Here is a 57,671-nt window from a genome sequence, read left to right on the forward strand (position 1 = left end):
TATTTCATCTTTCTTCTCTAAACTGGTTGCTCGTCTCGGTGTAGTAATCCTTGCTCCAAATTTTATTGCCTGAATTTCTCCTTTATATGCCAGGTCTCCTCCTGAAATACCCGTTGGAAACCCAAAATAATTTTCAATTTTTGAAGAAGTACCGGCTTGACCGCCAATAGCTGTGTCTTCTACAACCAATACTTTTAAACCTTCACTTGCTCCATAAATGGAAGCTGCAAGTCCGGCGGGACCTGCCCCTACAATTAAAACATCAAAAAGAGTATCGGTATCTGAAACTAAATCCAAGCCTAGTGCATTGGCCAATTCAAGCGGACTTGGATCACATATTACCGTAGTATGCCCAATTACCACGACCGTTTCTGCCCTTGGAACATGATGACATTTCTGTTTCAATTCATTTAAACGTTCAGAATCCTGCTCGTCTATAAAGCGAAAGGGAATTTTACCACGGCTAAGAAATTCAATAAGTTGAGATGTTTTTTTTCTTATCTCCTTTCCAATTACCACGACACCACCTTCACCCCATTTCATGAGCAGGCGTCTTCTAGCGGCAAAGGCATTAACAATTACGTCCCCAATTTCTGGATTAACTCTTACAAGGTTTATTATTTTTTCTTGAGGAATTTTTAAAAGCACCGAAGACTTATCTGCAATTGCGGCGAGAAAAGTTTTTTGTCCCATTAACATACCTATCTCACCAAGAAAATGTCCTTCTTTAATCTGAACTACGGTTTTATCGTTCGAGCGATCAACGATATTGATTGCACCCTTCTTAACATAGGCGAAATCGTAGCAATCCTGTCCGACATCAAAAAAAATGCTTCCTTTATCAATTTGTACTTCTTCACCATATTTTTCAATTAGTTGAAGAAACGAATCAGACAATTTTGGATAGGCTTCCCTGCTAAGTTCATCTTGGTCTTGGGAGGTACGGGAATGAGAATTTTTCACTAGATCTTTAGTTTAAGGGCAAATTTTAGGGTTGCCTTGAATACTTACTAAAGATACTTAATTTTCTTATATGTATTTCGTGAGTTTCTCGGTCATTGCATTAGCATCCACCTCTTCCTGATCACCGGTTTGCATATTTTTTAGGGTATAAATGCCTTCTTCCATTTCTTTGGTACCGGCCAGAACTACAAAGGGAATTTCGCGCTTGTTGGCGTAATTCATTTGCTTTTTCATTTTAGCGCTATCTGGATAAAGTTCGGCTTTTATTCCATTCTCACGAAGTTTCTTAACTGCTTGCATGCAGTACATGGCTTCCTTATCGCCAAAGTTCAAAAATAGAATTTTGGTAGTTTCAGAAACCGTCTTTGGAAATAGATCCAAATCTTCCAGCACCAAATAGATACGATCCAGACCGAAAGATATTCCAACACCACTCACGTTTTTTAGTCCGAATATGCCGGTGAGATCATCATAACGACCACCACCACCGATAGAACCCATGGGCACTTCTGCAGGCGCCGCTACTTCAAAAATGGCTCCGGTGTAGTAATTTAGTCCGCGAGCTAAAGTAACATCTATTTCTAAAGCCGCTTGCTGTAAACCAAGTGTATGGATTGCATCAATTATAAAACGAAGTTCCTCCACTCCTTTTTTTCCTTCTTCCGAAGTGCTTAAAAGTTCATCTAAGCTATTTAGTTTTTCAACATTTGTTCCTTCAAAAGAGAAAAGTGGTTGAACTTTTTCAATAGCCACTTCACTGATGCCTTTTTCAAGCATTTCTTTTTTCACACCATCTTCACCGATTTTATCCAACTTATCCAAAGCTACGGTAAAATCTATGAGTTTATCTTTTGCTCCAATAACTTCCGCTATTCCAGAAAGGATTTTTCGGTTATTCATTTTAATGGTTACGCCGTTTAGTCCTAAATCGTTGAAAACGGCATCGTACAATTGTACAAATTCCACCTCTTGCCACAGTGAATTGGAGCCAACCACATCGGCATCGCACTGAAAGAATTCACGAAACCTTCCTTTTTGAGGCCTATCGGCACGCCATACAGGCTGAATTTGATAGCGCTTAAATGGCAATTCAATTTCATTTTGGTGCATCACCACATAACGTGCGAAAGGAACGGTAAGATCGTACCGCAATGCTTTTTCTGAAATTTTAGGTGTTAATGATGTTGCTTCCTTTTTAGCATATAATTCATCGTTGACTTTAGACAGGAAATCTCCAGAATTCAAAATCTTAAAAATTAACCGATCCCCTTCTTCACCATATTTTCCCATCAAGGTGTCATAATTCTCAAAACTAGGCGTTTCAATAGGCATAAAACCAAAAGAAGCAAAATGTTTCTTTACCGTTTCTATGATATAATTACGTTTTGCTACTTCCTGTGGGGTAAAATCTCTCGTTCCTTTTGGTATGCCTGGTTTTTGTGCCATTTTTATTTTTTGGGTTTTGGGTTTTGGTTTATTATTTAGAACAAAATAAGGTTCCGTTACGGACTTCGACTCCCGAAGCTTCGGGACAGCCTGACAGCAAGGTTAAAAACAATAAGAGCTAATTAAATGAATTTTTAATAACACCTAACTCTTAACTTTGCACTTTTAACTTTAGACTTAATACTATTCTATCTCAATAATATCATCAAAGTAGCGGAATAATTCACCTTTGGTAATAACTGCTCCTTTTTCAATCAACTCAAATTTATCTTTATTAGGGTCTTCGGAATAGGCCTTCTTGGCGGTCATCATTTCCACTGCATCGGTTAGGAAATTCTTTTTAAACCAATCGAATCCAGCTTCCGTAGTTAAATTAACACCTGGCTGATGTACTCTAACAGCAATAAGTCCCATTTCTTTATTTCCAAGATGAAACAAATGCATTTCTGCATCAGAGATATTTTCCAAATACTCCACCTTGCCTAAAACTCCTTCCCAAACCAAATCGCTAAAAACATCAATTTCTTCTTCGGCGACTTCGGGTTTGTTGGTTTTTATATCCTTCCATTCATCTGCAGTTATAGATTGTGTTGCCAAGAAATTAATAAATTCCGGGTGCATTTCTTCTAACTGCTCTTTTGTAAGTCTTCTATATTTCACCTAACTAATTTTTCCTATTGAAATAATAATTTTGCAAAAATAACAAAGGCTATGCGGAGTGCATAGCCTTTTTATAATAAAATTTATGAATTCTCCTTTTTAAAGAGAAACCTTCTAATTAGTTAAAGATATAACGCAAACCAACTTGTGCTTGCCATCTTGAAGTAATATTGGAAGAAGGAATGAATGTTTCTGTTAAACTCGGGTCGAAACTATATGTAGGCACATTGTTTGCATCTACAGAAGCTACAGAAATAGGGAACTGATTTCTAGGCACTTCTATAACTCCCCAGTTGGAATTCAACAGGTTTCCAAAGTTTAAAATATCGATGCTAAACTGAATAGTATTAGTTTTATCTCCAGCCACTTTGAAGTTAAAATCTTGAAGCAACTTCAAATCTATACGGCTTCTCCAAGGAGATAAAGCTCCATAACGCTCCATATAATCCCCTCTGTTGTCATTTAGGTAATCATCCTGCTGAATAAATGCTTCCAAAGCTGCCGCTTGCGTTGTTTGCTCCGTAGCACTTCCCGTAAATTGCATTTGTTGAACTTCTTCAGAAGTAGGGATGTAGATAAGATCATTGTTTTGTCCTACACCATCGTTGTTAACATTCCCGTTAGGAAAACCGTTTGCGTAGGTGTAACTAAATCTTCCTCCTTGAGCAAATTCACCAAAGGCCGAAATGGTTGTTGCCCACTTATCTTTTCCATATTTAAACTGTTTTGAAAGAATCCCAACAAAACGGTGAGTGTCTCCGTATTTAGACGGGGAAAGCACCGCACGGTTCGCATTTCCTACTACCGGATTAAAATCAAAAGCGTCTCCGGTAATTTCTGCCTCAATTGAGTTCACATCTTTTGCATCTAGGTAGTTATATGCCAAACTCGCATACAAACCATTTTCAAACATTTTTTGCGCTTTAAACGTAGCATTAATAACCCTGCCTTGATCATCATTTGTAAATACATATGCATTATTACCTCTATCGCTGTCGGCATAACGCTCACGGTTGTCGCCTGGTGCATTTAAATTTTGGCTAGGATCTCTAAGTCCCCAATTTTGTACATGCATACCATTTACATCTTTGGTATAGGACAAATCGGTTGTCAATACCAAACCATTTTCAAACCTATAATCCGCTCCTAAGCTGGATCTCCATACTTGTGGCCATTTAAAATCTGGATCTACAATCTGGAAATAGCCATCATCAGCACCACTTACTTGGTTTCCTAACCATACAAAAGGGAATCTTCCTGTGAAAATTCCAGTTCCTCCTCTAAGCTTGAAGGTGTTGTCTCCTTTAACATCCCAATTAAACCCTAAACGTGGAGAAATTAAGAAATCGTTATTAGGCAAAGTAGTAGACTCCAAAAATACTTCTTCTCCTGTTTCAGGGTCATAATATGGAATAGATGTATCCCTGTTTGCTCCATTATCAGTATCAATATATTTCTGAATTAAATCGCTTGTATTGTAATATAGAGGCTTGTCAAAACGAACACCATAAGTAACCTTAAAATCGTCTACAATATTCCATTCATCTTGAGCATAAAAAGATAACTGACCTACATTTAACTCTGCCAACTTCCAACCACCATCGTTACCATCTCCTGCAGCATTACTTTGTTCAAAAACGCTTTGGGCGTATGCTAAGTTTTGAGCTAAACCTCCATTTGGGTCACCTGCATCAGCCAAGAATGCTCCAACACTAGGATAAGGCCTAAAATTACCATAATAGTTTCCCCCAGCTCCAAAATTATCGTAAGCTGTTAAGTTAAAGGAATTTTTAAATTCAAATTTCTCTAAAGCAAAACCAATGGTTAAGTTATGATCACCTAGAAAAATATTGGTATTGTTGGTAATTTGATATACTTTCTGGTCTAATTTGTTATTTACTGAAAAAGGTTCGTGACCTGCAATAATATAATTAGAACCACTTCCGTCTTGAATAGTAATAACAGGTGCAGGTGTAGATAATGGATTTCTGAAATCATCAAAATGTGTATAACCCGACTGTAATTTATTCACAATCTTATCGGAGATTGTAGAGTTTAATTCTATTTGAAAAGAATTGATTTTATTGTTAATTCTATATCCAGAATTTTCAAATTGAAGGGTAGTAAAATTAGGGCCCCTTGAAGTAATTGCTGTTGGGTGTGCTGGTTTTTCCTTGTAAGCGTCTAGAAAGTTGTAGATAAACGCTAAACGGTGGTCATCAGTAATATTCCAGTCAAGCTTAAAAATCCCCTTTGTAGATTCTGCTCCATAAGTAAATCCTTCATACCTTCCCGTGTCATAGCCATAAAGGGCTAAAGCATCTCGAACATCCATTAAATCATCTTCAAGAACTCTTGACTCATTTACAGCGCCCGATCCGGTATTTGGAATCCAACCTTGTGAACCTAAATCCGTTCTTTCATCCTTTTCAAAATTAGTAAAGAAGAAAAGTTTGTTTTTAACAATTGGACCACCGATACTAATACCGTACTGATTCTGCTCTAATTTAGGCTTAATTACATCTTCGCCATTAATTTTACCGCCGGTCATGTCTTCATTTCTGAAGAAACCATACACTGTACCGTAAAATTCGTTAGTTCCACTTTTAGTTACCGCATTTACAGAAGCACCTGTAAATCCAGATTGTGTAACATCGTAAGGCGCTACGGATACTTGAATTTGCTCAATAGCGTCTAAGGAAATAGGTTGGGAATCTGTTTGTCCACCAGGAGTAGCTGCATCCAGACCAAATGGATTGTTGAAGATAGCCCCATCCAAAGAGAAATTGTTAAACTGATCGTTTCTACCTCCAAAAGAACCATCGCTTGCAGCAGAAGGCTCTAATCTAGTAAAATCCTGCGCAGACCTAGAAATGGTTGGTAAGCGGGTAAGCTCTCTTCTTCCCACGTTCGTTTCAGCTCCAGTGCGATCACCATCAAAAGTACCGCTGCTGTCGCCAGTAACAATTACTTCATCCAGTTGTTGGCTATCATCGGCCATTACAACGTCTAGTTCTGTAGTTTCACCAAGATCTAAATAAACATCAGATATTTCTTGAGATTGAAAACCAATGTAAGAAACGGTGATGGTGTAAGGGCCTCCAATTCTAAGGTTTAAAAGATTAAACCTTCCATCGAAATTTGTAGCACCACCATACTTGGTCCCAGTCGGGGTATGAATGGCCACTACGCTGGCTCCAGGAAGTGGTTCGTTTTGGGTATCGGTAACCATACCCTTCATGTTTGCCGTTGTTACTTGCGCAAAGCCAGTGCTTGCAGCAAATAAAACCAACAATGCTAGTAGAAGTAATTTCTTCATTGTTAATAAGTTGAAAAATTGTAAGATTAATTTTGCGTTCGCGCCAAAAATACAAACAAAAAGGTCGCTTTTGCAAGCGACCCTTAACATTTTATTAACGAAGAATTGTTAATTACTTAGCTTCCGCTACAACCTCAAAAGGAAAATCAACAATAACTTCTCTGTGCAATCTTATTGTAGCCTCGTAAGGACCTGCAACTTTTACATTTCCTCCAAGGATACTAATGAATTTCTTCTCGATTGAAATATTTGCTTCTTTCTGGATAGCTTCAGAAAGATCTGCGTTACTTACAGAACCAAACAATTTGTTACCTGCTCCTGCTTTAGCGCTTATCTTAACTTCTACATCCTTCAACTGATCTGCAATTTTTTGTGCATCCTCGATAATTTTCTTCTCTTTGAATGCTCTTTGCTTTAAGTTTTCTGCCAATACTTTTTTAGCAGAAGCAGTAGCCATAATTGCAAAACCTTGTGGTATAAGATAGTTACGTCCGTAACCATTCTTTACAGTTACCACATCATCTTTAAAACCTAAGTTTTCTACGTCGTTCTTTAATATTACTTCCATGGTTACCTGCTTTTTATTTTAATAAATCTGCTACGTACGGCATTAAAGCTAAGTGACGTGCTCTTTTAATAGCTACAGACACTTTTCTTTGGTACTTTAATGAAGTTCCAGTTAACCTTCTAGGTAAAATCTTTCCTTGTTCGTTTACCAATTTCAATAAGAAGTCTGGATCTTTATAATCGATATACTTGATACCAGATTTCTTGAAACGACAATATTTCTTTGTCTTGTTGGTCTCTATGTTAAGTGGTGTAAGATATCTAATCTCACCATCCTTTTTTCCTTTTGCTTGTTGCTCTATAGATGACATAATAAATTAAGCTTTTTCGTTAAGTTTTTTTCTTCTTTTCTCCGCCCAAGCGATAGCGTGCTTATCCAACTTAACAGTTAAATAGCGCATAATTCGCTCGTCACGTCTAAATTCCAATTCGAATGGCTCAATCGCTTCTCCAGCAACTTTGAATTCAAAAAGGTGGTAAAAACCACTTTTCTTGTTTTGGATTGGGTAAGCCAATTTTTTAAGGCCCCAATCTTCTTTTGATACAAACTCCGCCCCTTTAGAGGTTAAGAAATCTTCAAACTTCTTAACTGTTTCCTTTATCTGAGTGTCAGATAAAACGGGATTAAGAATGAAAACAGTTTCGTAATGATTCATAATCTGAATATTAATATTTATTTTTAAGGCTGCAAAATTAGAATTATTTTTTGTAATTACAAAACGGGATTATAAAATTTCGATGAGTGCAGGTGAAAAACACCCTTTATTCAACATATTTTCCCTATTTCACAACATTTTCTTTGCTTCACCTTAGTTTTTTCCTTAAAATTGTACCACACAAATTTCCAACCAGTTAGCTTTTACAAGATGAAGATGAATTGTATTATTGTAGACGACTCCAGCATACAGCGCATGTCTGTTGCACGATTGATTAAAAATCACCCAATGTTGAATTTGGTTGCAGAATACAGTAATGCAATTGAAGCCCGTAACGGACTTAAAAAACAGAAGATAGATCTTATCTTTTTGGATATTGAGATGCCTGTTGTTAATGGGTTCGATTTATTGGAAGCACTGGAAGAACCACCACAGGTAATCCTAATTACCGGTAGTGCCCAGTATGCACTTAAAGCTTTTGACTACGACGTAACAGACTACTTACACAAACCTATCACTCAAGAACGTTTTGAAGCTTCTGTTAAAAGAGCTCAAGAAACTTTTAAACTTAAAGTGGCTTCAAAAGAAGATGATGAGCATATTTTCGTAAAAAGCAATTTGAAAAAGCGCAAAGTTTTTCTAAATGAAATTAATTGGGTTGAGGCTTTAGGGGATTATATAAAATTGGTAACGGAAGAGGCAAACATCGTTATTCTTTCTACTATGAAGTCTTTCGAAAAGGAATTGCCTGCAGATCGTTTTCTTCGCATCCATAAATCTTACATCGTGAATTTGGATAAGGTTGAAAAGTTCAACAGTAAAAATGTAGAAGTTAACGGAAAACCTATTCCACTTAGTAGAAATAAAAAACAGGAATTATCCGAAGCTTTGAGCAGCAGTAATTCCTAAATTCATACTTATTAATCTTTTTCTTTCCATTCTTGAAAAGTAGGGCTGTCTAATTTTTTAGGTTTAGCCAACAAACTCCAACGCGCTTACAGCTTTTGGAATTTGGGCTTGAAAATCCGTGTTACCTCAGAAGATCCTGACGCTGACGGTCAGGATTAGTTCAGCCAACAAATCCCAATGCGCTTACAGCTTTTGGAATTTGGGCTTCACTAATATACATCCACATTATAAATTATTCGTACGCTTCGGTAATTGGAAATAGCGTTAAAACTTTTATCTATTTTTTTGATGGAGAGCTTTGTTTGTTTAACTGATTGCTGATTGGGTATCTTAACTACTATATTTTTTAAATATTCGTTTCTAATTCGTGCTACCGGCGGAAATTCCGGGCCCAATATTTCTGTTTTGGTATGTTTGCCAAAAACAGTCTGTAACGCCTGGGCGTACCAAGTACTGGCTTCATTCACTTTATTATAATCCCTATGCTTAAATGTAATTTTAATCATTCGGATAAAGGGTGGATATCGAAATTGCTTTCGCTCGTTTATCTGGTCTACAAACATTTCTTCATATCTATTCAACGAAGCTTGCTGTAAAATTTGATGGTAAGGATTATATGTTTGCACAATCACTTTACCTCGTTTCTTGGTGCGTCCTGCCCTGCCCGCAACTTGTTGAATAAGTTGAAAACTACGCTCATGGGCTCTAAAATCAGGGAAATTCAGCAAAGAATCGGCATTCATGATTCCAACCAGGCTTACATTTCTAAAATCCAATCCTTTGGTCAGCATTTGAGTCCCCACTAAAATATCAATTTCCTGCTGCTCAAATGCCGTTATAATTTTTTCATAGCCATATTTCCCTCGAGTCGTGTCCGAGTCCATTCTTCCCAATTTTGCATTGGGAAATATTTCTTTTAGTTCTGCTTCCACTTGTTCGGTACCAAAGCCTTTGGTATCCAGTTCACTACTTCCACAAGCCAAACAAGCTTCTTGCAGTGCCATGGCATACCCACAATAATGACACCGAAGCTGATTTCTATATTGGTGATAAGTTAAACTTACATCGCAATTAGGGCAATGCGGTGAATGGCCACATACATTACATTCCAAAATTGGCGCAAAACCACGTCTATTCTGAAAAAGAATAATCTGCTCCCCTACTTCCAAAGCTTCCTGCATAGCTTCTATCAATCTATCGGAAAAATGGCCAGTCATTCTTTTTTTTCGGTGTTTCTCCTTGATATCCGTCAATTCAATGTCTGGCATCAATACATTTCCGTAACGCCTATCGATGGTAGCCAATTTATACTTGCCTATTTTTACATTATAAAAACTTTCTATACTGGGCGTAGCAGTTCCCAACAAGGTTTTGGCTTCATGTAGTTTTGACAATACAATAGCCGCATCACGAGCATGGTATCTTGGAGCAGGATCAAACTGCTTAAAAGAAGTTTCATGCTCTTCATCCACAATTATTAAACCTAAATTTCTAAACGGCAGGAGAACTGCAGATCTTGCACCAATAACAATTTGCGCTTTAGAATTTTCCTGTAAAATATTGTTCCAAACCTCTACCCTTTCATTTACAGAATATTTTGAATGGTATACACTTACTTTATTTCCGAAATAATCTTGCAAGCGTTTAATCAATTGTGTGGTCAACGCAATTTCGGGTAACAAATACAGTACTTGTTTTCCTTCAGCAATGACTTTTTCAATAAGTTTTACATACACTTCGGTTTTTCCAGACGAAGTGACCCCATGCAACAACACTACATCATTCGTTGCGAAATGAGTGTCAATTTCACCTAACGCCTGCTGCTGAAACTCGTTGAGTCCCTTGCTGGGTGAAACTCCCTCTCCTTCAAACTGAACCCTATCCTGCTGAAGGTGATATTCTTCTAAAATCCCTTTATCTATTAAAGCTTTTACTACGGAAGATGAAGCTTTACTTTTCTCTTCCAGTTCTTTAACTTTTATCGGCTTTTTGGTCGCTGCTTCCATTGAAAAAAGCGTTAAAACCACTTCACGTTGCTTATGGGCGCGGCTTAATTCTTCTATAAGACTGTTCAATTTTTCGTCAGAAATATATCGCTCACCAAGTTTTACATAGCGAACCAATTTTGGCTTGTACTGCTCGTAAACTTCTTCTTTAAGCTGAATAACATTTTTTTCCAGCAAACGCTTTAAAACTGGAAGAATATTCTTTCTATCTATAATACTACTGACTTCTTGCACTTTTAACATCGACTGATGCTGAAGTGCTTCAAAAACCAACCATTCATCGTCTTTCAACGATGTTTCATCGGTAGCTTCAAAAGCTTCATTTCTCAAGATTAGGGTTTCACTTTCCAATAAAAATGCCGATGGAACAGCTGCTTTAAAGACCTCACCTAAACTGCACATATAGTAGGATGCAATCCACTCCCAATGTTTCAGTTGCTTTTCAGAAACAATAGGATACTCGTCCAAAATCTGGTCGATTTCTTTGGCGTCATACGTTTGAGGCGCCTCATTATGAACCCTATAAACCAATGCAGTATAAATTTTTGATTTCCCAAAGGGTACCGCTACACGCATTCCCGTTTGCAAAAAAGACGCTTCTTTAGCCGAAACTTCATAAGTAAAGGCTTTTTCCAGTGGTATGGGCAAAATAACGTCTATAAAATGCATTCGTTTTTTTGGTTTAAGGTTTTCAGGTTTTATCCAACTCAATCGAGGATTTCCTTATTCTTGGCCCTCTTTTGATTTTACTGAATTACAATTGTATTGTCTCTTTTTTCTTGGTTCTTTTTTCAATCAATTCACAAATCGTGCTTTCCTTGAAACGTAAAATTAGAAAAGAGAGCAAAATGTCGCAACATCTTACTCTCTTTTCAAAATTAAATTTTCCGATTAGGAAATAAAAATCTGCATTATTTTACACGATGCCATTCTTGGGTTCTAAACAAAAAGGCAATATATCCTCTAACGTTAAGAATGTCAGAATTATCTTCATCTACCCAAATTTTACATTTGTACTCTTTTCCTTTTTCAGGGTCTAAAATAGTACCATCTTCATATTCATCACCATCCTTTTCCAATCCTTCAATAATTACCATTCCTAAGACTTTCTTGTTCTTTTTATCGCCTTCGCATTTATCACAAACAACATCTACCCTATCTGGATTTAAAATCTCGACAACTTTTCCATAGACTTTTCCGTCTTTCTCGTAAATATCTACGATAGACTTCTCTTTGCCGGTCTCATCATCAATAGTTTTCCACTTTCCAAAAACAGATTGTGCCTGTGCTGAAATTCCCATCAGCAACGCTGTAAAAGCAATAATTAAATTTTTCTTGTTCATACTCGTAATTTGATTTTAAAAGTTTCTTCGTAAGCTTCTCAAAGAAGCATTCAATTCAAACCCCAATAAAAGGATGTTTGAGTTAATCCAAATATATAGCATTAAAATTAGTAATGCTCCAATGGATCCGTAAATTTCATTGTACTGAGAAAAATTCTCAATATAAATACCAAACAAGTAGGTAGTTATAATAATCAAAATCGTGGTTAACAAAGCGCCAGGTGAAAAGAAACGCGTTTCCTTCCCTTCTGTGGTTCCAAAATAATATAATATAGCCGTTGTAACGAACGAAATGATTACAAAAAATAAAAATCTACCAATTTGTACTCCTATAATATCTCCTCTTTCAATATCCATGCCATTTGTCTTTGCAGCCCATTCACTTAAGTACTGAACAATGTATATTTCATAAAAAATAAACCCTACAACGCTCAGCAGAAATAAAGATGCCATCATAAGAGCCACGGCAACCGCTACAAAATACTGTTTTACGATATTCCTAGTAATTTCTACATGGTAAGACGTTTCAAAACCGCCAAATATTGCGTTAATACCATTCGCCATTAGGAAAATAGACAAGAAAAAAACGGAAGATAAAAGTCCGCCCCTTTGTTTGCTTACAATATCTTCAATAATCGAATCAAAGAAATTGGCAGTTTGCGGCGGTAATAGACTTTCAATAAAATGAATAAAGTCTTGCTGAAACCCTTCTAAAGGTATATACGGAATTAAATTTAGCACAAATAGTAGAAAAGGAAACAGCGCCATAAAAAAACTGAAGGAAATAGCACTTGCCCTGTATGTAAGCGCTCCTTTAACAATGCCAACAAAGTACATTTCTGCTAAATCATAGGCAGACAAACCTTCGAAACCAGGAAGCTTAATATTTTTTAATAGCTTAACAAGGTAATTGATAACAGGAATTTTGGCAAGTTTTTCCTCAATCTCTACAGACATCTTTTAAACTGCTTTTAAACTAAGGTCCATATTGTAGATCGAGTGGGTAAGTGCCCCTGACGAAATATAATCAACGTCACATTCGGCATAGGCACGTATGGTTTGTTCATTAATTCCTCCGGAAGATTCGGTTAAACATTTATCACCAATTAATTTTACGGCCTTTCGGGTATCTTCATAAGAGAAATTATCCAAAAGAATTCGGTAAATTCCGCCCGCTTCCAAAATTTTGGTTACTTCCTCAAGGTTTCTTGCTTCAACAATTATTTTGAGATCTAAACTGTTCTCTTTTAAGTAATACTTTGTTTTTTCAATTGCTTGCGGTATCCCACCAGCAAAATCAATATGATTATCTTTTAGCATAATCATATCGTAAAGAGCAAACCGATGGTTTTCACCGCCACCAATCTTTACGGCCCATTTTTCCAGTGCACGAATACCTGGCGTAGTTTTTCTGGTATCGAGGATTTTTGTACTGGTTCCTTCCAATAGTTTCACAAAGCTTTTAGTTTTTGTAGCAATCGCACTCATCCGCTGCATGGCGTTAAGCACCAATCGTTCAGCCTTTAAAATGGACTGTGAATAGCCTTCTACATAAAAAACTATATCCCCGGACTTCACTTGTTGTCCGTCGTTAATTAGTGTTTCTATTTTTAGATCGCTATCTACGTAATTGAAAACCATTTTAGCAAACTCCACTCCTGCTATTACACCTTTATCTTTCACCAACAACTTAGCTTTTCCCTCCGTGTTTAAAGGTATACACGCCAAAGAACTGTGGTCACCGTCGCCTACATCTTCTCGAATAGCATTCTCTATAATTAATTCCAGTTCTTTTTGAAATTGCTCTTTTGAAATCATTCCACCGTGTTTTATGCTAATTTATTAAAATCCTTTTGTAGGTACGAATTTAATCTTTCTATTTTTATTTATTGAATTGCAAAAAGAGAATAAGTGAATCAGGAAAGGAGTAAATGGATTAATAAGTTAAAGCGTTAAAAATAGCTTCTTTTAATAAACAGTGCTATATGGGAGTTATTTGTTGAATTGTTAAGTCGCAAAGGGGCTAAGATGCAAAGTTGTTCGTTGTTCGATGAAAAAGCAGCAATAAGCCATATGCGTTAAGTGGGTTCGGAAAATTTCCAAGCGCAGAGCTTAAAGCTTAGGGCAATTTTCGTAAATCGTTGCTAGTTGTTCGGCTAGAACTAGAAACTTTTCAAACTACTAGAGTCATATCGACCATCAGGAGATATCGCATCCAGTTATTCAAAAGTATAATATAATTTCTCTGTCTTCCGACCACCATCTATTTGAGTTATTTAATGAAGTTTTTAGCATAAACGACCTTCTTTTTAGGTTAAATGATGAAGTTTTTAGGTGTTACACTCAAACGTTTAGGTAGCATAGCTAAAGTTTTAGGTTATTTTTTAAAACTTTTAGGTGTCATACCTAAACTTTTAGGTGTTTTACCTAAATTTTTAGGCTTACAACCTAAAGTTTTAGCCTCGAGATCTAAAATTTTAGGTTTAGGACCTAAAACTTTGGCCTCTAGACCTAAAAATTGGTCGATTTAGTCTAAAAAGTTCGATTCATGGACTAAACGGAACACTTTTTAACCTAAACAGTCGGTTTCTCAACCTAAACGGGTGTTCGATGAGGCGAAAAGTGGCTAAGTTGTTAAATTGGTGAGTGGCAAAGATGGTCGATGAAAAACCAGCAATAAGCTTTACGCCATATGCATTAAGCGGGGTTCGCAAACATTTCAAGCGTAGAGCTTAAAGCTTAGGGCCATTTTCGTGAATCGTTATTCGTTGCTCGTTGCTAGCTTAATGGACACAAAACCTGAAACTTTAAACTCCTCCAAACTACTAGAGTCATATCGACCATCGGGAGATATCACATCCAGTTATTCAAAAGAATAATGTGATTTCTCAGCCCTCCCTTCGGTGGGCTTCGAAATGACCTGAAACTTCAAACTAGAAACCCTTGAACTTCTGGCATCCAGCTTCCGTCTTCCGACTCCAAAAACTACTTCACCTCGATATTTTCCAGAATTATTTTTGAAAGTAGTTCCAACTCTCCTTTTTCAAAGAGTTCATCTAAATTTTCAAGCTTTACATCTTTCGATTTAGGCTTGTAATTATTGTAGTCTACAAAGTCAATGCCGTTTACAACCCTTCTCTTGTATGCTTCACGAAAACGCATACCTCCTTCATTTACATGATATTCATAGGCAAGGTAATCAACTTTGTAAGTAACGTTATTAATCCAATAAATAAAGACATCTTCAAAATCTTCTCCCCCACCTTCTTCATCAAACCAAACTTTAATTTTAAAATAGGTGTCGCCTTTTATATCTACTTGGCCTAGCAGCTCTTTATTAACGGCGCCGCCATTTAATCCGAAAGGTAAATTAGCGAAATAATGAACCGAATTCACACTGTTTTTAAATTTGTCGGCAGTAGTATCCGCTAAATAAATGGGTCTACCATCAATCTTACGCTGAAAACCGTCATTGGTAAGCACATCTACAATTACTGAAGAATCTTTTGTAGTTCTTGTAAATTTAAACCTACCATTATTCCTTTCTGAAGTATATTTCTTTCCACGGAAATCAAAAGAAATCTCTTTTCCATCTAAATCGGCCATTCCAGAAACTTCAATGGATTTATTGATTATAGTATCGGCATCTTGGTCTGGACCACAGGAAATCAACAATATGCTTGCAACAAACAAAAAGGGAAACAGAAGTTTTTTCATTTAATAGTAGTTTTCGAGAAAATTTAAGTCGCAAATATATTGTTTTGATTACGCTTACCTTTTAAATTCCTCTTAAAATAGCAGATAAAATGCAGACATTCCATAATTGTTCTTATTTTTGAGGCGTATGCAGAATAACGTAAACATAAAGAATAAAAAAGCTCGTTTTGAGTACGAGATTTTAGATACCTACATTGCTGGAATTGTTCTATCGGGAACGGAAATAAAATCCATTCGCCAAAGTAGGGCTTCCATAGCTGAGAGCTTTTGCGAGTTTAACGAAGCTGGTGAACTTTTCGTCATCAACATGACGGTTGAAGAATACACGCATGCTACGCATTTTAACCATCAACCGAAGAGCGCCCGCAAATTGCTGCTGAACAAACGCGAACTTAAAAAATGGCATAAATCTGTTAAGGTATCTGGAAATACCATTGTACCGCTAAAACTTTTCATCAATGACCGTGGATTAGCAAAAATGCAAATTGCCCTTGGGAAAGGTAAAAAGCTTTACGATAAGCGGGAAACCATTAAAAATCGTGACAATAAGCGGAATCTAGACCGAGTGAAGAAGGCTTATAATGGTTAGCATTTGGAATTGAGAATTTATTAATCATCAATTCATAAGTATTCGCTAATTTCTGTCCTCCAATAAAGGAACAAACCTAAACTCACCGAATTCATATTTTTCAAATTCCTTTTGGGACTTTCTGGTAAAAAGTGTCATGGTTTGCACTTCGTCACCAACGGGAATTACCAACTTCCCTCCCACTTTTAACTGCGCCATTAAGGGTTTTGGTACGAACGGAGCGCCGGCAGTAACGATTATTCCATCAAAAGGAGCTTCTTCCGGTAGTCCTTTATAACCATCTCCAAAAATGATACGTTTTGGTTTGTAACCCAATTTTGGCAAAAACAAATTGGTTTTTTTAAACAATTCTTTCTGCCTTTCTATGGTATAAACTTGAGCTCCTAATTCCAATAACATCGCGGTTTGGTAGCCACTTCCCGTACCAATTTCCAAGATTTTATCACCCCGTTTTATAGTCAGTAATTCGGTTTGAAAAGCCACCGTGTAAGGTTGGGAGATAGTCTGACTTGCCCCAATGGGAAAAGCTTTATCCTGATACGCATGATCTTCAAAGCTGCTATCCATGAACAAATGTCTAGGTATTTTTTTTACAGCATTGATCACCTTTTGGTCTGAAATCCCTTTCTCAGCAACGATTTCAGCCAATTTATTTCGCATTCCTTGGTGTCTATAGGTATCTTTCAAGTGTAGCATTCTTTTAGAGAATGTAAAATTACAAAGCTATTCTTAAACCTGTAACATTTCCTTGGAAGAGTTATTCACATCCAAAAAAAGAAACCCCAAAGGTTTTGGAAACCTTGGGGGTCTAAGAATAATTTAAACTTTCTGTAATTAAACGTGCAACGCGCGATCTTCCGTTGCTGCAAGTGCGGCTTCTTTCACCGCCTCGGCATACGTTGGGTGCGCGTGACTCATTCTAGAGATATCTTCGGCACTGGCTCTAAACTCCATTGCCGTAACCGCTTCAGCAATTAAATCCGCTGTACGGGCACCAATCATATGAACACCCAATACTTCGTCGGTTTCAGCATCAGCAAGAATTTTTACAAATCCGTCTATATCCATACTCGCTCTGGCTCTACCAAGGGCACGCATAGGGAATTGTCCCGATTTATACTTTACACCCGCTTCTTTTAACTGCTCTTCCGTTTTACCAACGGCAGCTACTTCTGGCCAAGTGTAAACCACCCCAGGAATTAAATTGTAATCGATATGCGGTTTTTGTCCGGCTAAACTTTCCGCAACCAAAACACCTTCCTCTTCTGCTTTGTGCGCTAACATAGCACCTTTTACCACATCACCAATCGCGTAGATGTTAGAAACATTGGTTTGCAAATGGTCGTTTACCTCAATCTGACCTTTATCGTTTACTTTTACTCCAGCTTTATCAGCATTCAAACCATCAGTATAAGGGCGACGACCCACAGAGACTAAACAGTAGTCTCCTTCCAAAGAAACCTCTTTCCCCTTTTTATCGTCTGCCTTTATGGTAATTTTATCTCCTTTTCTGTTAACCCCTTTCACTTTATGGGAAGTATAGAACTTTATGCCTTTTTTCTTTAGCACTTTTTGTAGTTCCTTGGATAGACTTCCATCCATGGTAGGTATAATTCTATCCATAAACTCAACTACAGATACTTCTGCACCCAGTCTTCGGTAAACCTGACCCAATTCCAATCCGATTACCCCGCCACCAATAATCACAAGATGTTTGGGTATTTCTTTGAGTTTCAAAGCTTCCGTAGAAGTAATAATTCTTTCTTTATCTATATCAATAAAAGGAAGAGAAGAAGGTTTAGAACCCGTAGCGATAATGGTATGTTTCGCTTCAATTTCCTCTTTTTTATCGCCGTTTATTTCAATATGGGTAGCATCTTTAAAGCTCCCTACCCCATGATAAACATCAATTTTATTCTTATCCATTAAATAATCAATCCCTTTAGTGGTTTGGTCTACCACACCTTGTTTACGGGCGATCATTTTTTCAAGGTTCACCTTAACTTCCCCAGGAATTTCAATACCGTGCTCCTCAAAATGGCTAACAGCATCTTCGTAGTGGTGGGAAGAATCCAATAAAGCTTTAGATGGAATACATCCTACATTTAAACAGGTTCCCCCAAGGGTATTATATTTTTCAATTATAGCAGTTTTCATACCCAGTTGTGCGCAGCGAATTGCTGCTACATAGCCTCCAGGTCCTGAGCCGATAACGGCCACATCGTAAGAATTCATAGTATATCTTTAGTATGTCTTAATTATTCAGTTAACAAAAATACAAATGTTTTATGGGAAGGCAACTATCTATGTTTTTAAAAAATCCATTCTTTTTAAACCGAAAAGTTACCTCGGTAACAACCTACAAACTAAGTACAGTAGAACTCTTAACTTCTTCAATCATGAAAATACTATGGGTGCTTCCAATATGCTTTAAAGAGGTAAGTTTGGTCGTCATAAAATCCCGATAAGCATTCATATCGGCCACGCTCACTTTCAAAATATAATCAGATTCTCCACTTACGTGATAACATTCCAAAACCTCTGGAAGCGTTACCACTTCCTTTTCAAAACTGGTAATGTGTTCTTTGGTGTGCTGAGTGAGGCGCACATGACAGAAAACTACAAACGCCTTGTCAATCTTTTTTTTGTCCAATAAAGCCGTATACCCCTTAATTACGCCCTCTTTTTCCAACTTCCTTATACGTTCGTAAACGGCGGTTTTAGACAAATCTAATTTCAATGAAAGTGCTTTTGTGGTCTGTTTGGCATCTTTCTGCAATAGCTCCAGTAATTTTTTATCGGTGGTGTCAAGTTTCATAAGTGAATAATTTTCTTTTTTCTGAATAAAACTATTTCAAAAATAAAACATTCATCCAATTAAAGACTATTTATAAGAATAATAATCTAAATACTAATTGATTCATTGATTTTTAATCGGAACATCAATTCCTTTGATGCAAATATGGACATCCTCGAAAGGATAATCTTTCGGAGACTATTAATAGGCTATAATTTATAATTAGTTTGATAAATATTGAATTATTCGATTTTTAGAATATTCTTTCATTTCTTTTGTTCGCCCAAAAGAAACGAAACAAAGAAAAAGGCGCCTTATCCAAGGAATTTTTTCGACCATAAAGTCGAAAAACCATAATCAAAATTCCGCGTCGCTACGTGCCTACGCTCCTGCTTTCGGAGCTTTTGATTACTATTCTGGGGATAAGGAACTTTCTTCAATATTTCATTTCAACGCAATTTTAAATAAGAGCCACTAAAAACAAACTAGCTTTATGAAATTCAATCCAGCTGATAAGATTCAAGATTTACAATACTTTGGTGAATTTGGAGGTGTGAATCCTTCCATTTCAGATTCATCAACATACACTTTCCTTTCTGCTAAAACCATGTTCGATACGTTTGAAGGGAACACCGAAGGTTGCTACCTTTACAGCCGACATTCTTCACCTTCCAATTTATATCTTGGCGAAGCTTTGGCCGCTTTGGAAGGTACTGAAACAGCTAATGTTACCGCCAGTGGAATGGGCGCCATCACTGCAGTTGTAATGCAATTGTGCAACGCAGGCGATCATATTGTTTCCAGCAGAACCATTTACGGAGGTACGTATGCTTTTATGAAGAATTTCCTTCCGAAGTTTAACATTACTACCTCATTTGTAGACACTACCAATCTTGAAAAAGTAGAGGCTGCCATTACCGAAAACACAAAAATGATTTACTGCGAAACCATTAGCAATCCGCTTTTGGAAGTGGCAGACATCGAAGGTTTATCTAAAATCGCCAAAAAGCATAATTTACCACTAGTGGTAGATAATACGTTTTCGCCGCTTACAGTAGCTCCAGCAAAACTTGGCGCCGACGTGGTGATTAACAGCTTAACAAAATTTATTAACGGAAGTAGCGATGCCGTTGGTGGCGTGGTTTGCGGAACGACCGAATTCTGCTTGAGTTTAAAAGATGTAAATGATGGTGCTGGGATGCTGTTGGGAAGCACCATGGACAGCTTGCGTGCAGCTTCTATTTTAAAAAATCAACGCACTTTGCACATCCGAATTAAAAAACACAGTGAAAATGCGCTTTATCTTGCCAATGCTTTTGAAGTGGACGGACTAAAAGTCGTGTACCCGGGGCTTGCTTCACACCCTGCTCATGAGATTATGAAAACACAAATGAACGAGGAATACGGTTTTGGAGGAATGCTAACGGTTGATGTTGGCTCCTTGGAAAAAGCCAACGAACTTATGGAAATGATGCAGGCGAAAAATCTTGGATATTTAGCCGTGAGCCTTGGTTTCTACAAAACCTTGTTCAGCGCGCCTGGAAGCTCGACTTCTTCAGAAATACCTTTGGAAGAACAAGAGGCAATGGGATTGAGTAACGGACTTATACGTTTTTCAATCGGACTCGACAATGATATTGAACGCACCTACCAAATGATGAAAGCTTGTATGGAGGAGCTTGGTATTCTTTAAAAACAATAGAAAACTATCATTGCTTTAAAATTTCACCGCGACCTCTATAATTTTAGGAGTCGCGGTTTATTTTTTATTGAAATGAAGGTTATTGAGTTGTTGAAGCATTGAGTCGTTAAGTCAAAAAGTTGCTGTTCGTTGCCATTTTTAATATTTCACTATTTACTTTTTAACTTTTTAAATAAATCTTGGCTACTGATTATTTTCCACTGTTTACTTGTATTAAATCTCTTGTTTCAGGATTTCCACTCGGGTTTTTCGTTTAACGCCAGAAGTCTAATCTTGGAATTTATTGTACTATTTCCCTTTACTCTTTAATTTTCCTTGCTTTTCGCTTCGTTTCACCTTCCCTTTATAGCCTTCCAGTTTTTTTTTGAGTTTTATCTTACGCTTTAAATTACTAACGCTGTAATCCAAACGATAAAAAAGATATGCTAAACCTACACAGGTAGCTACTAATACAATAATCATCCACAAATTATTAGACGTGCTCCCAAGGACAATTAGCAATACCACAAAAACAAAATTAAAACTAGCTATGATAAAACTCGCCTGCTGATGGGATAAACTAAGGTAATCAACCAAGATATGGTGCGTATGGTTCCTATCCGGCGAAAAAGGACCTCGCTTATTTACTACTCTTAAAGTAAATACACGAGCAGTGTCGAATAATGGAACAATTAAAATCCCAATGGCTACCAAGGGAGCGTTTTCGAGCAAAAAAGGAAGTTCCTTGTAAGAAGTAGGCTTTAAGGCTAGGAACTTTAGCGTGAACATGGCTAACATAAAACCAACAATTAGCGAGCCTGTATCACCCATAAAAATTTTCTTGGTGGAGGATAAATTATATCCCAAGAATGCCATTAAACAAGCATTTAAAGCTATGCACAGAAGTGCATAAAAATACTCATTAGACATATAAAAGATGGTTGTATATAAAATCAATATAACAATCCCAACCATTGCCGCCAACCCATCTATACCATCAATTAGATTGTAAGCATTTATAATGGTTATCATCAGAAAGCCTCCAATTAACAAGTATAGAAAATAAGGAATCTCATTAACATTTAGAAAACCATGAAGTGAATGGATTACAAAGCTGTCACTGGCCAACACGAAAGAAACCGCAATAATTTGCGCTACTAACTTCGTTAAAGGAGACAATACCACTAAATCATCCTTTAGACCAACAATAAATAAAATGGTTAAACCTGGGATTAAGTAAATAGCTTCATTATGCAAATCTCTATCCTTTAAAAAGAAAATTGCAAATATCAAGCAATAAAAAAACGAAACCCCCCCCAAAGTAGGCGTTACTTTTTTATGTGAGCTTCGACTGTTCGGATTATCCATTAACTTTTTATGCTGAACAACACCCATGATTTTAGGAATCGTTAAGTAAGTTAAAAGAAAACATCCAAAAAATAGTAATATAGAAGTTTCTAAGAAAAACAATTGGTAAAATTTAAAATTAAGCGACTAACATTTAAAATTTTATTATTTAAAAGTTTGTGAATTTAGGGTTTTTTTATTTATTTTTCTCCTTTCACTATCAAAAAACCACCCCCATTTATTGAAATATTTGATTGCAGATTTAATATGGATTTTTAGTAATTTGAAATTTTTAAAAGACCCCTTTTCATGATGATGAAAAATTTGCACATCGGGATAGTACACAGTTCTAGATATCGAATTAATTCTTCTGGAAATATCAACATCTTCAAAATACATAAAAAACCTCTCATCGAAGCCATGAATTTCGTTCAAAATATTCTTCCTACAAAACATAAAACATCCAGATAAATATGGCACATTCATAATTCTATTATAACCAGATTTTTGAAGTTCAAAAACTTCATTGTTCTTGTTCAACATTCTTGTATTAACAAAAAAAAATCTCAGAAACAAATCAACAGGTCTGGGTAATAGTTTGCATAAATATTGTAAAGAACCATCCGGATATAAAACTTTTGGCATTACCAAACCTATATCTTTATTAGATTGCATGAAATTTATTAGATTATCAAGAACATTCGTGTCGAAAAACACATCTGGGTTTAATATAACATGATAATTAGAATTTAGCTGAGAAGCCTTTGAAATAGCGATGTTGTGACCTGCGCCAAAACCTATATTCTCCCCATTATGAATATAAATAATTCTATCATCTGATGATGAAAACAAATTTCTGAAATAATCAGTTGGAGAATTGTCAATTAAAAACAATTTATGATGCTCCCTGTCTCCTAAAAAACTTTCAATGGACTTTCGTAGTTTTAGTAAATTATTATTATAAACGACTATGGACCCTGTTAACATTCCCGTATTGAATTAAGAATTGAATAAATAAAGCATTAAAAAAAGAATAAAAAACAACACCATGATTTCTGCTCAAGAGATTTTCAAAACATAAACCTAAAAAAGTAATACCAAGAAAACATACAAAAATATAGCAATCGTTTCTAATTCCTAAATTAAAAGAATAAAAAAACATAATTACAAGACATAAAAAAGCCATTAATCCGGCTACTAACAAACTATTTAAAAAATAATTATGTGAGTTATAACTCGTAATAATATATGCGTTGGTATCAAATTGCTTGTAACATTCATCAAGTTCATTTTGAACATCTCCTATACCATATCCGAATAATATGTTTTTACTTACTAAGAAAACAGCACATTTATAAATCCCAATTCTGATATTAACAGAGTTATGCGACTTTCCAATCGGAGCTTCGAATTTCGTGCTTTCAAATTCATTAATAAATCTTGATGATAAAAAAGTAATATTCTTAATCATTAAAAAAGTTATAATTATCAACATTGTCGATAACAACCATTTATACTTGTAATTGAATATAAAAAAAAGAGAATAGCCTATTACAAAAACTAAAGCTAAAAAAGCAATCCTAGATGAAAGAATGATAATAGTCCAAATAAAAAGGAAAATGATAAATACTATGAAGAGCACTATAAAAACTCTGTAAAGAGAATAAATCTTTATTGTAATCAATCTATTTATAAGAATACAAATTGCAAAACAATACCAAATTGATACGTAAGTTGGGTGTAATGGTTGATATTCAAAATTCATAATTGCCTCTCTAAACGGCAGTCTATAAAATTGAACTTCAATCAAATTAGAATATAATCCCAAAATATAAAAATTAAAGTGCAAATTAACCACCTGAACAAAACAAGCTGCCACAAAAACGCTTAATATAATTTTCATATCTTTTTTAGAAACATCATCTAAAAGAAATAAAAATAAAAACGGAAAGATTATGATTGGGATTAAATGTTGAATGGATTTTAATCCATAAGAAATATTATCAGAGTATAGAAGACTAACGAAAAAAGGATAAAATATAAGAGTGCCATATAAAAAAACCTTCTTTCTTTTATAAAATTTAAACTTAAGTTCTCTAAAACCATATTTTTTTTTCAGAGAAGTATTAAGGAATCCGAAAAAGAGAATAAGGGCAATAGTATAGGAGTTATAATTCAACTTGTAAATCGGAAACAATGCTACTAACGCAAGAAAGAAAGTTTGTAATTTAACATCGTAATCCTTAACTCTTTTTAAAAGACTAACCATAATCAAATATACTGTCTAAAAGTTGAGGCCAACCTTTAACAAAAGGATAACTAACATTTTTTTGCTTATTTCCGGAAAATTTAATTTTATTATCTAAGAATGATATCATTAAATTTTTCAAGTCTTCAGCACATTCTGGATTGAAAAATGAGACATTTTCATAATCACCAACTGTCTCATGGGCATATGGTTTATCAGCAATTAACATAGGTTTATTAGTAATTTTAAACTCCGTTATCGGCAAACCCCAAGTTTCTAATTTAGAAGGAAAAATTAAACAATCAGCGCTATTATAATAATTATATACCATTTCACGTGAAACTAAACCTATAAAGTTTAATCCAGTAAGACCACCGTACTTTTTGAATAATTCCTTTGAATATAAATTAATATTGATATCTATAGTTAGATATATTTCACATCTTTTTTTATAATCATCCGGAAGCAGGGAAAAAGCTTGACAAATTATTTCGAAATTTTTGAAAGGCCTTGGAAAGCTTGGATAAAAAAAACGAATTTTTTCACTAATACTTTTATTACTGTCCGAACTAAGTGGTAAGAGTAAATTATTCTGATTATCTATTTCCGGATAAGCGACAAGAACATTATTTAAGCCCCAAAATTTAACAAATTCTTGTCTAATCCAATCTTGTTGAACAATTACAAATTTATTCTTAAAAATATTTATTCTATACAAAAATTTATAAAAATTGGAGAATAAAAATGTTTTCGTGTTTTTAACTAAATCTTTTTTTCTGACATCATAAAAAGGCGTGGGATTATGACAATATACAAACCTATTTTCACATTTAACATTTGGAGAAATATCATGCATAGAAAGCCAATAATCTGGTTTTAATTTTAGAGAATAAAAATAAAAGTAAAAATACTCATAAAAAATCCTGATAAACCAAGATCTTTTTGCTAACGGAAACTCTATAATATCTATAGATTTAAAGTCATATAAGTCTTTAGAGTGAACCAATGCGATAATTTTGTAATTAGAGGAGTAATCTTTCTCTAAACTAGCCAAGCAATCTCTCATTATGGACAAAGGACCTCCAGATGTGAAATTTATTGCAGAAACTACTATTTTTTTCAATTCAATTTTAGTTATTTCTTATTTTCTTTATTGTTCTAAATAAAAATGGAGGCAAAACATCTTCAACAAAATTTTTCATTCTATTAAATTTCAGCATTTCAACATCTTCTTTTCTATTTCTAAAAATAGTGCCGTGATTTTTCTTAAACTCTAAAATCTCAGAAGCTGGTCTTCCGTTGGTATAATAATAAAGGGCAATTGACTTTCTAGACATATTATCTGGACAATTAATGGGATCTGGAAGTCCATGATAAGACGTAGAAGTAGTAGAAAATAATGCCATTGTATTGAAATCTGGTCTAATTTTAACTTCACAATTTTTCATATCTCTATCCCACAACTCAAAATGACCACCATAACTATCATGCCAATTCTTGTTTAAGTAGATTAAAACATTCAATCTTCGATCTAGTTTTGTTAATCTATGCTTATTAAAATCTGCATGTATTTTCAAAAAACCACCTTTTTTTGATTCATGTAGTCCTCCTCCTAACAAAAAGGGGTCCGGAATTAAATTTTCTATTCCAGTTAGAACGGTTAAAAAATCTAGAAAAGGCTGAGAATTTAAAAAATGAATTAAATTACGAGTGTTATTCCCAAACAAGTCTTCTCCCTTAGAAGCTATTTTGTTCTCATTAGGATTATTGAACTTAGCAGTATTTGCTTCGCTCAAATCGGGAAACTCATCAAGAACTTGTTGAAGAAAATCAGCATCAAAAAAATCACTAAAGACAATGTTCGGGAAAGGCCTATTTTCTTGATATTTTTGCTTATTCGCATTAGCTACAATAGATAAGTTTTCGTATTTTTCAGATAACATATTTTAAAAATTTTTAGAAATCTTTTCCCAAGATTTGGTTTGTTCATTATATTTTTTTACTGCCCTAGCTGGCGAACCTATTATGATTAGATTGCTTCCAAAAACACTATTAATTACAGTGTTGGCACCAATGATACATCCATCACCTATTCTAGACCCCGCTAATATACTAACATTTTCACCAATCCATACATTATTCCCAATAAATATCTCTCTTGGCACTGCAACCCGATCTTTAGGTGGAGTTGAAGGCGAATCTTGGATAAAACCATTATAGCAACCATGATTATGGTCGATTATAAGCACATTACTTCCAATTAAAACATTGTTTCCTAAACTAATCTTTTTAATTACTCCGATATGAACGTTATTATTACATGAAATATTATTTCCAATAATCAATTTTGGAATTTCATTAAATCCAGAAATATGATGTCTGACAAATTCCTTCCCTAATACCTCAATTCTTAGGTTCGAACCTGAACTAAAATTTTTACCGAATAGTATATTGTTCTTCCCAATAATATGGGATGGTTGTTTTATTATCCTTACCTCTTTAGGGAAAAATATCTTAGTTAAAATTATATCTCTAAACAACCTAAGAAGATCCAAAAAGTAATAGTTTCGAATTAACCTTTTAATTTCCCTCATTTCTTTTTACTATTTTAAATGCAAAAAAATATATTAAAATAAACATTATAAAGCCTAAAGAAGTATAATGTCCTTGTCTGATGGCTCTGGACAGAAACAGTATGAAAATCCCATTACTAATACAGAAATAAAATAAATCACCTTTTTCAGCAGACTTCACACGATATCTAAAAATGTATATCAAAAATATAAACAATCCAAATAAGCCCAATTCAGAAATCAACCTTAGAATTAAACTATTTGCATCAGATCTATTTAATTTATAATAAGTTTTGAAATTAGAATCAGGAATAACCTTATCTAAATAAAAATCATAATTTTTAACATGAGAACCCAAACCACTACCCAAAATAGGATATTTTTTTGAAGCTTCCTTTACAATCATAAAATTGCTGTATAATGCATATGTGCTTAAGTTTTTTGAATCGATGTCTTCTTTGGTAACATCACTATCAAAAAATAAACCAATTGTGTCGTCAACTCTAGTCTTTACATCATTTATATTATATAAACAAACTAATAAAGCAATGGAGGTAACGGTCAAAATAAAAAGAGATATTGGTTTTTTAAAAAAATTATATTTTGTAAGCATTACGCTTAAAATTGTAAATAGTAATGCTAAATAACCAGTGGATGAAAAAGTTAATAATAAAATACTAATTATTAAAATCGAGTATCTTAATGAAATGAATGAAAAATTATTCCTATCCAAGATTTTATATACTGCAAAATACAAAGCAGGAATTAACATATAAACCAAAAAAGAAGGTTCTTCAAACCAACCTTGCAGTCTGAGGTTGGAAATTTCAAAGTTTCCCATTTCAAAACCAAGATATGAAAGGTCCGCACCCCACTTGAAAGAAATTATTATTGAGATAAGTTGAATAACAGAGAAATAGCATACTATTTTAATTATTTTGAAATAATCCTTGTAAAGAACCTTTAAATCAAATCTGTATGAAGATAAAAGGAAATAACTGAACATTAAGTTTATACCTATCAATAAAAATTGTTTAAGAAATAATGAATAATGCCCTCCATTTATCACAACCCCTAATATTGAAATTATAATTAAGAATATTAGAACGAAAATAACTTTAAACGATATGTAAATATTCTTAAAAGATAAAGCATAGAATATTATAAAAAGTATAAAAAAAAGATAATTTAATCTGAAATCAAAATTTGTGTTAATAGACAGATATAAATTGTCAAAAAAAAATGATAGTAGAGCTAAAAATCTAATAGTTTTAAGCATTATACTTAGATAGCGGTTTTCTTAATAATTTAAAGTACATATAAATTCTATCATATTGCGCTCTCCTAACTCTATTAACTATGTAACCAAATCCAAAAAAAATATAAAAAAATAAAAGACTTTGTTTAAAAAACTTTTTGTTAAATAGAATTTTACTTCTAATCCCATAAAAATCTGAAAACTTTGATGTCGAAACTATTGTACTTCCACCTTTGTGATATATTTTTGAATGTAGATCTAAACTAAATGAAAAGTCATTTTCTTTAGCTCTTAATATCCAATCATACTCCTCTAAAAACAAGAAATAATCTTCGCACATACCACCTACAGTATTTATAAATTTCTTACTTATTAAAATAGAAGCCCCAATCGGGTAATCGACGAAAGGAGATCGATCTAAGGACTTATTTATTCTTACCATACCTAAATAAGGGTTGTAAAAACCACCAATACTTTGGATTATGTCTGAAGAAGAATTATAGTCATATAATATTGAACCTACAATTTCATTTTGATCAGAAGTAGCAACATTTATTAAGTTATGGAGACATTCTTCACTTACAACAGTATCATTATTTAATAACCAGCAAAAATCAAACTTGTCTTGTCCTACTAATTTATTAATCAAAATATTATTAGCCGCAGCAAAACCGTTGTTCTCCTTTGCTTTGACTATGTTTAGATCTTTCAAATTGTCTAAAGAGAAGTCGTCCTCATTTATGACCAAATATTCAATTGGAATCTTTTCATTTCTCATTAAACCAGGAAACTGGGTATCTTTAACATCTATCTTATTTTCCGCCCATAAAACAATGTTATTTACTGATATCTCATCAGGGGAATTATCAATAATGAAAATTGTGAGTTCACTATACTCCATGTTATACAAACTCTCAATACATTCAATTGTATTTTTCCACGAACAAAAATTAACAATTAACACGCAAACATTTGGATATGGATTAACGTCATACATAATCTAATATTTTTTTAACATTTCTAGTTTACTACGCAAATACCAAAAAATTAATACGTTTAAAGAATATCATAAATCACCTTAATTATTAAATTATAACCGATTAAAGCCACAAATTATAATTTTGTGATTTTTTTAATATAAAATGAAATAATCTCAAAGCTATTAATATTTTACTCGGATTCTCTAATATCCTCAAAAGTAAAACAAGTTAGTTTTTAATTCTCAGGTTAAAATTTTAGGCAATCTTCAAATTCACTAAAAGTTTTATTTGCAATAGAAATTGCCTTTTTGTTTGCTACTTCTATCCTTGTGCGATTAGAGCTTCTTTGATTTAAACAAGAAGAAATATCACTTATTACTGAATCAATATTATTATCTTTTTCAAAAAGAGATAATAAATCGACGCTGAACTCTTTTAGATCCAGTATTGAAAGCATATTAGCCATTTTGTGCTCGTAAGATAAAGCATAAAAAGGCACTAGATTATTAATGGCAAAAACTATAGTATGATATCTTGCACCGATTACAAACTGAGAATTTGCGATTATTTCCTGTTGGACATCTGAATCATATCTTTCATCAATAACAGTTATGGAAGAATTATCAGAATCACTTATTAAACTAAGCATGTAATCTTTGTCATTTTCTTCTGAAAACATTTGAGGTAAAAGAACAACTTTCATTTCATGATGTGAAGAAATTGAATTAATGATTTGAATATATAAATCATCCATTTTGTTTTTATCAACATTTTTAAAATAAGTATGCCATCTGTACAATTCATTAGGAACAATAACAACATATTCTTCTTTGGCCAAGTGTTCGTACTCTTTAGGAATTCCTTTTCTTTCCGTTATTAAAAAAGTAGTATCAATTGCTTTATGAAAGTTAATTTTATATTGTTCTCCATATTTATGGCTCTTCTCATCTCGTAAAGATAAAAATTTTGCATACTTCAAAACTTCTAGAGTTCTTTTTCTAAAAAAAGAAGAGACTCTATCTAAAGGACCAAATGAAATTGAATAAATCACTAATGGTATATTCAATTTTTTCACTATCAAAAGTCTCCATAAATAGTACCAATCTTCATATGGTCCAAGATTTATACCTGTTGGTCCATTTATGATAAGATCGTAATTCTTAATCAATTTATATTGTTTTTTTAATGTACGACTGAATAGACTTAAAACCCAAGCAAACGCAGGTAGGTAAGACGTCAATCTGATCAAGATTTTATCAAACTTGTTAACAGGAAAATGATAATGTTTAATACTATTAAAATCTTCATTTCCTATAAAAGCATTTGGATTTAAATTACCATACCAGTTGTATAAAATATCGATTTGACAATCATTATACTTGTTAGTTATTTTTCTGATTAATGCAATACCAGCAGACTCGTCACCATGGTTACAAGTGTGCTGATTAATAATTAAAATTTTATTCATTTTAGTAATTTTTAATTGTTTTTTTAAATAAATAAATACGAGAAAATGCTATTGTTAAATCAACTATGATTAGTAAAAATGGAATTACAATGATTTGAGGCTCAGAAGTAAATATTAATACTATACATGTAAGAATATAAATTAACACTGGGTAAACTTGGGATAAAACCAGATACCTGTTCTTACCTAAAACTATTAATCCATTAATTCCATAACTACTAATTAAACTATGTAAAGGAATTAAAAACGGCAAAATTAAAAAGAAATCTTTTGAATAGGAATATTGTCCAAGCTCAGTAAAAAAATTAAAAACAACATTTTTTAAAATAAATATTAATGCCATAATCATTACTGACAAAACAAAACTATATTTAGAACTTTTTTTCCAAACATAATAATAGCTTCTGAAAGATTTATTAAATTCACTAATCAACTTGGGATAATAAGCTTGCGTTATAATCATCACAATTTGTTTACCTAATACAACCACTTTATCGATAGAGCTGTAAATCCCAACTGCATCAAACGAATAGACACTCTTAATTAATAATAGAGGTGTATTTCGAAAAAAATTCGTTGCCATTGTTGACATAAATATCGGAAATGCGTTTTTACTGAAATTAAGAAAATCTTTTTTAGAAAAAGTCAGCCTTAAGTTGTTTCGGAAAATAGCCATAAAGAAAGAAAAAAGGGCAGATAAAACTAAGCCTAAAGATTTAAAAAGAGATACATACTCAAAACTAAATTTGAAAAAATAAAAAAAAACTACCCCAAAAATGAAAATTAAATTTGCTATTAAATTAGTAAAAATTATATATCTCATTTTCTCAATACTCTGAAAGAACCAATCACAGTTGAATGCCTTTGAAGTAAAAATTCCCATACTAAAGACAAATACATTTTTATATTTCAAATAAGAGTCGTCTAATCCGATTACTAGTAAAAAAGCTAAAATGGAAAACAGGACAAGGCTGAGCTTTATAAAGAAAATAGCTCCAAAAACTTTATTCTTGTCAGAAGATTTATCTAAAAAAAATTTAATTCCCGAAACACTGAAACCATAATCACAAATTATACTTAAAAACAAGGACAAAGCAAATGCTGTAGAAATTACTCCATATTTTTCAACACCCAATTCTTTCAATAATATCGGAAAAGTTATTATGGGACTCAAATAGTTAACTACCTGCGATGAACTTAATGAAAAAAGACTTTCAATAAACTTTTTATCAAAGGAAAATCTTTTTATCATTTTACATTTTTAAAGTACGTTCTGTAATAATCTTTAAGCGTATTCGGAATTAAACCTTTTATACCATAAACCATCAACCTATATTTCATGATTGGTAAGAATAGGCTTAATTTAAAGTATGAAAAATTATTTTTCTCAAGCGCCTTTATAAAGAAATCATCAACTTTTTCTTGAAACCATATTCTTGCTTCTTGTATATTTTTGTATTTTTCATCAACTTTATACTCACCAGCCTTTACTCTTTTTGTTGGAGACCATTCCCCTAGATTATTAAGCCTCAGTAAACGAAAAGACAACCCTTTTCTCCTATGTCTAAAACTTCCTGATTGAGATTTAATAATAATATCTTTTTGTACTTCATCAAGTTTTAAATTTTTATTTTTTATCCCATTATTAATCAAATCATCTATCAAATGGTTTCTTGTAACTATTAAGTTACTTCCTTTCCAGTCTTCTCTATATTCCGCTGCCCAAGCATCTCCAAATACGACATCAGCAGTCTCAGCCATAACATCATCACAAAAATCGCACGACTTATATTTAAAAAAACCCAATCCCCAGTCAGTCCCATATAGTTCGCTTGCCGGTTTTGATATTTTTGATTTCAGAATATTATCTTCAGAATAATCTAATTTCACAGAATATAATGCTGCGGAACTAGAAGGTAGCTTATGTCTAAAATCAATATTTTTTAGTTTTTGAGGATGTATTCTGTGTTGCCATGCAAATAAAGATGCAAAGTGTTTACTTTTTAAATGCCCACAAACTATTCCAATAAAAAAAATAATGCGAGATTTAATTATTTCGTCTTTCTCAGCAAGATTCCGTACTGCTTTTATAAAACAAGGTATGCCAACTATTACGTATCTTTGAAATCCTGAATTTCTTACCTCTTGTAAAACCTTTGACAATTCTATAGGATAATATCTGGACTTTGCTCCATTTCTTACTTCGTTTAAATTATTTGAAATACTATATTCAAAAAGTTTATCATTCTCTTTGGATTCCTTTACATGAATTACCGCATCGATCATATCATTTTTCAATAATTCTTTCAAAAGCCAAGATACTCCCCCGCCAGAACTTCCATGTTCCCTGTATTCTCCTTCACTAACATGGCCAGCATAGGAAGATAAATAATAACCAATTTCATTATCATGCTTAATATTGTTGATATCTGAAAATCTAGACTTAGCTAACACATCCTCATTATTTGAAGACTTAGAAAAGGGACAAAGCCCATCAGCATGTCTAATTTTATTAATGTTGTTATCAATCAATTTAGCTTTATACCTCCCTTCTCTAGTTGTGACCATCTCATAAGCAGAATTTTCCTTACTTGCGCAAACACCACAGCCAACACAAAAATTCCCTTTTATAACTTCGCTTATCTCTTCTTTTTCCATTAATCTGAATCTATTATTATTAACTAGTTCTAATGTTTTGGATGAATTAAATGACTAAAATAGTTTAAAAGGATATAATTATCATTTGTTTAAATCTAATTAAGGTTTTTCCTTTTTTTCTTTAAAAAAATTATAATCGGATGCTTTTTCACGAACTTATAATATCAAAATAAATTAAAATCGAAATTAGTTGATATCCAATTCATAAAAATCTTCTTTCGAAGTTTAAAAAATACTATAATTTTTTACCCTCTAAAACTTTAACTATAGCCATCTTCCAAAAAATTCTTTCATAATTGAGAAAATTTAAAATTTTTTCTCCACTTAAACTAGAATAAGTTGGACGTAAAGCCGCCAATTTAAAATCTCTAGTTTTTATTTTATTAACCTTAACTGATCGTTTGGCCAAACTAAATATTTCTATTGCAAAGTCATACCAACTTATTTCGCCGTCATTGCTATAATGATATGTACCAAATTTTTGGCTTTTCGTGTTTATTAAGAAAATTAAAAACTTTGCCAAGTCGCCCGCATAAGTAGGACTTCCAATTTGATCTCCCACTACATTAATTTCATCTCTTTCCTCAGCTAATCGTAACATGGTTTTTACGAAATTATTTCCATACTCGGAATACACCCAAGAAGTCCTAACTATAAAATAATTATCTAGAATCTCTTGTACATATTGCTCACCTTTTAATTTCGAAGCGCCATAAACACTAATTGGATTAGGTTCATCTTCCTCAGTATATGGGTCTTTTTTAGTTCCATCGAACACAAAGTCGGTGGAAATATGTATAAAAACAACCTCATTTTTATTGCAAGCATACGCTAAGTATTTTACCGCTTCTCCATTCACCAAAAAGGCTTTATCACTTTCTTGTTCCGCTTTATCAACTGCAGTGTATGCTGCACAATTGATGCAATAATCATATGCCTGAGAGGGGAAAAAGTCTTCAATATTAGATTTATTGGTAATATCTAAGTCTTTGGAGTCTTTAAAATCAAAATATAACTCGGGAAACTCTTTAGCCACATCTCGCAAACACCTCCCTAACTGCCCATTGGCACCAGTAACTAATACTTTAGTCATAATCGTGCATTTTTCAATCGTGGCAATTCTATATCTTTAGGTGATAATAATAATTCTTCTTTATCTAAAACCCAATCAATATTAATGGTAGGATCATTATAGATTATACCTCCTTCTGCCTCTTTATTATAATAATTATCACATTTATAAAAGAATTCAGCCGTTTCGCTCAAAGCTACAAACCCATGAGCAAAACCTCGTGGAATAAACAACTGCTTTTTATTTTTTGCGGATAACTCTACAGCTACGTATTCACCAAAAGTTTCTGAACCTTTCCGAATATCTACTGCTACATCTAACACTGCTCCTTGTAAAACTCTCACTAGTTTTGCTTGAGCGTGGTCCCCAATCTGGTAATGCAATGCTCTCACCACTCCTTTTTTCGAAAAAGATTGATTATCCTGTACAAAATTTACTTTTTCGCCAATAGACTTTTCAAATTGTTGATGATTAAAACTTTCATAAAAATATCCTCTTTCATCCTCAAACACACTTGGTTCTATTATAACACAACCTTCCAGCTTAGTTCTAGTATGCCTCATAATTACTTTCTTTCTTTTAACAATCCTAACAAGTTCTTTCCATAACCGCTTTTCATTAATGGTCTTGTTAATTGTTTAAATTCTTTTTCATTAATATAACCCATCTCATAGGCTGCTCCCTCAATTGCACCAATTTTCAACCCTTGGCGTTCCTCTATAACTTCTACAAATTGGGAAGCTTGCATTAAGGACTGAAAGGTCCCCGTATCCAACCAAGCAGTACCTCTATCCATTATACTTACTTTTAATTTGCCTTTTTCTAAATATACTTTATTAACATCTGTAATTTCCAACTCACCTCTGTTGCTAGGCTTAATATTCTTAGCGATGTTTACTACTTCATTATCATAAAAATATATTCCTGGAACTGCATAATTTGATTTGGGATTTTCAGGTTTTTCTTCGATAGAAATCGCCTTACCTCTAGCATCAAACTCTACTACCCCATAGCGCTCGGGATCATGAACATGATAAGCGTATACTATTCCACCGTCGGGATCATTATTTGCTTGCAATAATTCACTGAAACCTGTTCCATAAAAGATATTATCACCTAAAATTAATGCGACTTTTTCCTTACCGATAAATTCTGCCCCAATAATAAAAGCTTCAGCCAGACCATTTGGTTCTGCCTGCACTGCGTATTCAAATTGACAACCATATTTTTTACCATCACCCAATAACTCTTTAAATAATGGCAAATCTTTTGACGTCGAAATAATCAAAATCTCATTGATACCGGCACGCATTAAAGTAGAAAGTGGATAATAAATCATTGGCTTATCATAAACAGGCATTAACTGTTTACTTACGCTGAGTGTTAATGGGTGCAATCTTGTTCCAGAACCACCTGCAAGAATAATTCCTTTCATTGCTCTAGTTTTGATATTGGTTAAAATAATATTTTTGGTATTGTCCCGATGTTACCTTCTGCAACCAATCTTGATTATCAATATACCAATCAATAGTCTTGGCCAACCCTTGCTCAAAGGTAACGGAAGGCTCCCAACCTAGTTCTTTGTTAATTTTAGAGGCATCTATGGCATAGCGTAAATCATGACCTGGTCTATCTTTCACATAAGCTATTAACTTTTCAGACTCTCCTTGTTTTCTATTTAGGCGCTTGTCCATCAATCCACACAACAATTTAACCAAATCTATATTTTTCCATTCATTAAAACCTCCAATATTATAAGTTTCCTGATTTCCGCCTTTATGAAAAACTAAATCTATAGCTCTTGCGTGATCGATTACGTAAAGCCAATCACGCGTGTAATTACCATCCCCATAAACAGGTAAAGGCTTTTTATTGACTATATTATTTATAAAAAGAGGGATCAATTTTTCAGGAAAGTGATTAGGACCATAGTTATTTGAACAATTGCTTATAACATATGGCAATCCATAGGTTTCTCCATACGCTCTCACAAAGTGATCGGAACTAGCTTTAGAAGCTGAATATGGAGAATTTGGTTCGTATGATGTATCTTCAGTAAAAAGCCCTTCTTCGCCTAGAGAACCATACACTTCATCCGTACTTACATGATAAAATCTTTTATTGGTAAAATCATCTTTCCATAGATCCTTTGCAGCATTTAGTAAGTTCATTGTACCAATCACATTGGTTTTAACAAAAGCTAAAGGATCGGTTATTGAGCGGTCCACGTGACTTTCAGCAGCTAAATGAACAACACCATCAAATTTATATTCTTTGAATAATTTATTAATGAAATCAGCGTCTACTATGTCACCTTTTACAAAATTATAATTAGAATTATTTTCAATATCCTTGAGGTTTTCGAGGTTACCTGCATAAGTTAATGCATCTAAATTGATTATTCTATACTCTGTATACTTCGTTGCAAATAAACGCACAACATGGGAGCCAATAAAGCCTGCGCCCCCCGTTATTAAAATTGTTTTCATGACTACTTTTCAATAATTCTTCAAAAATACAACATTCAATTTCCTAGCCAAGTTTTTTTTAGAATTATTACTATCACCTTGGAGTGTTTATTTGTTAAATTGTTGAGTTATGAAGCAACAAAGGCGCAAAGTTTCACTGGGGCAAAGTGTTATAGTAGGTAGTTATTTGTTTTATTGTTGAATTGTTAAGTCGTTCAGTTGCTAAGGCGCTAAGTGAAGAGATGCAAATCCACAGAGGTTTTAGTTAGTAGTCTTTTATTGGCTACTGAACACTGAAAACTGCCTACTTAATTCTTGCAACCGTATAACAATTTACATATACAATGGTTCGACACACTGAAGCCACTTTCGGCACAGGCTCTCAGGGTGACATCAGAAAGACCCTGAAACCCTGCCTGCCATTCGGGCGGGAAGTCCGAACAAAACTTGAAACTTCTTTTGGAAAGATGCTGAAATAAATTCAGCAAACTATCACACAATCATACCTGCAGCAACGGTTTGGTTGGTTGCGGGGTCGACTAGGATTAAGCTTCCGGTGTTTCGGTTTTCCCTGTATGAATCGAATAACAACGGCTTGGTGGTTCGTAATTTTACCTTGCAAATATCGTTCATCCCCATTTCTTTATCTTCACTGCTTCGGGCTAAGGTATTGATATCAATTTTATAAATAACCTCTTTTACCATCGCCATCTGCTCATTGGATGTGTGCCTTACTACATACTTTGTTCTTGGTTTGGCGGCTTCATTGTTCAACCAACATAGCATCACTTCCAGATCTTGAGACGACTCGGGTTTGTTTTTGGTTCGTACAATCATATCCCCACGGCTAATGTCTATATCATCTTCCAAAGTAATGGAAACCGACATTGGCGCGTAGGCTTCATCCAGTTCATTTTCAAGGGTATCTATTGACTTAATTTTCGAAGTAAAACCAGATGGCATCACGGTAATTTCATCACCTTTTCTAAAGATTCCGCTGGCAATTCTACCAGCGTAGCCACGATAATCCCTATGTTCGTCGCTTTGCGGTCTCAACACCGTTTGAACAGGAAAACGAGCATCAACTTTATTTATATCGCTGCTTATATGCATGGTTTCCAAGGTATGCAACAACGGAGCCCCTTGATACCAAGCCATATTTTCAGAGCGCTTCACCACATTGTCGCCCAACAAGGCACTAATCGGAATAAAACGCACGTCTTTAACTAATAATTTTGAAGAAAACTCCTCGAACTGAGCGATAATTTTATCGTATGCTTCTTCTTTAAACTCCACCAAATCCATTTTATTGATACAAACAATGATGTGTGGAATCTGCAGCAAGGAAGCTATAAATGCATGTCGCTTGGTTTGTTCGATGACCCCGTGACGCGCATCCACCAAAATAATGGCGGCGTTGGCCGTTGAGGCTCCCGTAATCATATTCCTGGTATATTGGATATGACCGGGCGTATCAGCAATAATAAACTTACGCTTAGGCGTGGTAAAGTATCGGTAAGCCACATCAATAGTAATTCCTTGTTCGCGCTCGTCCCTTAATCCGTCGGTGAACAAAGCTAAATCTACTCCATTATGACCTTTTTTCTTACTGGTACTTTCAATCGCTTCTAACTGATCCTCGAAAATCGATTTGGAATCAAATAAAAGTCTTCCTATTAAGGTACTTTTTCCATCGTCCACACTTCCCGCTGTGGTAAATCTTAGTAATTGGTTGTTGTCTATCTGCATTATTTTTGGCTTTAGGCAATAAGCTTTATGCACTAGGCTATTAACTTTTTGCTTAAATTATATAGTTTTCTTTTTATCTCATTAATCCTTAAATCCAATCTTTCAAATGTATTATTCGAAATATAATTTAAATCCTTTGAAAGAAGTATAAAATATTCCAATTCATGAGCTGATCCTAAACAAATTTGAATAAATCTATTAAAGTCTTTATCCGAATCTCTTCCACATCCTTCACTAAAATTTGATGGTATTGAATATGCAGCCCTTTGCATTTGAGATATCAATTGAAATTTCTCTTCTGAAGGAAAATCTTTAGTCACTTTGTAGACTTCCAAAGTAAACTCATGACTTACACTCCAAACATTATATTTCTTAAAATCCCTCATATTATCTACTCCCAGAGCATAAGGCATAAAGCATAAGGCCTATATATAGTATCAAACCTTATTCTTAAAAATACCCCTGTCTTTTCCGGTCTTCCATGGCGGTTTCAGAACGCTTGTCGTCGGAACGGTTACCGCGCTCGGTTTGTCGCATGGCAGATACTTCTTGAGCGATTTTTTCAACAGTATCGGCATCACTTTCTATTCCTCCGGTAATGGTAATATCACCTAAAGTTCGAAAACGGATTTTCTTACTTACCACTTCTTCATTTTCTTCTAACTGAAGAAATTCAGAATACGGAATCCACGAATTACTCCTCCAAACTACTTTGCGTTCGTGAGCAAAATATAAAGACGGAATTTGAATGTTTTCCCTGTTGATGTAGTTCCAAACATCCATTTCTGTCCAGTTACTGATAGGAAAAGCCCTAAAATGCTCTCCTTCAAAATGTTTCCCATTAAATATGTTCCATAATTCCGGACGCTGATTTTTAGGATCCCACTGACCGAAATCATCTCGATGGGAGAAGAAACGCTCCTTGGCGCGTGCTTTTTCCTCATCACGGCGACCACCACCAATAGCACAATCTACCTTGTTATCTTCAATAGCATCCAACAAAGTAGTAATCTGCAATGCGTTACGTGTTGCGTTTTTCCCTTTCTCCTCGGCCACACGACCTTGGTCAATAGATTCTTGTACCGAACCAACTATAAGTCGAACGCCGAGACTTTCAATTAAATCGTCGCGGAATTTAATGGTTTCTGGAAAATTATGCCCTGTATCCACGTGCATCAAAGCAAACGGAATCTTTGCAGGGTAGAATGCTTTTTTTGCTAAATGGGTCACTACAATAGAATCCTTTCCTCCGGAAAATAAAATAACCGGATTGTCAAACTGTGCCCATACTTCTCGGAGTACATAAATTGCTTCCGATTCTAATTCGTCTAAATAATTTAAATAATACTTACTCATTTAGAGGTATAATTTATCTTTTACTTCGTTATATATTTTTTCAACGGCTTCCGCCACACTTTCGTTTTCTTCCACCACCACATCGGCCGCTTCTGGAGTTTCGTAAGGAGCATTAAATCCTGTTAGATTTTTTAAACTCCCTTCTTCTGCCCTTTTGTACAAGCCTTTCGGGTCTCTTTTTTTACAGGTCTCCAAGCTTGTATTTACAAATACTTCGACAAATATATTAGGTTTTATTGTCTTTTCTACATATTCTCTATCTTTTTTGTAGGGTGATACGAAACTTGCCAAAACAACCGCTCCAGATTTCAATAATAAATCGGCTATTTCGGCTACTCTGCGTAGATTCTCAGAACGATCTTCTGCACTGAAATCCAACCCTTTGCACAAACTACCTCGCACATTATCACCATCCAAAACCATGGTGCGTACTTTTTCTGAAATTAATTTTTGCTCCAACGCATCGGCAATAGTAGATTTACCCGAACCCGATAATCCGGTAAACCAAATAAGCAACGAATGGTGTCCGCTTAACAAATTGCGGTCCTCTTGCGTTGTTTTAAATTGATATGGATATAAATCCTCTCCCACTTTTATGCGTTGCTTTTACGTTTATCCAATCCGAAATTAATTTTATACCATGTCCTTTCGTGCAAATAATATAATATCATTTTTGTAACCACTTCGGCAAAGCCAATTTTTAATCCTGTAAGCGGATTACCGGAAATTATCCATGCCCACAGCATGGTATCAATTGTTCCAAGGACCCGCCAAGTAAGCGTTTTATACAAGTGACGCTTTTTACTTTCGGGAACATTGGCTTTAAACCAAATACGCTCGTGAAAATAATACAAAATCATTTTTGTAATCACTTCTGCGAAGCCAATTTTTAATCCTGTAAAGGGATTACCCGAAATTATCCATGACAATAAAATTGTATCTATAGTGCCTACTATGCGCCATGTGACGGCTTTGGCTATGTGTCTTTTTCTACTTTTATCTTGCATTAATGTACAACAAAAGATGGGTTTACCAGCTCTTTTTTATTATAGGTTAATGGTTTTTCGGTTTTGCTATGCAATACTTCAAAACCTACCGCCTTGCAAATTGCATGTCCCGCTGCGGTATCCCATTCCATGGTGGGCGAAAATCTTGGGTATACATTTGCTTTTCCTTCCGCCAATAAACAAAATTTCAGCGAACTACCCACCGAAACGAAGGTAATGTTCTTTCCATCATCATTTAGTTTCTCAATATATTTCTTTGTTTCTGAAGAAAAATGAGAACGGCTTCCCACTATTTTTACTTCGGAAGTCAATTCCCTTTTTTGAGGCAATTCTTCTGATAACTTTTTATAGTCTTCTGAAAAATGTTCCAATTGTATACGGAAGGCTTTTTTCTTTTCCACATCTGAAAAATATAACATATTAGTCACTGGCACATAAATTACCCCTAAAACAGGAGCTCCATCTTCCACTAAAGCAATATTGACCGTAAATTCTCCGTTTCTTTTGATAAACTCCTTGGTGCCGTCCAACGGATCTACAATCCAACAACGCTTCCATTTTTTCCGCTCTTCGTAATCCAAAGTCTTACTTTCCTCACTGATAATTGGTATGCCCGTTTCTTGTAAATGACTTACAATAATCCGGTTTGCATCTTTGTCTGCCAACGTAATCGGAGAATTATCCTGTTTTGAGGAAACTTCAAAATCGTCCCTTTCGTAAATCTTCAAAATCTCAGCACCGGCTTCCAGAGAAGCTTTCACCGCCGTATCTAACAATTCTTTAAATGCAATCATGAATTTTTCAGCAAATAGATTTCAAAAATACTATAAATGCCATCGACTACAAGTTATATTTATAAAAGGTTAGCAGGTTTTTGTTTATTTGTTGAGTGGTGAAGCTTTACAGTAAGCAGTAGGCAATCGCAGTAGGTAGTTAGTTGGTTAATCGTTGATCTGTTAAATCGTTGAGCTGTTAAGGTGCTGAGGGTAGAGGTGCAGAGTGGAAAAGTTCTTAGTTATATAGGACAGAAACAGAAACTTCAAACTAGAAACCATTAAAAACTCCAGCTTCAATTGTCCGTCTTCGTGCTCCTGTCTTTTGGCTTCAAAAGCCCATATATTTACTTGTTTTATGTAGTTTTTGCCCTGAATAACCTTCTTTTTAGGTTAAATGATGAAGTTTTTGGGTAGCACACCCAAACGTTTAGGTAGAACAGCTAAATTTTTAGGTTATTTTTTAAAAGTTTTAGGTGTCTTACCTAAACTTTTAGGTGTTTAACCTAAAGTTTTAGGCTTACAACCTAAAGTTTTAGCCTCGAGACCTAAAACTTTGGCTTCAAGACCTAAAAATTGTATGATTCAACCTAAAAGCTCTGTATTAATACATAAGTGGAATATGATTGAACCTAATCAGTTGGTTTATGAACCTAAAGGAAGGGTTATTGAACCGAAAAGTTGGAGAGATTACAAATGGCAAAATTGCTCGTTGTTCGTTGTTCGTTGTTCAGATTTTAAACAAAAAGAGAGACTTCAAACTAAAAACTCCTTCAAACTAGTAATTTCTCGCGATACCATTCTACTTGCTTTTTCAATCCGCTTTCAAAAGACGTTTTTGGCTCATAGTTTAATAAATTCCGAGCTTTATCGATTAATGCTGTAGTCCGTAATTGATCGCCTGGTCTAGGCGGTGTAGTTTCAATATTAGCTTTTTGTCCAATAATTTTTTCCACCAGTTCAATCCCCTGCTGGGTCGTATACTCAATATCCGAACCGATATTAATAATTTCTCCGTTTATTTTTTCTTCTTTACCCAACACAGCAACCATTGCTTCTACAATATCGCCAACATAGGTAAAACTACGGGAGTGTTTCTCGCTTCCTTTAAACAGGGGAAAAGTTGTCTGCCCGTAAATGCTCTTTATCAGTTTTGTATAAAGCTTTTCAGGACGCTCACGCGGACCATAAACCGAATACAAACGTAACGAACACGCATTAAGTTTGCCAGAACGCTGCTCCCCTAACACCAGTTGTTCTGCAGCCAATTTTGTAGTTCCGTAAAACGAAACCGGTTTGGGCACTTCTGTTTCTGCAAGGGTGGCTTCTTTTCCATAAATGGAAGAGGTAGCAATATTTACGAAAAGTTTTAAGTTGGGAGAAGATTCCTTTACGCAATCCAACAAATTTTGGGTAGCAAAAATATTATTCTGCACATATTCCTCCAAAGAGGTAGTTGCGGATATCCCCGGTTGCGCGGCAAAATGAAAAACATAATCGAATTCAGCAGGAAGCTTACCAAACAGGCTTTCCGTAAAATCCGCTTTAATAAGATGCACCCCAGCCTTTTGAATATCCTCAGCATTCATTTTTTTCAAATTGACATCGTAGTAGCTGGAGAAATTATCAACCCCATAAACTTCATGCCCTTGATTTGCAAAAAACTCTGCCGTATGCGATCCAATAAATCCGGCTGCACCGGTGATTAGTATTTTCATACTTACTTTTGTTTGTAAAGTACTGGATTTAAGGTTTCGTCATTATACATCTTCATTTGCTTGTAAACCTTCATGTACTTTTCTCCATTTTCAATATCCTTAAGAAGGGCATCAATAGCTGTTCCCAAATCTTTCTTTTGTTCTAGAAGAATGTCTAATTTCTGCTGACATTGATCTGTATGCTCTTTGCTTACATCTGTTCTTTCAACCTCTTCCTTCATATGATAAATCTTAAGAGCTAAGATTGAAAATCGATCGATAGCCCAAGCCGGACTTTCAGAGTTAATACTGGCCTCCGCTTTGGGAGATACATCTCGGAACTTATTTAAGAAATAACTATCTATATATTCAACAACATCGGTTCTATGTTGATTGGAAGCATCAATTTTTCTTTTTAATTCCAATGCCGCTACAGGATCAATGTTTGGGTCCCTTATAATGTCTTCGTAATGCCATTGCACTGTATCAATCCAATTTTTCAAATATAAAAGATGTTCAATACTATCCTTAGGATAAGGATTCTTGCAAGGTTCGTTTACATCATCTTTTATATGGTACTGGTTGATACTTTCTTCAAAAATTTTAAACGCTAAATCGCTAAACATACTCTCTATTTTAAAAAAACAAAGATAAAACTATTATGTTTCTATTTGATTTAAATCTCACAAACATGTTCTAAATTTCGTGTATTCTACGTTATTTTATTGTTCTTTTGCAATTTAAAGGTTGTGTTTTGAAAGTATTGATTATTCAACAAAAAATGATAGGGGATGTTCTTACCAGCTCCCTACTTTGTGAAAATTTAAAAAAGCTGCATAACGATTGTACAGTGCATTATATGGTGCACTCCCATACCATACCCGTAATTGCAGAAAATCCGTATATCGATGTCATTATCGACTTTAAGCCAGCTTACCGAAAAAGCAAGTTGGAGTTGCTTAAACTGACAAAGAGATTAAATCGTGAAAATTACGATGCCATAATTGATATCTATGGCAAATTGGAGACCAACATTATTTCTTTGCTCGTAGGTGCTAAAATGAAAATCGCATACTACAAATGGTACACAAAACTAATCTACTCTCACCCTATAAAACGACTTAATCACAGCATAAACGGTAAAAACTATACTATTTATAATCGTTTACAATTATTGGAGCCATTGGTAGCGAGTAAAGAAAAGAAGGCGTTTGAAACCAAACCAAGTATTTATTTAACTGAAATAGAAAAGAATGATGCGATTCAATTTCTAGAATCGAACAATATAGATATAACCAAACCAATATACATGGTTTCCATACTAGGGAGTAGTTTGTCCAAAAGTTATCCCTTTCAATATATGGCACAAGTAATAGATCAAATCGCAAATTTGGAGTGTACTATATTGTTTAATTATATCCCTTCACAAATTGACGATGTAAGAAAAATATACAATCTTTGCAGCCCAGAAACAAAGGAAAAGATTGCAATGGATGTCTTTGCACCATCGCTTCGTAAATTTATTGCTATATTATCATCTTGTGAGGCGATTGTAGGAAATGAGGGAGGGGCTATAAACATGGCGAAAGCTTTAAATATTCCTTCGTTTGCCATTTTTTCGCCGTGGATTGATAAAGATGAGTGGGCTAGTGAAAATTCCAAAACGCACCAAGCCGTACACCTTCAAGATTATCATCCCGAGTTGTACCGCTCAAAGAAGTACAAAACATATAAAAAGGATAATACCGAACTATATGAAAAGTTTTTACCAGAACTTTTCACAAAGAAACTAAGGTTATTTTTGAATCAATTAAAATGAAAATACTACATATTACAACGATTGTGGAATGGAGAGGTGGAGATGCACAAATGCTCACCACCTACAATCTAATGAAAGATTATACCGATATCGAGCAATTTATTCTTTGTCCAGAAGGGTCTGTTCTTTCTGAAAAACTACAGGATTCGGATGTACCTTATTTTACCGCAAGTCGGAAATCTAAACAGTCTCTGAAATTTCTGAAAAAAATAAAAGAAATTGTAAAAAAGGAAGCGATAGACATCATACATGTTCACGATTCCAATGCGTTTTCTTTAACCTTATTAATGATTAATTCATTCCCGAAGGTTAAGTTGGTGTATTCACGAAAAAGGAATAACCCAATCAGTAAAAATTTCTTCAAAAGGCTTAAATACAATCATAAACGCATCGACCGAATCGTTTGTGTGTCAGACGCTGTGAAAGATGTTTTTAAAGATATTCTCAAAAAAACCAGCCATTTGGAAACAATATATGACGGGATTGATGTTAAGAATTTTGAAAACAGGGAGAAAAAGGATATTCTTAAAAAAGAATATAAACTTGATAGCGAAACCACTGTAATTGCAAATATAGCCAGCCTAACCGAACAAAAGGATATTTATACATTCATCGATGCCGCAAAAATTATTTCTGATAACTACGACGGTCCATTACAGTTTTTTGTAATTGGCGGTGGAGAACTTCATGATGAATTATCAGATTATAAGAAAAAAGTAGGATTAGAAAGCAAAATTATATTCACAGGTTTCCGAAGCGATATTGCAGATATTTTACCGGAAATAGACATTTTGTTAATGTCTTCTATAATTGAAGGGCTTCCGTTAAGTATTTTCGAGGCATTTGCAGCTAAAGTTCCTGTAGTTTCTACCAGTGCTGGGGGTATAAATGAAGCTATTGTACAAGAAAAAACGGGGATGATATCTCCTATAAAAGATGCAAAAGCTTTAGCCGAAAATACGCTCACCTTACTCCGTGATGATAATTTAAAAAATAAGATAACCAATAACGCTAATATTTTGGTTAACGAAAAATTCACCTTGGAGGTTATGAAGAATAATTATCATAAAATGTATCAATCCGTTTACAATTCTTAAAAATGAGTGTTGCCCTAATAATTACTACATATAATTGGCCAGAAGCCCTAAGATTGGTTTTAGAAAGTGTAAAATCTCAGTCGGTAATCCCTGATGAGATATTTATTGCTGACGATGGCTCTGGTGAGAAAACTAAATCTACAATAAATGAGTTTTCTCAAAAAAATCCTGATTTGAATATCATTCATGTTTGGCATGAGGATACAGGCTATCAAAGGTCTAAAATTCTAAATAAAACGATATCAGGAATTAAATCGGACTACATCATCCAAACGGATGGTGACTGCATTCTGCATAAGGATTTTGTAAAAGATCATTTGCATTTTTCCGAACCAAATCAATTTATTTGTGGAAATCGAACGATGCTTACTAAAAAAATGTCAGATCTTTTCATCTCAAGAACAATTCCTACAACCTCTTTTTTTCTGCATTTAGGAAGCAAATTCCATTTTAAATACCAATATAGAAATTATGGTCTTTCAAAAAAGAAATCTAACTTATTTAATACAAATCAATCCAGAGTACCCATTGGGTGCAACATGTCTTATTGGAAAAAGGATGTTTTAAAAATTAACGGTTATAATGAATTATTTGTTGGATGGGGACCAGAAGATGCTGAGTTTGCTCAAAGGTTATTAAACACCAATTGCGCAATGCTGCAAATAAGGCATGCATGTATTATATTTCACATAGATCATCCATATTTATCTCGAAAAATGCTTGATAAAAACATGCAGATATTCCAGAGCACCATAGATAATGATTTAAAATTCTGCACACAAGGAATAAAACACATAGAAGTTTAAAAATGACAGTCGCTTTAATTATAGCAACCTACAATTGGCCTGAAGCGCTAGAATTGGTCTTGGAAAGTGTTAAGAAACAATCGTTGATTCCTGATGAAATTTTTATCGCTGATGACGGTTCTAATAACAAAACAGCTGATTTAATTCAAAAATTTAAATCAAAAAACAATCATCTTAACATTATCCATGAATGGCATGAAGACAATGGTTACCGTAAGTCTACCATTTTGAATAATTGTATTAGAAAAATACAATCAGATTATATTATTCAAACGGATGGTGATTGTATTCTTCATAAAGACTTTATTAAAGACCATCTTCATTTCGCCAAGAAAGAACAATTTATTTGCGGCCTAAGAGCGATGCTTTTTCCCATACCTAGCTCACTTCTTCTTCAAAAAAAAGTCAAACCAAACTTTTTAATCCTTAACGTAGGAAGTAAATTTAACCTGAAGTACCAGTATAAAAGTTATAAACTCGCTAATAAGCGTTCTATTCTGTACTCAATAAATAAAAATGACGCAGCTTACGGGTGTAACATGTCCTATTGGAAAGAAGATGCCTTACTCGTAAATGGGTACAATGAAGATTTTGAAGGTTGGGGTCCAGAGGATGCAGAATTTGCTCAACGTCTCGTTAATGCTAAAAAGAAATTATTTCATTTAAGGCATGCCGGCATTTTATACCATTTACATCATCCTTTACTAAGCAGAGGTATGTATGAGAAAAATTTGGAAATTTACAAGACAACCATCGCCGACGAATTGACCTACTGCGAAAACGGCATAATAAAGGAATAAAAATATAACCATGCACCAAGAAATACAAAAAACACTAGAGACGCTAAACAATGGCGGACTCATACTCTACCCTACTGATACAGTTTGGGGTATTGGCTGCGATGCGACCAATCCAGAGGCTATAAAAAAAGTATATGAGCTTAAAAAAAGGGACGATAGCAAAGCATTAATTTGCCTAGTTTCTGATGTAAGAATGCTTCAAAAACATGTTTACGATATACCAGAAGCCGCCTACGATATTATTGATTTGGCAACCAAGCCTACTACTATTATTTACGATCAGCCCATAAACGTGGCTAAAAATTTAATTGCCGCTGATAATACTTTGGCTATCCGCGTGGCTTCAGATGAATTCTGCCAAAAACTGATCCGCCAGTTTAAAAGACCTATAATTTCGACTTCCGCAAATATTAGTGGAATGCCAACTCCTCAAAGCTATTCAGAAATTTCTTCGGAAATTTTAAAAGGTGTCGACTATGTGGTAAATTTGCATCGCGAAAAGAAAAACGCAAAACCATCATCTATTATTAAAATCGGAAATGACGCTTTGGTAAAAGTGATTAGGAAGTAATTGAGAGTTAATAGTGTTTACTATTATCTTTCAAGCCACGGATACACTAATATTTTATGAGTAAATCGAATTATAAAGATGAGAGCTATAAAATAATAGGAGTTCTCTTCGAGGAGTATGATGAGCTTTAAAGCGGATTTTCAGAAATTGTCTATAAAAACAACTATTTAGCTAATTGTACAAATATTAATTAGATCACAGAAGAATCGTTTATTAAATATAATTATTCGTGCATCCATGGCATAAAAAATATTGAATGTCTAAAAAAAACTACCATACCGCCATACAAAACCCAATCTTTGAGGTTATTGCTGACGCTTCAAAAGAGTTACAACTAAAAAGCTATGTTATCGGCGGCTACGTAAGGGATTTTTTGTTAAAAAGAGGTACTCCAAAAGATATCGATATCGTGGCTTTGGGAAGTGGCATTGAGTTAGCTGAAAAAGTAGCGGAGGAACTTCCGAAGAAAACAAAAGTATCCGTATTTAAAAATTTTGGTACTGCTATGCTTCGTCATGAGGAGCTAGAAGTGGAATTTGTAGGAGCTAGAAAGGAAAGTTACCATTTCGATAGCCGAAAACCGGTGGTTGAAAATGGAACCCTAGAAGACGACCAAAACCGACGCGACTTTACGATAAATGCATTGGCTATCTCTCTAAATGAAGAGAACTTTGGTGAATTGTTGGATCCTTTTGACGGAGTTTCGGATTTGAAGAAAAAAATTATTAGAACCCCTTTAGATCCAAGTATTACCTACTCCGATGACCCTTTACGCATGATGCGTGCCATCCGATTTGCCTCTCAACTTAATTTTAAAATTGAAGCTTCTTCCTTAGAAGCGATTAAGAAAAATAAAAATCGAATTAAAATCATCTCCAAGGAACGCATTGTAGATGAACTCAATAAAATATTGCTGAGTAAAAAACCTTCTGTAGGCTTTAGTCTGTTGTTTGAAACGGGACTTCTGAAATTGATTATGCCAGAACTTACCAACTTACAAGGTATTGAAGAAAAGGAAGGACAAAAGCATAAAGATAACTTCTGGCACACTTTGGAAGTGGTTGATAATATCGCTAAAAACACCGATAATTTATGGCTCCGATGGGCAGCTTTATTACACGATATTGGAAAAGCTCCTACCAAAAAGTTTGATGATAAAATAGGCTGGACTTTTCACGGACATGAATTTGTGGGGTCTAAAATGGTTTATAAGCTATTTAAACGCCTGCGAATGCCATTAAACGACAAAATGAAGCTCGTGCAGAAACTGGTGCTTATGAGTTCACGCCCCATTGTTTTGGCGCAAGATATTGTTACCGATTCAGCTGTTAGGCGACTCATCTTTGATGCCGGCAACCATGTGGAAGATTTAATGACACTTTGTGAGGCCGATATCACTACTAAAAATCCGAAACGCTATAAAAAATATCACAACAACTTTAAAGTCGTTCGGGATAAAATAGCAGAGGTGGAAGAAAGAGACCATGTAAGAAATTTTCAACCTCCAGTGGACGGTGCAGAAATCATGGAAACTTTCAATTTAAAACCTTCAAAGGAGATTGGAATCATAAAAGAGGCCATTAAAGAAGCTATTTTGGAGGGTGAAATCCCCAACGAACACGACGCCGCTTACGAATTCATGCTGAAAAGAGGCAAAAAATTGGGTTTAAAACCGATTAAAACCAAAGAATAGAACAGAATATCTTGTTTTGCAAAAATTGAAACAGCCTTTGAACCTTTGAACCTTTGAACCTTGAAAAGTGAAAAAAAACTTTAGAAAAATAGCAAAAGTCACCTTAGTATTGGTGTATTTGGTAATCGTAGCAGGTGCAGTGGTTAGAATGACGGGTAGCGGAATGGGCTGTCCCGATTGGCCAAAATGTTTTGGATATTACATCCCTCCTACCGAAATTTCGCAACTGGAATGGCAATCAGAACGATCTTTTAAAAAAGGACAAGTAATTATCGTAAACGAAACCTTAAAGGTAGCGAAAGAAGATTTTATTACTGGCGCTTCTTATGATGAGTCTCATTGGAATACATATACCAAACACGATTATGCTAAATTTAATCCCACCCACACCTGGGTTGAATATATCAATAGATTGTTTGGTGCTTTGGCAGGTTTTGCTACTTTAATTTTAGCATTTGCTTCCCTAGGCTATCGGAAGAAAAATAAATGGATCCCTATTCTAGCGTGGCTTACCGTATTTGGAATGGGTTTCCAAGCGTGGTTAGGTGCTACCGTGGTGTATTCGGTGTTGGCACCAGTTAGAATTACGCTTCATATGGTAATGGCATTGATTATTGTAGCCTTTATTTTAATGATAATCCGTTTAACAAAAGACAAAAAGAAGTCGTTTAAAAATGACAAACTTTTTACCAATTTCTTGATTTTCGCCTTACTTCTAACCCTAGTTCAAATAGTTTTGGGAACACAAGTGCGGCAATTTATAGATGAACAGTCTACTGTTTTCGGTGAAGCTGCTAAAAATCAATGGTTATCCAATCCAGAAATCGATTTTTACCTGCACCGCAGTTTATCCATATTGGTGTTTCTTGTAAATCTTTTTGTATTCTTCAGAAACAAAAAATATGTCTTGGGTTATACCAAAGTAAATTGGGTCATGGCTTTTATCACGTTGGAAATAATTACAGGAATCGCCATGTACTATTTTCATTTTCCATTTGGCAGTCAGGCGCTACACCTCGTTTTTGCTTCTCTTTTATTTGGAGTTCAATTTTACTTATTGCTAGAGGCCTATCAAAATAAGAATATTAAGAAGTTTTCTTCAAAAATCTAAACCCATTAACCTGAGTTCGGTTATCAAATTCGTTGTAAAAAAGGTGTCCCTATTTGGGGGTTGAATACTATTTTCCATCGAATTCTTTGTAACTTGCACCACGCTGAAAAATCAATTGAAATGATCTATAAATTTAGAATAATATTAGACGCTGAAGAAGACGTATTTAGGGATATTGAAGTGGAAGGAAACAGCACTTTGGAAGATTTTCATAACGCCGTTTCCCAAGCTTTTGGCTTTGATGGAACCGAAATGGCCTCTTTTTATGTGAGCGACGAAGAATGGAATCAAGGTGAAGAAATTGCTCTTTTTGATATGAGTGAAACCGGTAGCGATGTCCGACTAATGGCTGAAACCTACGTAGAAGATTTATTGGATGAAGACAACCGTAATCTTATTTATGTGTACGATTTTTTCAGTATGTGGACGTTCTTTGTAGAATTGGCCGATATGGCTGAAAAGGAGGATGGAAATACCTATCCAAACTTACTTTATGTTCACGGACAATTACCAGATGCCCCACCCGTTAAAAAATTTGAAGCTGAAGATATTTCTGAAAACGATAGCGAAAACGACGGTTTCGACGTAGACAGTTACGACGATTTCGACTTCGATGAACACTGGAATTAGTAAAGCTTGAGGTATCAGCCTCGTGGTTAGAAGTAAACGAAACTTTTAACCTTTCACTTTTTAACTTATTAACTCATAACTTTAGAATGATCAATTTATATCCCACTCAAATTGAAAGCTTATCCATTCACAGAATTGGAAACAAAAGCAAAGAAGAAGGCACTTTCTTTTCTGAAGAGCCATACCGATTGAATGATGAAATAACGGGACTATTAAAAGAGTATTTCTTTAAGCCTTTCCGCGAAAAAGAAGAAAATTACTATCGTTTCGATCACGAAGTAGATTTGGAATACAATGAATTATATGCCATGGCTTCAGAAATTTTTGAAGACCCAACCAGCGTTCACAAAGTTTCCAAGAGCATTGCTACCCATTTATACGATCAGTCCAATCACCCTCACATCAAAAGCGGAGAAGTTTATGTGGCTTATCTAACGGATGTAAACTTGGACAATGAAAAAATAAATGCCATCGGTATCTTTAAATCGGAATTGAAGCATGATTTTTTAGAGTTTGAAGAAAAAGGAACCAATTTAGAAATACTTATCCGTCAAGGGATAAACATTAATAAGCTTGATAAAGGATGTTTGATTTTTAATACGAATAAAGAAGAAGGATTTAAAATTCTTTCGGTGGACAGCAACCGCTACGATACGAAATATTGGTTGGAAAACTTCATGAGTGTTGACGCACTTACGGATGAAACTTACTTCACAAAAAAATACTTGAAATTCTGTCAAGATTTCGCAAAAGACGTGGTGTTGCCTGCTGAAGACAAAAAAGAAGAGGTGATGTTCATGAACCGCGCCGTTAATCATTTTGCAAGTAACGACGATTTCGAAGAGACCAGTTTCTTAAATGAAGTAATGGAAAATCCAGCACTAATCCCAGAATTTAAGAACTACAAAACCGAAAAGGGACCAAAATATAGTATTGAAGATGTTTCTTCCTTTCCAATTGCAAATAAAGCAGTTTCTGACGCCCGGAAAAAAATTAAGAACGTGATTAATTTGGATACAAACATTCAAATTAAAATGGATTTCATCAATCCAGAATCTGCTGAAAAGTTTGTTGAAAAAGGATGGGACGAAGAAAAGCAAATGTATTATTATTTGGTGTATTTCAACAAAGAACAGAAAAGCTAAGGCGAATTTTCAATCGAAAAGCCTTCACGAAATACGTTTAAAATTTAATAAGAAAAGGGACTGTCCAATAAAGTACGGTCCCTTTTTTATTTTCATATGTTTTTAATTTCAAAGCTTAACTTTCGGCAAACTCTTTTAAGCAACTTACTACATAATCCATTTCTTCTTTCGTGTTGTAGTGCGAAAATGAGAATCGAACAGATGGCTTTTGCGAATCTTCTTCACTTAAAATTTCATTCAAAACATGAGATCCTGCTGAGCTTCCACTTTGGCAAGCACTCCCTTTTGAACAAGCAATTCCTTTAATATCCAGTTGAAATAAAAGTAAAGCACCTTTTTCTGCTGAAAGCGGCAAACAAGCATTTACCAAGGTGTAGGTACTTTTCTCCATATTTCCACAAGTACCATTAAATTTTACGCCTGGAAGCGCTTTTTCCAGTTCTTGCATAAAATATTCCTTCAACTCAGTTACATAAGCACGCTCTTTTTCTAAATTATCGTATGCGGAAATAAAAGCCTCTTCCAAGCCCACAATATTATGAAAAGGCTCCGTTCCAGCTCTAAAGCCACGTTCTTGTTCACCTCCACAAATCATTTGTTTGATTGGAATATTTTTTCGTATAAATGCAAATCCAATTCCCTTTGGTCCATGAAATTTATGTGCCGCTGCGGTTAAGAAATCGGCTTTCGTTTTTTGTACATCCCATTCCCAGTGCCCGATAGACTGCACCGTGTCGGAATGAAAAAGAGCATCGTATTCCTTGCATTTATCGGCAAATGCATCAATATCTATCATGTTTCCAATCTCATTGTTCACATGCATTAAACTTACCAATGTCTTTTCTGGATTATTCTTCAGCAAATCTTCAAGGCTTTCCAAACTGGGTGTTCCACATTCATTTAAATCAACGTAAGAAACCTTTATATCATATTCCTTTTCCAACTGCTCCACGGTATGCAGAACAGCATGGTGCTCGATTTTGGAAGTAATTAAGTTCTTAACCTTTAAATCCCTTACCCCACAGCGTAAAATCATATTATCGGCCTCGGTTCCACCAGAGGTAAAAATAATTTCTGACGGACTAGCATTCAGTTGTTTTGCTATGGTTTTTCTTGCCTTTTCTATCTGGGTTTTTGCCGATCTTCCAAAACTATGTGTGGACGACGGATTTCCATAAAAATTCGCCAAAGCATCTTGCATTTTAGCGATTACCCCTTCTCTCACCTGCGTTGTAGCAGCACTATCTAAATACACTTTTTGCATGCCGCAAAAGTACTTTTATTTAAAATTATTCACAATAAATTTCGTTATAACTTAGTATGTTTTACATTTGTTTAAGATTTAAAATTCTAGGGATGCGAAGAATATTCTTTTTTGGATTGTTGATGTTTTTATTGGGGTGTGATGATGGTGACTTTATCATTGAACAACTCGATTTTGATGAAACCGATGTTCAAGAACCTTGCTTGGATGGCACCGTTACACTATTCAAAATTTCTGAAGCAAAAAACGAGGCTTTAATAATTCAACTAGCTCCCAATTCTGTTGACTTTACCGAGGTAGAGGTCTTAGAATTCCCAATAAACAACAACACCAATAAGGTTTTATACCGAATTTTAGATAACGAAGTGACTCCAGCTTACTTTTGTCAAAGCGTACCGCCTACTTCCCCGTTGGTTACTGAAGAATGGTATTCCCCCAGTGGAACGATTAGGATTACCACGACAAAAGAAGATGATGATCTGGACGGAATTCCTTCGGAACAGGAAGGCATGGTTTTGAATGAAGATGGCACGGTAAACATGGAAGCTTCGCGAGATAGTGATGGTGATGGTTTTCCAGATTACATAGATCCAGATGATGATGACGACCGCATACCAACAATTGATGAAATAGACAATACAGATCCTACCAATATTGTTTTTACCAACACCGATGGGGACGACCTCCCGAATTATCTAGATAATGACGATGATAATGATGGCGTTTTAACCATTGATGAAGATTTAGGTGGAGACGGAAATCCGGCCAATGACACAACGGACATCGATGGTGAAAAAATTCCTAATTATTTAACGCCCATTGCAAATACAGAAACTACAAAAAAATCTACTCGTAGAAAAAATGTTTACCAATCTATTTATACAAGTGTTATTGAGATTGTAGATGGTTTTAAACTACAAAATGAAAACCAAGAAATTAAATTTGATGTAGAAACGTACTTATTTGGTACCGTAGAAACCCCAATAAAACAAGAAGAAAAATAATTTTCCAGGAAATTTAAATCTATTTGCCCATAAACTTAACTATTTAGTTATTGGCATTTTGATAAATATAAACTTCCGTAGCGCCCAAACCGTAAGTTTTGTAATCGGCGTCGTAGAAGGTTACGTTATCGTAACGACCAAAAAGGTATTCCAATTCGGTTTTTAGGACCCCTTGCCCTACTCCGTGGATAAATACAATTTTCTGTATACGCTTCTCGATGGCAAATTCCAATTTATGCTTCGCCGTATCCATTTGAAGGTTAAGCATATCAAAATTGGTCATTCCACGGGTTGATTCGGTAAGTTTATGAATATGGAGATCAACCTCCATTGGCGGCACCACTTTCTCCATTTTAGGCGATTTTTTCTTTTGTTTTATGCCTTGTTGCTTTTCTTTCACAGCTTTTGCCACGTCAAAATTTGAAACCTTCATAGCATCACCCTTTATTTTTACGAGTTCGGTCTCTAAAAACGACATTTCAAAACCGTCTTCCGTAGCAACTAGAACAGAAGTTCCGCTAACCTTTAAAACTGTACCTTTTATTGCATCATCCAGTACTTCTATGGAATCCCCTACTTGAAATTTCATCTTATTAATCTCTTAAGTGGTCGTCCAAACTTTTTGTATCATCTTTTTTGTCATCTTTTGGATTGTCTTTTACCCAAAGTTGAGTTGATTTATACAAACCATACATCAGTAACACAAAACCTAAAATCTTTAAGTACTTATCGTAATCCGATTCATCATTAAAAACAAATATTAGAATAGCCCCCAAAACGATACATAAAAGTGAAAACAACTTCATAAATGACTTTTTTTTATATTTATTCGACAAAAATAATACAATGCAGCAAGTTTGATTAAGAAGTTTTTAATAAGTTTACAATACTTAGTGCATTGTTAAATTATGAAGATTTTTGGAACAGCATCTGCAGAAGATTATATGCTTCCATGCCTAAACAAAAAGTATTTGGGTTTTGAATGTTTGGGGTGTGGACTACAACGTTCTGTTGCGCTTCTTTTTCAAGGGGACTTTATTGGTGCTTTTAAAATGTATCCAGCGATTTATCCATTAATTGCTTTAATCGGTTTTCTTATAGCTACTTTGTTTGTTAACATAAAACATGTAGAAAAGATTAAAATAATATTAGCTATAACCACAGTGTCTACTATTGTTATCAATTATCTAATCAAAATAATCTTTTAATCCTAATCAACTTAAAAATTATGGAAGAACAAAAATTACCTAATTCAACTTTAATTATCATACTGGCCATAGGGAGCTATTTAATTTGCTGTTTTTATGGTGTAGGTATCATTCCGGCTATTATTGCATTGGTATTAGCGAATAAAGCTAAGAAAACCTACCTATTGGATCCAGCTGCCTATTCTAATTACAATACCATTAAAACTGGTAGAATTCTTGCTATTATTGGTATTATTTTAAATATACTGATGATTGCTTTTATGGTTTGGGCCATTATAGCCATAGGCTGGGAAGTAATTATGAGTAACGATCAAGAATTAATTCAAGAACGAATGAATGAGCTTTTTGAGGAGTAATTCAGTACAATCCTATAAACTCAAAATGCCCGCTACCGCGGGCATTTTTTTTAATTCTAACTATCGAATTTACTTTTCAAAATCTTTTAAAGTCTTCGTTATAATCGAAACACAATCCAACAATTGTTCTTCCGTCATAACCAAAGGCGGTGCAAAACGGATGATATTACCATGAGTTGGTTTCGCTAAAAGTCCGTTTTCCTTCAACGCCATACAGATATCCCAAGCGGTAGAACTATTTTCACTATCATTGATCACAATGGCATTTAACAGTCCTTTTCCACGAACTAGGCTTACTATATTACTATTTTCAATATATTTTTGAAGCTCGCTACGGAATTTTTGTCCGAGTTTCTCAGCATTTTCGGCTAAGTTTTCATCTCTAACTACTTCCAATGCTTCGGTGGCTACTGCAGCGGCTACTGGATTTCCGCCAAAAGTACTTCCGTGTTGTCCTGGCTTGATAACATTCATTACCTCGTTATCTGCCAATACAGCACTCACAGGATATACCCCGCCACTAATTGCTTTCCCGAGGATTAGCATATCTGGCTTTATATCTTCATGATCAATTGCCAACAATTTTCCTGTTCTGGCAATACCGGTTTGAATTTCATCAGCAATGAATAAAACACCGTATTGCTTACACAGCTCTCTTGCTTTGGTTAAATAACCTTCTGAAGGCACATAAACACCCGCTTCACCTTGAATAGGTTCTACCAAGAAACCAGCGATGTTATCGTTTTCCTTCAATGTTTTTTCCAAAGCTTCCGTATTATCGTAAGGGATTTTCAAAAATCCTGGGGTGTACGGACCGAAATTTTTCCGTGCTCCCTCATCATTGGAAAAAGAAATAATTG

58 protein-coding genes (2 of these 58 only partly in view) are annotated in these 57,671 nt (G+C 34.6%); 16 read left to right on the forward strand and 42 right to left on the reverse strand.

The features are described from left to right. The 7 genes from NDQ75_RS10780 to rpsF all read right to left on the reverse strand — a co-directional run. Positions 1 to 963, reverse strand: the 5' portion of a protein-coding gene (locus NDQ75_RS10780; protein WP_202027483.1) for an FAD-dependent oxidoreductase. It extends 687 nt beyond the left edge of the window; 963 of the gene's 1,650 nt are visible here — the first part of the coding sequence; it begins with the start codon at positions 961 to 963; its stop codon lies beyond the left edge, outside the window. A gap of 66 nt (positions 964 to 1,029) precedes the next feature. Further along, positions 1,030 to 2,409, reverse strand: a complete 1,380-nt coding sequence (hisS, locus tag NDQ75_RS10785; protein WP_202027484.1) for a histidine--tRNA ligase — start codon at positions 2,407 to 2,409, stop codon at positions 1,030 to 1,032. Positions 2,410 to 2,592: 183 nt separating this feature from the next. Then, on the reverse strand, positions 2,593 to 3,069 hold the full coding sequence (locus tag NDQ75_RS10790) for a DUF6495 family protein (protein ID WP_202027485.1): 477 nt from the start codon (positions 3,067 to 3,069) through the stop codon (positions 2,593 to 2,595). A gap of 118 nt (positions 3,070 to 3,187) precedes the next feature. Beyond that, positions 3,188 to 6,388: a TonB-dependent receptor gene (locus tag NDQ75_RS10795; protein WP_202027486.1), complete on the reverse strand. Its 3,201-nt coding sequence runs from the start codon at positions 6,386 to 6,388 to the stop codon at positions 3,188 to 3,190. A gap of 112 nt (positions 6,389 to 6,500) precedes the next feature. Further along, positions 6,501 to 6,956 (reverse strand): 50S ribosomal protein L9, encoded by a 456-nt coding sequence (rplI, locus tag NDQ75_RS10800; protein ID WP_202027487.1) that lies wholly within the window; start codon positions 6,954 to 6,956, stop codon positions 6,501 to 6,503. 13 nt (positions 6,957 to 6,969) lie between these two features. Further along, positions 6,970 to 7,266, reverse strand: coding sequence for a 30S ribosomal protein S18 (rpsR, locus tag NDQ75_RS10805; RefSeq protein WP_202027488.1), 297 nt, complete (start codon positions 7,264 to 7,266; stop codon positions 6,970 to 6,972). Between the two features lie 6 nt (positions 7,267 to 7,272). Next, positions 7,273 to 7,611: a 30S ribosomal protein S6 gene (gene rpsF, locus NDQ75_RS10810; protein ID WP_202027489.1), complete on the reverse strand. Its 339-nt coding sequence runs from the start codon at positions 7,609 to 7,611 to the stop codon at positions 7,273 to 7,275. Positions 7,612 to 7,821: 210 nt separating this feature from the next. Here rpsF and NDQ75_RS10815 point away from each other — a divergent pair, with 210 nt between their 5' ends. Further along, positions 7,822 to 8,520, forward strand: a complete 699-nt coding sequence (locus NDQ75_RS10815; protein ID WP_202027490.1) for a LytR/AlgR family response regulator transcription factor — start codon at positions 7,822 to 7,824, stop codon at positions 8,518 to 8,520. Between the two features lie 209 nt (positions 8,521 to 8,729). On the opposite strand, the gene priA is transcribed toward NDQ75_RS10815, so the two are convergent. The 4 genes from priA to nadC all read right to left on the reverse strand — a co-directional run bounded on the left by priA (position 8,730) and on the right by nadC (position 13,687). After that, on the reverse strand, positions 8,730 to 11,195 hold the full coding sequence (gene priA / locus NDQ75_RS10820; RefSeq protein WP_202027491.1) for a replication restart helicase PriA: 2,466 nt from the start codon (positions 11,193 to 11,195) through the stop codon (positions 8,730 to 8,732). Between the two features lie 242 nt (positions 11,196 to 11,437). After that, positions 11,438 to 11,869, reverse strand: a complete 432-nt coding sequence (locus NDQ75_RS10825; RefSeq protein WP_202027492.1) for a DUF2147 domain-containing protein — start codon at positions 11,867 to 11,869, stop codon at positions 11,438 to 11,440. 15 nt (positions 11,870 to 11,884) lie between these two features. Continuing rightward, the gene (locus tag NDQ75_RS10830) at positions 11,885 to 12,826 is read right to left on the reverse strand and encodes a YihY/virulence factor BrkB family protein (protein WP_202027493.1); all 942 of its coding nucleotides are present in this window, start codon (positions 12,824 to 12,826) and stop codon (positions 11,885 to 11,887) included. Between the two features lie 3 nt (positions 12,827 to 12,829). Further along, on the reverse strand, positions 12,830 to 13,687 hold the full coding sequence (gene nadC, locus NDQ75_RS10835; RefSeq protein ID WP_202027494.1) for a carboxylating nicotinate-nucleotide diphosphorylase: 858 nt from the start codon (positions 13,685 to 13,687) through the stop codon (positions 12,830 to 12,832). A gap of 500 nt (positions 13,688 to 14,187) precedes the next feature. Between nadC and NDQ75_RS10840 the strand changes: the two genes are divergently transcribed. Continuing rightward, positions 14,188 to 14,400 carry a hypothetical protein gene (locus NDQ75_RS10840; RefSeq protein WP_202027495.1) on the forward strand — a complete coding sequence of 71 codons (213 nt, stop codon included), beginning with the start codon at positions 14,188 to 14,190 and terminating at the stop codon, positions 14,398 to 14,400. Positions 14,401 to 14,854: 454 nt separating this feature from the next. Here NDQ75_RS10840 and NDQ75_RS10845 read toward each other — a convergent pair whose 3' ends face one another. Further along, a complete protein-coding gene (locus NDQ75_RS10845) occupies positions 14,855 to 15,586 on the reverse strand; it encodes a DUF6503 family protein (RefSeq protein ID WP_202027496.1) in 732 nt (243 codons plus the stop codon). Between the two features lie 127 nt (positions 15,587 to 15,713). Here NDQ75_RS10845 and smpB point away from each other — a divergent pair, with 127 nt between their 5' ends. Next, positions 15,714 to 16,175: an SsrA-binding protein SmpB gene (gene smpB, locus NDQ75_RS10850; protein WP_202027497.1), complete on the forward strand. Its 462-nt coding sequence runs from the start codon at positions 15,714 to 15,716 to the stop codon at positions 16,173 to 16,175. 45 nt (positions 16,176 to 16,220) lie between these two features. Here the strand turns inward: smpB and NDQ75_RS10855 are convergent, their stop codons facing one another. The 3 genes from NDQ75_RS10855 to NDQ75_RS10865 form a co-directional block, all read right to left on the reverse strand. Continuing rightward, positions 16,221 to 16,862, reverse strand: coding sequence for a protein-L-isoaspartate(D-aspartate) O-methyltransferase (locus tag NDQ75_RS10855; protein WP_202027736.1), 642 nt, complete (start codon positions 16,860 to 16,862; stop codon positions 16,221 to 16,223). Positions 16,863 to 17,009: 147 nt separating this feature from the next. Further along, positions 17,010 to 18,410, reverse strand: a complete 1,401-nt coding sequence (gene lpdA / locus NDQ75_RS10860) for a dihydrolipoyl dehydrogenase (protein ID WP_202027498.1) — start codon at positions 18,408 to 18,410, stop codon at positions 17,010 to 17,012. Positions 18,411 to 18,534: 124 nt separating this feature from the next. Beyond that, complete coding sequence (locus NDQ75_RS10865; RefSeq protein ID WP_202027499.1) at positions 18,535 to 18,993, reverse strand: Lrp/AsnC family transcriptional regulator; 459 nt, start codon at positions 18,991 to 18,993, stop codon at positions 18,535 to 18,537. A 472-nt stretch (positions 18,994 to 19,465) separates the two neighbouring features. Between NDQ75_RS10865 and NDQ75_RS10870 the strand changes: the two genes are divergently transcribed. Continuing rightward, a complete protein-coding gene (locus tag NDQ75_RS10870; RefSeq protein ID WP_202027500.1) occupies positions 19,466 to 20,665 on the forward strand; it encodes an aminotransferase class I/II-fold pyridoxal phosphate-dependent enzyme in 1,200 nt (399 codons plus the stop codon). Positions 20,666 to 20,962: 297 nt separating this feature from the next. Here NDQ75_RS10870 and NDQ75_RS10875 read toward each other — a convergent pair whose 3' ends face one another. The 23 genes from NDQ75_RS10875 to NDQ75_RS10985 all read right to left on the reverse strand — a co-directional run bounded on the left by NDQ75_RS10875 (position 20,963) and on the right by NDQ75_RS10985 (position 43,933). Beyond that, positions 20,963 to 22,048, reverse strand: coding sequence for an MraY family glycosyltransferase (locus NDQ75_RS10875; protein WP_242513622.1), 1,086 nt, complete (start codon positions 22,046 to 22,048; stop codon positions 20,963 to 20,965). A 117-nt stretch (positions 22,049 to 22,165) separates the two neighbouring features. Continuing rightward, on the reverse strand, positions 22,166 to 22,987 hold the full coding sequence (locus NDQ75_RS10880; RefSeq protein ID WP_202027502.1) for a glycosyltransferase family 2 protein: 822 nt from the start codon (positions 22,985 to 22,987) through the stop codon (positions 22,166 to 22,168). After that, complete coding sequence (locus NDQ75_RS10885) at positions 22,959 to 24,269, reverse strand: O-antigen ligase family protein (RefSeq protein WP_202027503.1); 1,311 nt, start codon at positions 24,267 to 24,269, stop codon at positions 22,959 to 22,961. Before NDQ75_RS10885 ends, NDQ75_RS10880 begins: the two co-directional genes overlap by 29 nt. After that, positions 24,262 to 25,371, reverse strand: a complete 1,110-nt coding sequence (locus NDQ75_RS10890; protein WP_202027504.1) for a glycosyltransferase — start codon at positions 25,369 to 25,371, stop codon at positions 24,262 to 24,264. The genes NDQ75_RS10885 and NDQ75_RS10890 overlap by 8 nt, the downstream gene beginning before the upstream one ends. Positions 25,372 to 25,378: 7 nt before the next feature. Next, positions 25,379 to 26,191 (reverse strand): 2OG-Fe(II) oxygenase, encoded by an 813-nt coding sequence (locus NDQ75_RS10895; protein WP_202027505.1) that lies wholly within the window; start codon positions 26,189 to 26,191, stop codon positions 25,379 to 25,381. A 3-nt stretch (positions 26,192 to 26,194) separates the two neighbouring features. After that, positions 26,195 to 26,842 (reverse strand): LbetaH domain-containing protein, encoded by a 648-nt coding sequence (locus NDQ75_RS10900; RefSeq protein ID WP_202027506.1) that lies wholly within the window; start codon positions 26,840 to 26,842, stop codon positions 26,195 to 26,197. Further along, positions 26,829 to 27,845 carry an O-antigen ligase family protein gene (locus NDQ75_RS10905; protein ID WP_202027507.1) on the reverse strand — a complete coding sequence of 339 codons (1,017 nt, stop codon included), beginning with the start codon at positions 27,843 to 27,845 and terminating at the stop codon, positions 26,829 to 26,831. The genes NDQ75_RS10900 and NDQ75_RS10905 overlap by 14 nt, the downstream gene beginning before the upstream one ends. A gap of 247 nt (positions 27,846 to 28,092) precedes the next feature. After that, positions 28,093 to 29,076 (reverse strand): glycosyltransferase family 2 protein, encoded by a 984-nt coding sequence (locus NDQ75_RS10910; protein WP_202027508.1) that lies wholly within the window; start codon positions 29,074 to 29,076, stop codon positions 28,093 to 28,095. Between the two features lie 230 nt (positions 29,077 to 29,306). Next, positions 29,307 to 30,527 (reverse strand): polysaccharide pyruvyl transferase family protein, encoded by a 1,221-nt coding sequence (locus tag NDQ75_RS10915; RefSeq protein ID WP_202027509.1) that lies wholly within the window; start codon positions 30,525 to 30,527, stop codon positions 29,307 to 29,309. A gap of 1 nt (position 30,528) precedes the next feature. Continuing rightward, complete coding sequence (locus NDQ75_RS10920) at positions 30,529 to 31,779, reverse strand: oligosaccharide flippase family protein (RefSeq protein WP_202027510.1); 1,251 nt, start codon at positions 31,777 to 31,779, stop codon at positions 30,529 to 30,531. Further along, on the reverse strand, positions 31,776 to 33,185 hold the full coding sequence (locus NDQ75_RS10925; RefSeq protein WP_202027511.1) for a Coenzyme F420 hydrogenase/dehydrogenase, beta subunit C-terminal domain: 1,410 nt from the start codon (positions 33,183 to 33,185) through the stop codon (positions 31,776 to 31,778). Before NDQ75_RS10925 ends, NDQ75_RS10920 begins: the two co-directional genes overlap by 4 nt. Before the next feature lie 235 nt (positions 33,186 to 33,420). Then, entirely contained in the window at positions 33,421 to 34,278 is an 858-nt protein-coding gene (rfbD, locus tag NDQ75_RS10930) for a dTDP-4-dehydrorhamnose reductase (protein ID WP_202027512.1), read from the reverse strand. Beyond that, positions 34,275 to 34,820, reverse strand: a complete 546-nt coding sequence (gene rfbC, locus NDQ75_RS10935; protein WP_202027513.1) for a dTDP-4-dehydrorhamnose 3,5-epimerase — start codon at positions 34,818 to 34,820, stop codon at positions 34,275 to 34,277. Before rfbC ends, rfbD begins: the two co-directional genes overlap by 4 nt. Before the next feature lie 2 nt (positions 34,821 to 34,822). Further along, entirely contained in the window at positions 34,823 to 35,692 is an 870-nt protein-coding gene (gene rfbA / locus NDQ75_RS10940; RefSeq protein ID WP_202027514.1) for a glucose-1-phosphate thymidylyltransferase RfbA, read from the reverse strand. A gap of 4 nt (positions 35,693 to 35,696) precedes the next feature. Continuing rightward, positions 35,697 to 36,746 (reverse strand): dTDP-glucose 4,6-dehydratase, encoded by a 1,050-nt coding sequence (rfbB, locus tag NDQ75_RS10945; RefSeq protein WP_202027515.1) that lies wholly within the window; start codon positions 36,744 to 36,746, stop codon positions 35,697 to 35,699. Between the two features lie 471 nt (positions 36,747 to 37,217). Next, positions 37,218 to 38,474, reverse strand: coding sequence for a sulfate adenylyltransferase subunit 1 (locus NDQ75_RS10950; RefSeq protein ID WP_202027516.1), 1,257 nt, complete (start codon positions 38,472 to 38,474; stop codon positions 37,218 to 37,220). Between the two features lie 32 nt (positions 38,475 to 38,506). Further along, positions 38,507 to 38,860 (reverse strand): four helix bundle protein, encoded by a 354-nt coding sequence (locus NDQ75_RS10955; protein WP_202027517.1) that lies wholly within the window; start codon positions 38,858 to 38,860, stop codon positions 38,507 to 38,509. Positions 38,861 to 38,924: 64 nt separating this feature from the next. After that, positions 38,925 to 39,830, reverse strand: coding sequence for a sulfate adenylyltransferase subunit CysD (gene cysD, locus NDQ75_RS10960; RefSeq protein ID WP_202027518.1), 906 nt, complete (start codon positions 39,828 to 39,830; stop codon positions 38,925 to 38,927). Further along, on the reverse strand, positions 39,831 to 40,421 hold the full coding sequence (gene cysC, locus NDQ75_RS10965) for an adenylyl-sulfate kinase (protein ID WP_202027519.1): 591 nt from the start codon (positions 40,419 to 40,421) through the stop codon (positions 39,831 to 39,833). A 2-nt stretch (positions 40,422 to 40,423) separates the two neighbouring features. Then, positions 40,424 to 40,837 (reverse strand): DUF2061 domain-containing protein, encoded by a 414-nt coding sequence (locus NDQ75_RS10970; protein WP_202027520.1) that lies wholly within the window; start codon positions 40,835 to 40,837, stop codon positions 40,424 to 40,426. Continuing rightward, a complete protein-coding gene (gene cysQ / locus NDQ75_RS10975; RefSeq protein WP_202027521.1) occupies positions 40,837 to 41,631 on the reverse strand; it encodes a 3'(2'),5'-bisphosphate nucleotidase CysQ in 795 nt (264 codons plus the stop codon). Before cysQ ends, NDQ75_RS10970 begins: the two co-directional genes overlap by 1 nt. Before the next feature lie 752 nt (positions 41,632 to 42,383). Continuing rightward, on the reverse strand, positions 42,384 to 43,328 hold the full coding sequence (locus NDQ75_RS10980; RefSeq protein ID WP_202027522.1) for an NAD-dependent epimerase/dehydratase family protein: 945 nt from the start codon (positions 43,326 to 43,328) through the stop codon (positions 42,384 to 42,386). Between the two features lie 2 nt (positions 43,329 to 43,330). Continuing rightward, positions 43,331 to 43,933: a DUF4254 domain-containing protein gene (locus NDQ75_RS10985; RefSeq protein ID WP_202027523.1), complete on the reverse strand. Its 603-nt coding sequence runs from the start codon at positions 43,931 to 43,933 to the stop codon at positions 43,331 to 43,333. 128 nt (positions 43,934 to 44,061) lie between these two features. Here NDQ75_RS10985 and NDQ75_RS10990 point away from each other — a divergent pair, with 128 nt between their 5' ends. From NDQ75_RS10990 to NDQ75_RS11030, 9 genes are all read left to right on the forward strand, one after another. Next, a complete protein-coding gene (locus NDQ75_RS10990; protein WP_202027524.1) occupies positions 44,062 to 45,126 on the forward strand; it encodes a glycosyltransferase family 9 protein in 1,065 nt (354 codons plus the stop codon). Next, positions 45,123 to 46,223, forward strand: a complete 1,101-nt coding sequence (locus NDQ75_RS10995) for a glycosyltransferase family 4 protein (protein ID WP_202027525.1) — start codon at positions 45,123 to 45,125, stop codon at positions 46,221 to 46,223. The genes NDQ75_RS10990 and NDQ75_RS10995 overlap by 4 nt, the downstream gene beginning before the upstream one ends. A 2-nt stretch (positions 46,224 to 46,225) precedes the next feature. Further along, positions 46,226 to 47,029, forward strand: a complete 804-nt coding sequence (locus tag NDQ75_RS11000; RefSeq protein ID WP_202027526.1) for a glycosyltransferase family 2 protein — start codon at positions 46,226 to 46,228, stop codon at positions 47,027 to 47,029. Positions 47,030 to 47,031: 2 nt separating this feature from the next. Beyond that, complete coding sequence (locus NDQ75_RS11005) at positions 47,032 to 47,829, forward strand: glycosyltransferase family 2 protein (protein WP_202027527.1); 798 nt, start codon at positions 47,032 to 47,034, stop codon at positions 47,827 to 47,829. Between the two features lie 10 nt (positions 47,830 to 47,839). Beyond that, positions 47,840 to 48,400, forward strand: a complete 561-nt coding sequence (locus tag NDQ75_RS11010) for an L-threonylcarbamoyladenylate synthase (RefSeq protein ID WP_202027528.1) — start codon at positions 47,840 to 47,842, stop codon at positions 48,398 to 48,400. A gap of 256 nt (positions 48,401 to 48,656) precedes the next feature. Then, entirely contained in the window at positions 48,657 to 50,093 is a 1,437-nt protein-coding gene (locus NDQ75_RS11015; RefSeq protein WP_202027529.1) for a CCA tRNA nucleotidyltransferase, read from the forward strand. A 67-nt stretch (positions 50,094 to 50,160) separates the two neighbouring features. Continuing rightward, on the forward strand, positions 50,161 to 51,204 hold the full coding sequence (locus NDQ75_RS11020; protein ID WP_202027530.1) for a COX15/CtaA family protein: 1,044 nt from the start codon (positions 50,161 to 50,163) through the stop codon (positions 51,202 to 51,204). A 120-nt stretch (positions 51,205 to 51,324) separates the two neighbouring features. Then, complete coding sequence (locus NDQ75_RS11025) at positions 51,325 to 51,834, forward strand: IS1096 element passenger TnpR family protein (protein WP_202027531.1); 510 nt, start codon at positions 51,325 to 51,327, stop codon at positions 51,832 to 51,834. Between the two features lie 86 nt (positions 51,835 to 51,920). Further along, a complete protein-coding gene (locus NDQ75_RS11030; RefSeq protein WP_202027532.1) occupies positions 51,921 to 52,979 on the forward strand; it encodes a nucleoid-associated protein in 1,059 nt (352 codons plus the stop codon). Positions 52,980 to 53,094: 115 nt separating this feature from the next. Here the strand turns inward: NDQ75_RS11030 and NDQ75_RS11035 are convergent, their stop codons facing one another. Further along, on the reverse strand, positions 53,095 to 54,243 hold the full coding sequence (locus tag NDQ75_RS11035; RefSeq protein WP_202027533.1) for a cysteine desulfurase family protein: 1,149 nt from the start codon (positions 54,241 to 54,243) through the stop codon (positions 53,095 to 53,097). A 92-nt stretch (positions 54,244 to 54,335) separates the two neighbouring features. Between NDQ75_RS11035 and NDQ75_RS11040 the strand changes: the two genes are divergently transcribed. Next, positions 54,336 to 55,247: a hypothetical protein gene (locus NDQ75_RS11040; RefSeq protein WP_202027534.1), complete on the forward strand. Its 912-nt coding sequence runs from the start codon at positions 54,336 to 54,338 to the stop codon at positions 55,245 to 55,247. A 43-nt stretch (positions 55,248 to 55,290) separates the two neighbouring features. On the opposite strand, the gene NDQ75_RS11045 is transcribed toward NDQ75_RS11040, so the two are convergent. Next, complete coding sequence (locus NDQ75_RS11045; RefSeq protein ID WP_202027535.1) at positions 55,291 to 55,836, reverse strand: Smr/MutS family protein; 546 nt, start codon at positions 55,834 to 55,836, stop codon at positions 55,291 to 55,293. Between the two features lie 4 nt (positions 55,837 to 55,840). Continuing rightward, the gene (locus NDQ75_RS11050; RefSeq protein WP_202027536.1) at positions 55,841 to 56,053 is read right to left on the reverse strand and encodes a hypothetical protein; all 213 of its coding nucleotides are present in this window, start codon (positions 56,051 to 56,053) and stop codon (positions 55,841 to 55,843) included. A gap of 102 nt (positions 56,054 to 56,155) precedes the next feature. On the opposite strand from NDQ75_RS11050, the gene NDQ75_RS11055 reads away from it, so the two are divergent. Both NDQ75_RS11055 and NDQ75_RS11060 read left to right on the forward strand, forming a co-directional pair. After that, positions 56,156 to 56,455 carry a DUF2752 domain-containing protein gene (locus NDQ75_RS11055; RefSeq protein WP_202027537.1) on the forward strand — a complete coding sequence of 100 codons (300 nt, stop codon included), beginning with the start codon at positions 56,156 to 56,158 and terminating at the stop codon, positions 56,453 to 56,455. A 20-nt stretch (positions 56,456 to 56,475) separates the two neighbouring features. After that, positions 56,476 to 56,811 (forward strand): CCC motif membrane protein, encoded by a 336-nt coding sequence (locus NDQ75_RS11060; RefSeq protein WP_202027538.1) that lies wholly within the window; start codon positions 56,476 to 56,478, stop codon positions 56,809 to 56,811. A gap of 69 nt (positions 56,812 to 56,880) precedes the next feature. On the opposite strand, the gene rocD is transcribed toward NDQ75_RS11060, so the two are convergent. Further along, positions 56,881 to 57,671, reverse strand: the 3' portion of a protein-coding gene (rocD, locus tag NDQ75_RS11065) for an ornithine--oxo-acid transaminase (RefSeq protein ID WP_202027539.1). It continues 454 nt past the right edge of the window; only the last 791 of its 1,245 coding nucleotides appear in the window; its start codon lies off the right edge, out of view; its stop codon occupies positions 56,881 to 56,883.

This window comes from Galbibacter mesophilus, assembly GCF_023721415.1.
Classification (GTDB): domain Bacteria; phylum Bacteroidota; class Bacteroidia; order Flavobacteriales; family Flavobacteriaceae; genus Galbibacter; species Galbibacter mesophilus.

Excerpts from the sequence above, each read along its gene's own strand:
- hisS (WP_202027484.1), bottom strand. The coding sequence starts at position 2,409 with ATGGCACAAAAACCAGGCATACCAAAAGGAACGAGAGATTTTACCCCA.
- NDQ75_RS10795 (WP_202027486.1), bottom strand. The coding sequence starts at position 6,388 with ATGAAGAAATTACTTCTACTAGCATTGTTGGTTTTATTTGCTGCAAGC.
- rplI (WP_202027487.1), bottom strand. The coding sequence starts at position 6,956 with ATGGAAGTAATATTAAAGAACGACGTAGAAAACTTAGGTTTTAAAGAT.
- rpsR (WP_202027488.1), bottom strand. The coding sequence starts at position 7,266 with ATGTCATCTATAGAGCAACAAGCAAAAGGAAAAAAGGATGGTGAGATT.
- rpsF (WP_202027489.1), bottom strand. The coding sequence starts at position 7,611 with ATGAATCATTACGAAACTGTTTTCATTCTTAATCCCGTTTTATCTGAC.
- NDQ75_RS10815 (WP_202027490.1), top strand. The coding sequence starts at position 7,822 with ATGAAGATGAATTGTATTATTGTAGACGACTCCAGCATACAGCGCATG.
- priA (WP_202027491.1), bottom strand. The coding sequence starts at position 11,195 with ATGCATTTTATAGACGTTATTTTGCCCATACCACTGGAAAAAGCCTTT.
- NDQ75_RS10825 (WP_202027492.1), bottom strand. The coding sequence starts at position 11,869 with ATGAACAAGAAAAATTTAATTATTGCTTTTACAGCGTTGCTGATGGGA.
- NDQ75_RS10830 (WP_202027493.1), bottom strand. The coding sequence starts at position 12,826 with ATGTCTGTAGAGATTGAGGAAAAACTTGCCAAAATTCCTGTTATCAAT.
- nadC (WP_202027494.1), bottom strand. The coding sequence starts at position 13,687 with ATGATTTCAAAAGAGCAATTTCAAAAAGAACTGGAATTAATTATAGAG.
- NDQ75_RS10840 (WP_202027495.1), top strand. The coding sequence starts at position 14,188 with ATGATGAAGTTTTTAGGTGTTACACTCAAACGTTTAGGTAGCATAGCT.
- NDQ75_RS10845 (WP_202027496.1), bottom strand. The coding sequence starts at position 15,586 with ATGAAAAAACTTCTGTTTCCCTTTTTGTTTGTTGCAAGCATATTGTTG.
- smpB (WP_202027497.1), top strand. The coding sequence starts at position 15,714 with ATGCAGAATAACGTAAACATAAAGAATAAAAAAGCTCGTTTTGAGTAC.
- lpdA (WP_202027498.1), bottom strand. The coding sequence starts at position 18,410 with ATGAATTCTTACGATGTGGCCGTTATCGGCTCAGGACCTGGAGGCTAT.
- NDQ75_RS10865 (WP_202027499.1), bottom strand. The coding sequence starts at position 18,993 with ATGAAACTTGACACCACCGATAAAAAATTACTGGAGCTATTGCAGAAA.
- NDQ75_RS10870 (WP_202027500.1), top strand. The coding sequence starts at position 19,466 with ATGAAATTCAATCCAGCTGATAAGATTCAAGATTTACAATACTTTGGT.
- NDQ75_RS10875 (WP_242513622.1), bottom strand. The coding sequence starts at position 22,048 with ATGGGTGTTGTTCAGCATAAAAAGTTAATGGATAATCCGAACAGTCGA.
- NDQ75_RS10880 (WP_202027502.1), bottom strand. The coding sequence starts at position 22,987 with ATGTTAACAGGGTCCATAGTCGTTTATAATAATAATTTACTAAAACTA.
- NDQ75_RS10885 (WP_202027503.1), bottom strand. The coding sequence starts at position 24,269 with ATGGTTAGTCTTTTAAAAAGAGTTAAGGATTACGATGTTAAATTACAA.
- NDQ75_RS10895 (WP_202027505.1), bottom strand. The coding sequence starts at position 26,191 with ATGTTATCTGAAAAATACGAAAACTTATCTATTGTAGCTAATGCGAAT.
- NDQ75_RS10900 (WP_202027506.1), bottom strand. The coding sequence starts at position 26,842 with ATGAGGGAAATTAAAAGGTTAATTCGAAACTATTACTTTTTGGATCTT.
- NDQ75_RS10910 (WP_202027508.1), bottom strand. The coding sequence starts at position 29,076 with ATGTATGACGTTAATCCATATCCAAATGTTTGCGTGTTAATTGTTAAT.
- NDQ75_RS10915 (WP_202027509.1), bottom strand. The coding sequence starts at position 30,527 with ATGAATAAAATTTTAATTATTAATCAGCACACTTGTAACCATGGTGAC.
- NDQ75_RS10920 (WP_202027510.1), bottom strand. The coding sequence starts at position 31,779 with ATGATAAAAAGATTTTCCTTTGATAAAAAGTTTATTGAAAGTCTTTTT.
- NDQ75_RS10925 (WP_202027511.1), bottom strand. The coding sequence starts at position 33,185 with ATGGAAAAAGAAGAGATAAGCGAAGTTATAAAAGGGAATTTTTGTGTT.
- rfbD (WP_202027512.1), bottom strand. The coding sequence starts at position 34,278 with ATGACTAAAGTATTAGTTACTGGTGCCAATGGGCAGTTAGGGAGGTGT.
- rfbC (WP_202027513.1), bottom strand. The coding sequence starts at position 34,820 with ATGAGGCATACTAGAACTAAGCTGGAAGGTTGTGTTATAATAGAACCA.
- rfbA (WP_202027514.1), bottom strand. The coding sequence starts at position 35,692 with ATGAAAGGAATTATTCTTGCAGGTGGTTCTGGAACAAGATTGCACCCA.
- rfbB (WP_202027515.1), bottom strand. The coding sequence starts at position 36,746 with ATGAAAACAATTTTAATAACGGGGGGCGCAGGCTTTATTGGCTCCCAT.
- NDQ75_RS10950 (WP_202027516.1), bottom strand. The coding sequence starts at position 38,474 with ATGCAGATAGACAACAACCAATTACTAAGATTTACCACAGCGGGAAGT.
- NDQ75_RS10955 (WP_202027517.1), bottom strand. The coding sequence starts at position 38,860 with ATGAGGGATTTTAAGAAATATAATGTTTGGAGTGTAAGTCATGAGTTT.
- cysD (WP_202027518.1), bottom strand. The coding sequence starts at position 39,830 with ATGAGTAAGTATTATTTAAATTATTTAGACGAATTAGAATCGGAAGCA.
- NDQ75_RS10970 (WP_202027520.1), bottom strand. The coding sequence starts at position 40,837 with ATGCAAGATAAAAGTAGAAAAAGACACATAGCCAAAGCCGTCACATGG.
- cysQ (WP_202027521.1), bottom strand. The coding sequence starts at position 41,631 with ATGATTGCATTTAAAGAATTGTTAGATACGGCGGTGAAAGCTTCTCTG.
- NDQ75_RS10980 (WP_202027522.1), bottom strand. The coding sequence starts at position 43,328 with ATGAAAATACTAATCACCGGTGCAGCCGGATTTATTGGATCGCATACG.
- NDQ75_RS10985 (WP_202027523.1), bottom strand. The coding sequence starts at position 43,933 with ATGTTTAGCGATTTAGCGTTTAAAATTTTTGAAGAAAGTATCAACCAG.
- NDQ75_RS10995 (WP_202027525.1), top strand. The coding sequence starts at position 45,123 with ATGAAAATACTACATATTACAACGATTGTGGAATGGAGAGGTGGAGAT.
- NDQ75_RS11000 (WP_202027526.1), top strand. The coding sequence starts at position 46,226 with ATGAGTGTTGCCCTAATAATTACTACATATAATTGGCCAGAAGCCCTA.
- NDQ75_RS11005 (WP_202027527.1), top strand. The coding sequence starts at position 47,032 with ATGACAGTCGCTTTAATTATAGCAACCTACAATTGGCCTGAAGCGCTA.
- NDQ75_RS11010 (WP_202027528.1), top strand. The coding sequence starts at position 47,840 with ATGCACCAAGAAATACAAAAAACACTAGAGACGCTAAACAATGGCGGA.
- NDQ75_RS11015 (WP_202027529.1), top strand. The coding sequence starts at position 48,657 with ATGTCTAAAAAAAACTACCATACCGCCATACAAAACCCAATCTTTGAG.
- NDQ75_RS11025 (WP_202027531.1), top strand. The coding sequence starts at position 51,325 with ATGATCTATAAATTTAGAATAATATTAGACGCTGAAGAAGACGTATTT.
- NDQ75_RS11030 (WP_202027532.1), top strand. The coding sequence starts at position 51,921 with ATGATCAATTTATATCCCACTCAAATTGAAAGCTTATCCATTCACAGA.
- NDQ75_RS11035 (WP_202027533.1), bottom strand. The coding sequence starts at position 54,243 with ATGCAAAAAGTGTATTTAGATAGTGCTGCTACAACGCAGGTGAGAGAA.
- NDQ75_RS11040 (WP_202027534.1), top strand. The coding sequence starts at position 54,336 with ATGCGAAGAATATTCTTTTTTGGATTGTTGATGTTTTTATTGGGGTGT.
- NDQ75_RS11045 (WP_202027535.1), bottom strand. The coding sequence starts at position 55,836 with ATGAAATTTCAAGTAGGGGATTCCATAGAAGTACTGGATGATGCAATA.
- NDQ75_RS11050 (WP_202027536.1), bottom strand. The coding sequence starts at position 56,053 with ATGAAGTTGTTTTCACTTTTATGTATCGTTTTGGGGGCTATTCTAATA.
- NDQ75_RS11055 (WP_202027537.1), top strand. The coding sequence starts at position 56,156 with ATGAAGATTTTTGGAACAGCATCTGCAGAAGATTATATGCTTCCATGC.
- NDQ75_RS11060 (WP_202027538.1), top strand. The coding sequence starts at position 56,476 with ATGGAAGAACAAAAATTACCTAATTCAACTTTAATTATCATACTGGCC.